This window comes from Variovorax robiniae (assembly GCF_037889955.1).
Classification (GTDB): domain Bacteria; phylum Pseudomonadota; class Gammaproteobacteria; order Burkholderiales; family Burkholderiaceae_C; genus Variovorax; species Variovorax robiniae.
In genome coordinates this window covers 171,501-226,031 of the sequence record NZ_JBBKZS010000010.1, presented here as the reverse complement: position 1 = coordinate 226,031, position 54,531 = coordinate 171,501, and the positions used below count along the sequence as shown (strand labels likewise).

At 65.9% G+C, this 54,531-nt stretch carries 45 protein-coding genes and 1 pseudogene (1 of these 46 cut by a window edge); 35 read left to right on the top strand and 11 right to left on the bottom strand.

Features of this window, described 5'->3' with window-relative positions:
• Positions 1-699 (bottom strand): LysR substrate-binding domain-containing protein (locus WKW79_RS22875; protein ID WP_340337499.1); only part of this gene is annotated, 699 nt, incomplete at its 3' end.
• 148 nt (positions 700-847) lie between these two features.
• Here WKW79_RS22875 and WKW79_RS22870 point away from each other — a divergent pair.
• The 3 genes and pseudogenes from WKW79_RS22870 to WKW79_RS22860 all read left to right on the top strand — a co-directional run bounded on the left by WKW79_RS22870 (position 848) and on the right by WKW79_RS22860 (position 5,173).
• Positions 848-1,819, top strand: a complete 972-nt coding sequence (locus WKW79_RS22870; protein ID WP_340337498.1) for a Bug family tripartite tricarboxylate transporter substrate binding protein — start codon at positions 848-850, stop codon at positions 1,817-1,819.
• A gap of 1 nt (position 1,820) precedes the next feature.
• The gene (locus WKW79_RS22865; protein WP_340337497.1) at positions 1,821-3,845 is read left to right on the top strand and encodes a 4-oxalomesaconate tautomerase; all 2,025 of its coding nucleotides are present in this window, start codon (positions 1,821-1,823) and stop codon (positions 3,843-3,845) included.
• A gap of 44 nt (positions 3,846-3,889) precedes the next feature.
• A pseudogene (locus WKW79_RS22860) lies at positions 3,890-5,173 on the top strand (porin).
• Positions 5,174-5,286: 113 nt separating this feature from the next.
• On the opposite strand, the gene WKW79_RS22855 reads toward WKW79_RS22860, so the two are convergent.
• Positions 5,287-5,619 (bottom strand): hypothetical protein, encoded by a 333-nt coding sequence (locus WKW79_RS22855; protein ID WP_340337496.1) that lies wholly within the window; start codon positions 5,617-5,619, stop codon positions 5,287-5,289.
• Positions 5,616-6,665, bottom strand: coding sequence for a LacI family DNA-binding transcriptional regulator (locus WKW79_RS22850; RefSeq protein WP_340337495.1), 1,050 nt, complete (start codon positions 6,663-6,665; stop codon positions 5,616-5,618). Before WKW79_RS22850 ends, WKW79_RS22855 begins: the two co-directional genes overlap by 4 nt.
• 115 nt (positions 6,666-6,780) lie before the next feature.
• On the opposite strand from WKW79_RS22850, the gene WKW79_RS22845 reads away from it, so the two are divergent.
• The 5 genes from WKW79_RS22845 to WKW79_RS22825 are packed head-to-tail and all read left to right on the top strand — an operon-like array spanning position 6,781 to position 12,829.
• Positions 6,781-7,800: a TRAP transporter substrate-binding protein gene (locus WKW79_RS22845; protein WP_340337494.1), complete on the top strand. Its 1,020-nt coding sequence runs from the start codon at positions 6,781-6,783 to the stop codon at positions 7,798-7,800.
• Positions 7,801-7,859: 59 nt separating this feature from the next.
• Positions 7,860-9,683, top strand: coding sequence for a TRAP transporter large permease (locus WKW79_RS22840; RefSeq protein ID WP_340337507.1), 1,824 nt, complete (start codon positions 7,860-7,862; stop codon positions 9,681-9,683).
• Positions 9,684-9,711: 28 nt separating this feature from the next.
• Complete coding sequence (locus WKW79_RS22835) at positions 9,712-10,251, top strand: VOC family protein (RefSeq protein WP_340337493.1); 540 nt, start codon at positions 9,712-9,714, stop codon at positions 10,249-10,251.
• Positions 10,251-11,525 (top strand): ribulose-bisphosphate carboxylase large subunit family protein, encoded by a 1,275-nt coding sequence (locus WKW79_RS22830; protein WP_340337492.1) that lies wholly within the window; start codon positions 10,251-10,253, stop codon positions 11,523-11,525. The genes WKW79_RS22835 and WKW79_RS22830 overlap by 1 nt, the downstream gene beginning before the upstream one ends.
• Positions 11,525-12,829, top strand: coding sequence for a four-carbon acid sugar kinase family protein (locus tag WKW79_RS22825; protein ID WP_340337491.1), 1,305 nt, complete (start codon positions 11,525-11,527; stop codon positions 12,827-12,829). The genes WKW79_RS22830 and WKW79_RS22825 overlap by 1 nt, the downstream gene beginning before the upstream one ends.
• 99 nt (positions 12,830-12,928) lie before the next feature.
• Here WKW79_RS22825 and WKW79_RS22820 read toward each other — a convergent pair whose 3' ends face one another.
• Both WKW79_RS22820 and WKW79_RS22815 read right to left on the bottom strand, forming a co-directional pair.
• Complete coding sequence (locus tag WKW79_RS22820; RefSeq protein ID WP_340337490.1) at positions 12,929-14,890, bottom strand: solute carrier family 23 protein; 1,962 nt, start codon at positions 14,888-14,890, stop codon at positions 12,929-12,931.
• A 68-nt stretch (positions 14,891-14,958) separates the two neighbouring features.
• On the bottom strand, positions 14,959-15,090 hold the full coding sequence (locus WKW79_RS22815; RefSeq protein ID WP_340337489.1) for a hypothetical protein: 132 nt from the start codon (positions 15,088-15,090) through the stop codon (positions 14,959-14,961).
• A 326-nt stretch (positions 15,091-15,416) separates the two neighbouring features.
• On the opposite strand from WKW79_RS22815, the gene xdhA reads away from it, so the two are divergent.
• The 8 genes from xdhA to WKW79_RS22775 all read left to right on the top strand — a co-directional run bounded on the left by xdhA (position 15,417) and on the right by WKW79_RS22775 (position 26,562).
• Complete coding sequence (gene xdhA, locus WKW79_RS22810) at positions 15,417-16,985, top strand: xanthine dehydrogenase small subunit (protein WP_340337488.1); 1,569 nt, start codon at positions 15,417-15,419, stop codon at positions 16,983-16,985.
• A gap of 2 nt (positions 16,986-16,987) precedes the next feature.
• Positions 16,988-19,411 carry a xanthine dehydrogenase molybdopterin binding subunit gene (gene xdhB / locus WKW79_RS22805; RefSeq protein WP_340337487.1) on the top strand — a complete coding sequence of 808 codons (2,424 nt, stop codon included), beginning with the start codon at positions 16,988-16,990 and terminating at the stop codon, positions 19,409-19,411.
• 9 nt (positions 19,412-19,420) lie between these two features.
• Positions 19,421-20,380, top strand: a complete 960-nt coding sequence (locus WKW79_RS22800) for a LysR family transcriptional regulator (RefSeq protein WP_340337486.1) — start codon at positions 19,421-19,423, stop codon at positions 20,378-20,380.
• A gap of 107 nt (positions 20,381-20,487) precedes the next feature.
• Entirely contained in the window at positions 20,488-22,023 is a 1,536-nt protein-coding gene (locus tag WKW79_RS22795; protein WP_340337485.1) for an ABC transporter ATP-binding protein, read from the top strand.
• On the top strand, positions 22,010-23,164 hold the full coding sequence (locus WKW79_RS22790) for an ABC transporter permease (protein WP_340337484.1): 1,155 nt from the start codon (positions 22,010-22,012) through the stop codon (positions 23,162-23,164). The genes WKW79_RS22795 and WKW79_RS22790 overlap by 14 nt, the downstream gene beginning before the upstream one ends.
• A 2-nt stretch (positions 23,165-23,166) precedes the next feature.
• Complete coding sequence (locus WKW79_RS22785) at positions 23,167-24,087, top strand: ABC transporter permease (protein ID WP_340337483.1); 921 nt, start codon at positions 23,167-23,169, stop codon at positions 24,085-24,087.
• A 57-nt stretch (positions 24,088-24,144) separates the two neighbouring features.
• Complete coding sequence (locus tag WKW79_RS22780) at positions 24,145-25,323, top strand: BMP family ABC transporter substrate-binding protein (protein WP_340337482.1); 1,179 nt, start codon at positions 24,145-24,147, stop codon at positions 25,321-25,323.
• A 198-nt stretch (positions 25,324-25,521) separates the two neighbouring features.
• On the top strand, positions 25,522-26,562 hold the full coding sequence (locus WKW79_RS22775) for an adenosine deaminase (RefSeq protein WP_340337481.1): 1,041 nt from the start codon (positions 25,522-25,524) through the stop codon (positions 26,560-26,562).
• 872 nt (positions 26,563-27,434) lie between these two features.
• Here the strand turns inward: WKW79_RS22775 and WKW79_RS22770 are convergent.
• Entirely contained in the window at positions 27,435-28,625 is a 1,191-nt protein-coding gene (locus WKW79_RS22770) for an MFS transporter (RefSeq protein ID WP_340337480.1), read from the bottom strand.
• A 232-nt stretch (positions 28,626-28,857) separates the two neighbouring features.
• Here WKW79_RS22770 and WKW79_RS22765 point away from each other — a divergent pair, with 232 nt between their 5' ends.
• Positions 28,858-29,958: a BMP family ABC transporter substrate-binding protein gene (locus WKW79_RS22765; RefSeq protein WP_340337479.1), complete on the top strand. Its 1,101-nt coding sequence runs from the start codon at positions 28,858-28,860 to the stop codon at positions 29,956-29,958.
• A gap of 38 nt (positions 29,959-29,996) precedes the next feature.
• Here WKW79_RS22765 and WKW79_RS22760 read toward each other — a convergent pair whose 3' ends face one another.
• Together WKW79_RS22760 and WKW79_RS22755 are read right to left on the bottom strand one after the other, a co-directional pair.
• On the bottom strand, positions 29,997-30,659 hold the full coding sequence (locus tag WKW79_RS22760) for an acyltransferase (protein WP_340337478.1): 663 nt from the start codon (positions 30,657-30,659) through the stop codon (positions 29,997-29,999).
• Entirely contained in the window at positions 30,656-31,801 is a 1,146-nt protein-coding gene (locus tag WKW79_RS22755; RefSeq protein WP_340337477.1) for a glycosyltransferase family 4 protein, read from the bottom strand. Before WKW79_RS22755 ends, WKW79_RS22760 begins: the two co-directional genes overlap by 4 nt.
• Positions 31,802-31,950: 149 nt before the next feature.
• On the opposite strand from WKW79_RS22755, the gene guaD reads away from it, so the two are divergent.
• The 4 genes from guaD (at position 31,951) to ypfJ (ending at position 35,127) form a co-directional block, all read left to right on the top strand.
• Positions 31,951-33,291 carry a guanine deaminase gene (guaD, locus tag WKW79_RS22750; protein WP_340337476.1) on the top strand — a complete coding sequence of 447 codons (1,341 nt, stop codon included), beginning with the start codon at positions 31,951-31,953 and terminating at the stop codon, positions 33,289-33,291.
• Positions 33,288-33,854 carry a dCTP deaminase gene (dcd, locus tag WKW79_RS22745; RefSeq protein WP_340337475.1) on the top strand — a complete coding sequence of 189 codons (567 nt, stop codon included), beginning with the start codon at positions 33,288-33,290 and terminating at the stop codon, positions 33,852-33,854. Before guaD ends, dcd begins: the two co-directional genes overlap by 4 nt.
• Before the next feature lie 102 nt (positions 33,855-33,956).
• A complete protein-coding gene (locus WKW79_RS22740) occupies positions 33,957-34,199 on the top strand; it encodes a hypothetical protein (protein ID WP_340337474.1) in 243 nt (80 codons plus the stop codon).
• A gap of 49 nt (positions 34,200-34,248) precedes the next feature.
• The gene (ypfJ, locus tag WKW79_RS22735; protein WP_340337473.1) at positions 34,249-35,127 is read left to right on the top strand and encodes a KPN_02809 family neutral zinc metallopeptidase; all 879 of its coding nucleotides are present in this window, start codon (positions 34,249-34,251) and stop codon (positions 35,125-35,127) included.
• A gap of 63 nt (positions 35,128-35,190) precedes the next feature.
• Here ypfJ and WKW79_RS22730 read toward each other — a convergent pair whose 3' ends face one another.
• Complete coding sequence (locus WKW79_RS22730; protein WP_340337472.1) at positions 35,191-35,793, bottom strand: TetR/AcrR family transcriptional regulator; 603 nt, start codon at positions 35,791-35,793, stop codon at positions 35,191-35,193.
• A 98-nt stretch (positions 35,794-35,891) separates the two neighbouring features.
• Between WKW79_RS22730 and WKW79_RS22725 the strand changes: the two genes are divergently transcribed.
• Both WKW79_RS22725 and WKW79_RS22720 read left to right on the top strand, forming a co-directional pair.
• A complete protein-coding gene (locus tag WKW79_RS22725; protein WP_340337471.1) occupies positions 35,892-37,124 on the top strand; it encodes an MFS transporter in 1,233 nt (410 codons plus the stop codon).
• A 75-nt stretch (positions 37,125-37,199) separates the two neighbouring features.
• Positions 37,200-38,657, top strand: a complete 1,458-nt coding sequence (locus WKW79_RS22720) for a DEAD/DEAH box helicase (RefSeq protein WP_340337470.1) — start codon at positions 37,200-37,202, stop codon at positions 38,655-38,657.
• A gap of 36 nt (positions 38,658-38,693) precedes the next feature.
• Here the strand turns inward: WKW79_RS22720 and WKW79_RS22715 are convergent, their stop codons facing one another.
• On the bottom strand, positions 38,694-39,536 hold the full coding sequence (locus WKW79_RS22715; protein ID WP_340337469.1) for a symmetrical bis(5'-nucleosyl)-tetraphosphatase: 843 nt from the start codon (positions 39,534-39,536) through the stop codon (positions 38,694-38,696).
• A 23-nt stretch (positions 39,537-39,559) separates the two neighbouring features.
• Between WKW79_RS22715 and WKW79_RS22710 the strand changes: the two genes are divergently transcribed.
• The 4 genes from WKW79_RS22710 (at position 39,560) to WKW79_RS22695 (ending at position 42,898) form a co-directional block, all read left to right on the top strand.
• Complete coding sequence (locus WKW79_RS22710) at positions 39,560-40,873, top strand: hemolysin family protein (RefSeq protein ID WP_340337468.1); 1,314 nt, start codon at positions 39,560-39,562, stop codon at positions 40,871-40,873.
• A gap of 27 nt (positions 40,874-40,900) precedes the next feature.
• On the top strand, positions 40,901-41,221 hold the full coding sequence (locus tag WKW79_RS22705; protein ID WP_213957864.1) for a hypothetical protein: 321 nt from the start codon (positions 40,901-40,903) through the stop codon (positions 41,219-41,221).
• A 77-nt stretch (positions 41,222-41,298) separates the two neighbouring features.
• Positions 41,299-42,381, top strand: coding sequence for a cupin-like domain-containing protein (locus tag WKW79_RS22700; RefSeq protein ID WP_340337467.1), 1,083 nt, complete (start codon positions 41,299-41,301; stop codon positions 42,379-42,381).
• Between the two features lie 76 nt (positions 42,382-42,457).
• The gene (locus WKW79_RS22695) at positions 42,458-42,898 is read left to right on the top strand and encodes a hypothetical protein (RefSeq protein ID WP_340337466.1); all 441 of its coding nucleotides are present in this window, start codon (positions 42,458-42,460) and stop codon (positions 42,896-42,898) included.
• Positions 42,899-42,954: 56 nt separating this feature from the next.
• Here the strand turns inward: WKW79_RS22695 and WKW79_RS22690 are convergent, their stop codons facing one another.
• On the bottom strand, positions 42,955-45,138 hold the full coding sequence (locus tag WKW79_RS22690) for a hypothetical protein (protein WP_340337465.1): 2,184 nt from the start codon (positions 45,136-45,138) through the stop codon (positions 42,955-42,957).
• Positions 45,139-45,436: 298 nt separating this feature from the next.
• Between WKW79_RS22690 and WKW79_RS22685 the strand changes: the two genes are divergently transcribed.
• The 8 genes from WKW79_RS22685 to WKW79_RS22650 form a co-directional block, all read left to right on the top strand.
• Positions 45,437-46,093 carry an SCO family protein gene (locus tag WKW79_RS22685; protein ID WP_340337464.1) on the top strand — a complete coding sequence of 219 codons (657 nt, stop codon included), beginning with the start codon at positions 45,437-45,439 and terminating at the stop codon, positions 46,091-46,093.
• A 126-nt stretch (positions 46,094-46,219) separates the two neighbouring features.
• Positions 46,220-47,839: an acyl-CoA carboxylase subunit beta gene (locus WKW79_RS22680; protein WP_340337463.1), complete on the top strand. Its 1,620-nt coding sequence runs from the start codon at positions 46,220-46,222 to the stop codon at positions 47,837-47,839.
• Positions 47,840-47,866: 27 nt separating this feature from the next.
• Positions 47,867-49,867 carry an acetyl-CoA carboxylase biotin carboxylase subunit gene (locus WKW79_RS22675; RefSeq protein WP_340337462.1) on the top strand — a complete coding sequence of 667 codons (2,001 nt, stop codon included), beginning with the start codon at positions 47,867-47,869 and terminating at the stop codon, positions 49,865-49,867.
• Positions 49,868-49,963: 96 nt separating this feature from the next.
• Positions 49,964-50,758: an enoyl-CoA hydratase/isomerase family protein gene (locus WKW79_RS22670; RefSeq protein WP_340337461.1), complete on the top strand. Its 795-nt coding sequence runs from the start codon at positions 49,964-49,966 to the stop codon at positions 50,756-50,758.
• Positions 50,743-52,326 (top strand): acyl-CoA synthetase, encoded by a 1,584-nt coding sequence (locus WKW79_RS22665; RefSeq protein WP_340337460.1) that lies wholly within the window; start codon positions 50,743-50,745, stop codon positions 52,324-52,326. The genes WKW79_RS22670 and WKW79_RS22665 overlap by 16 nt, the downstream gene beginning before the upstream one ends.
• A gap of 9 nt (positions 52,327-52,335) precedes the next feature.
• On the top strand, positions 52,336-52,953 hold the full coding sequence (locus WKW79_RS22660) for a methyltransferase domain-containing protein (RefSeq protein ID WP_340337459.1): 618 nt from the start codon (positions 52,336-52,338) through the stop codon (positions 52,951-52,953).
• Positions 52,954-53,017: 64 nt separating this feature from the next.
• Entirely contained in the window at positions 53,018-54,226 is a 1,209-nt protein-coding gene (locus WKW79_RS22655) for an acyl-CoA dehydrogenase family protein (protein WP_340337458.1), read from the top strand.
• Positions 54,227-54,232: 6 nt separating this feature from the next.
• Positions 54,233-54,531, top strand: the beginning of a protein-coding gene (locus WKW79_RS22650) for a phosphotransferase family protein (RefSeq protein WP_340337457.1). Its footprint extends 772 nt past the window's final position; the window shows 299 of its 1,071 coding nt (coding positions 1-299); the start codon lies at positions 54,233-54,235; its stop codon lies off the right edge, out of view.

The window sequence follows — 54,531 nt, the reverse complement described above, 5'->3', positions numbered from 1 at the left end:
CCCGAGCATTGTCGTCACGTGTTGCGTTTCGTAGATGCTTTGCGGCCGGCCCGGCAGGTTCGACAGCGCCTGGTCCAGCAACAGGCGATTCCCTGAAACCTTGCTGACCGAGATGTAGTCGTAGGCAGCCAACTCGGTCCATGTGACGCGACGCTTCTTCGCCAGCGGATGGTCCCGCCTGCAGGCCGCGACGAAGCGCTCCTCCAGCAGCGGCGTGAAGTCGATGTCCGTCTCCTGGCTGCCGACAAAGTTCAGCCCGAAGTCCGCCTCCCCGCGCGAGACGACCGACAGCACGTCGTTGGCGCTGGCGTCGAACACCTTCACCCGGATCTTCGGATAGCGCTCGTGATAGCGCGAGATCACCTGGGACAGGTAGTAGTAGACGGTGGACGGCACGCAGGCGATCGTCACTTCGCCCATGCGCGTACCCGCGACGCCCCGTATGCCCAGCAACGTCTGGTCGAGGTCGTCGAGCAACTGTTGCACCTTGCGGTCGAAGTCGCGGCCCACGGAAGTCAGGCTCACGCGCCGCGTCGTGCGTTCCAGCAGGCGCACGCCCAGCGCCTCTTCCAGTTTCTCGATGCGCCGGCTGAACGCCGGCTGCGACACGTGCAACGCGTCCGCTGCCTTTCGGAAGCTGCTGAGCTCGGCCACGGCACGAAAGGCCTGCAAGTCATTGAGGTTGAAGTTGATGGCCATGCGCGTCTCCTTGCGAAGTCTTATTGATCGACAGTCTGCATCAATCAATCCTGAATATGCAATTCACAGCATGGATCAATCCAAAGACCATTGGGTCACCGTCAAGGAACAGACCTTGGCACACAGATCCAAACCATCGGAGACATCCATGCAATTTCGTCGACACCTCGTCCTGGGTGCCCTCGCCTCGGCGGCCATCCTTGCCTGCGGGAGCGCGCTCGCTGCCTTCCCGGAAAGGGCGATCACCATCGTCGTGCCCACAGCCGCTGGCGGCGCCAATGACGCCATGGCGCGGGTCATCGGCCAGGCCATGTCGGTCGCCCTGAAGCAGCCGGTGATCGTCGACAACAAGGCCGGCGCCAACGGTGCCATTGCCAGCGAGTTCGTCATGCGGGCGCCGGCCGATGGCTACACGCTCATGCTCGGCTACATCGCCACGCACGCCATGAACCCTGCGCTGCAGAAGCTGCGTTACGACCCGGTCAAGGACTTCGAACCGGTGGGCATGGTCGGCTCCTCCGCGACCCTGATGGTCGTCAGTCCTTCCGTGAAGGCCCATAACGCCAAGGAACTGGTCGCGTACATCAAGGCGCACCCCAACCAGGTCAGCTACGCCTCGGCCGGGAACGGCACCGCGCCGCATTTCGCTGCGGAGATGTTCAAGCTCTCCACCGGCACCAGCATGCTCCACGTGCCCTACAAAGGTTCGGCACCCGCGGTCACGGACACCATCGGCGGCCAGACGCAGGTGATGTTCCCCAGCCTCTTCACCGCCATGCCCTACGTCAAGGGCGGCAAGCTGAAAGCCATCGGTGTCGCGGGCAGCAAGCGCTCGCCCTTGATGCCCGATGTCCCGACGCTCAAGGAACAGGGCATCGACAACGTCGACGTCTCGCAGTGGTACGCCATGTTCGCGCCGGCGAAGACGCCCAAGGCGGTGGTCGAGCAACTCAACAAGGCGCTCAACGAGGCGCTGGCGGACAAGACGGTCATCAAGAGGCTCGAGGACCACGGCGCCGAAGTCGAAACCATGTCGACAGAGCAGATGCGCACCTTCGTCCAGCAGGAGCAGGTCAAGTGGAAGAAGGTCGTGCAGGCCGCCAAGCTGACGGCGGACTGAGATGAGCAGGACACTTCCTTGCGTGCTGATGCGCGCGGGCACTTCGCGCGGGCCCTTCTTCCTGAAGGAGTGGCTTCCCGCGAACGAAGAAGAGCGTGACCAGGCCCTCATCGGCGCGATCGGCGCGTCGGATCCACTGCAACTGGACGGCGTCGGCGGCGGTAGCACTCTCAACAGCAAGGTGGCGATCGTTTCGCGCTCGCAGGAGCCGGGCTGCGACCTGGACTATCTGTTCGCGCAAGTGGGGGTGGGCCATCGCTCTGTCGATACGCGCCCCAACTGCGGCAACATGCTCTCCGGCGTCGCGCCCTTCGCGATCGAGCAGGGGCTGGTCGAACCGCAGGATGGCACGACCCGCGTACGCGTCTTCAACGTCAACACCCGGTCACGCATCGATGTGATCGTGCGGACGCCCGGCGGCCGCGTCACCTATGACGGCGATGCGCGCATCGACGGCGTCGCAGGAACGGCTGCGCCGATCCTGCTGAATTTCCTCGATGCCTGGGGTGCGGTGACGGGCAGCGTGTTTCCGACCGGCAAGCGCATCGACACGATCGATGGCATCGAGGTGACATGCATCGACGCGGCGATGCCCTTGATGATCGTCCGCGCACGCGACCTCGGCGTCACCGGAAGCGAGAAGCCGGCGGCGCTCGATGCGAACCCCGCGTTGCTGGAGCGACTGGAAAAGTTGCGCCTCCAGGCCGGATACCTGATGGGTCTCGGCGACGTGTCCGCCAGCGTCATTCCCAAGCCGGTCCTGGTCAGCCCGGGCGACTCGCCAGACAGCATCACCTCGCGCTATTTCACACCGAGTCGCTGCCATGCCTCGCATGCGGTCACCGGCGCCATTGGCGTCCTGAGCGCATTCGCGCTGCCCGGCACAGTCGCCAGCGCGATGGCGCGCGGCCCGGGCCGGCACCAGCTGGTCCTGCTGCACCCGGCAGGCCAGATCGATGTTGAGGTCGAACTGGAAGGCCATGGCGACCAGGCGGCGGTGACGGCCGCGGCCCTGGTGCGCACGGCCCGGAAGATCATGCAGGGCGAGATGCAGTTGCCCGACTACGTCTTCACGCGGCCCGAAGCCGTGGAGCAGCCGCCCGCGAGCTTCCCGCGCAAGCCCATCACGATCATCGTGCCGACCCGAGCGGGTGGCGGCAACGACACGATGGCCAGGATCATCGCGGCCAGGCTGAAGCCGCTGCTGGGCCAGGACGTGCTCGTCGACAACCGCGCCGGCGCCAACGGTGCCATCGCGAGCGAATACGTGGCGCGCGCTGAACCGGACGGCCACACACTGATGTTCGGCTACGTCGGAACGCATGCGATGAATCCCGCGTTGCAGAAGCTGGCGTACGACCCCGTCGCCGACTTCGAGCCCATCGGGCTGGTCGGCTCCTCGCCCACCTTGATGGTGGCGAACAACGACAGCGGCCTTGCAGACGTGCGAAGCCTCGTCCAGCGCTTGACCGGCTCGCCCCGCAGCATCCGCTACGCATCGGCCGGCGATGGAACGCCGCCGCATTTCGCGGCCGAACTGTTCAAGCAGAACACGGGTACGAAGATGAACGGAAGGACCTCCGATGGCGCCGCCCCCGCGATCCTCGACACCCTGGACGGGCGGACGCAGGTCATGTTCCCGAGCCTCTTCACGGCGTATCCGTTCATCCTCGATGGCCGACTGCGCGCCCTGGCTGTGGCGTCTGCATCGCGTCTCGACGCATTGCCCGAGGTGCCGACCTTGTCGGAGACGGGTATCGAGGGCGTCGATGTCTCGCAGTGGTACGGGCTGTTCGCGCCGGCACGCACACCCGCGGCCGTGGTCGCACAGATCAACCGTGCCCTCAACGAAGTGCTTGCCGATCCTCAGGTGATCGCGCGCTTCGAGAGCCAAGGCGCCAAGGTCGAGGCCGGGCCGCCGGCAGCGCTGCGCAAGCGCGTTCATGACGACCTCGGTCGATGGCAAGACGTGGTTGCCGAGGGCGCGCTCGCGCCTCAGGAGCTTGGCGTGCTTGCGCTGGATTGATCGCCCGCTTTCACACATCATTTTTCAACCGGGAGACACACGACATGAAAAGAACCTCGATCACCCTCGCGGCCCTGGCCGCTTCCGGCGCCGCCATGGCGCAATCGTCCCTCACGCTCTTTGGCGTCGCGGACGCCGCCGTCAGCTACTACAGCGCGAAGGGCGTGTACTACTACTCGCCCGTCGCCTCGCTGCCCCCGGTCGCCACGCCCATCGAGATGGGACGTTCGCTGACGGCCCTGTCCAGCGGCGGCAATGCCTCCAGCCGCGTCGGCTTTCGCGGAACGGAGGACCTGGGTGGCGGCCTGGCTGCCAGCTTCTGGCTCGAATCCGGCTTCAACCAGGACACCGGCGCGAACGCCATCGCGGCCTTCAGCAGGCGCTCCACGGTCAGCCTGTCGGGCGGCTTCGGCGAGCTTCGGCTGGGTCGCGACTATGTTCCGACCTACTGAAACGAGAGCGTGTTCGATCCGATGGGCGCGGTCGGCGTCGGCGAGAACCTGATCAAGACCGTCAGCGGCAGCATCGCCACCGTTCGCGGCCCGGGCTCGCTCATCGCGCCGAACGACAACGCGATCCGCGCGTCGAACAGCATCGGCTACTTCCTTCCGCGAAACCTCGGCGGCTTCTACGGACAGGTCATGTACTCGCTGCACGAAAACGTGGATTCGAGCAATGTGCCGGGCAGCCCGTCCAGCAAGGGACGCTACTACGGCGGTCGCTTCGGCTATGCCAACGGTCCCCTCGACGTGGCCATCGCCTACGGAGAAAGCACGGCCGCCGACACCACCACCTTGACCGCCGCAGGCATCGCGACCGGCGCGCGCTTCTCCGACAAGTTGAAGACCATCAACCTCGGCGCCTCCTGGGACTTCGGCATCCTGAAGCTGATGGGCGAACTGTCCCAGGTGCGCGACAGCACATCCACCGTGACCCCGGTCCGCGGCGTGGCCGGACCTGCGGTCAAGGAGAACGACAAGTACAACGGCGCGATGCTCGGCATGACAGTCCCGGTCGGTCCGGGAATGTTCAAGGCCTCGGTCGCCCGCGTGAACTTCGACAACGACCTCGGGCCCGTCCTGCCGGGGACGCCTGATCGCGACGCTTCGGTCAGCAAGCTGGCGCTGGGCTACGTTCACAACCTGTCGAAGCGGACCGCGTTGTACGCGACCGTGGCGCATGTCCGGGTGAAGAATGGCCAGAACAACCCGGCCATCATGGGCATCTACGCCGGCGGCCTGGCGAACGTGTCGGGCGGCACCGCCACCTCAGGCATCGCGCCGCGAAGTGCGAGAGGCTACGACTTCGGCCTTCGACATTCGTTCTGATTCCCCGGGGGGCGGCCGGCGTACTCCCTGCCGAGCGTGGACGATTGCGTGCGGCTGCACGCCTTTCCGCTGCGCGACGACGGAGCGGTTTTGCGGACCGGTCACGAATCCCGTCACCTGCCGTCCTTGCGAACACGATCCTCGACGGCCTGGGACGCGCGACGGTAGATGAGGATCATGGCAATCAACCCGGCCAGGGCCCCGAGGTTGATGACGAGCGCGAGCAGGAACACGATACCCGGCGCGTCCATGGCGAGGATGACGAGCACAAGCGACGCCGCCCAGAGTCCGCCCCATCGCAGGATGTACATGTCCATCCAAGTCTTGAGCCAGAGGTTGTTCCGCTTCGCGACGGCTTCAGCCTCTTCCGCAGACGCGGCATCCGGCACCGGCTCCAGCTGTGCGTTCGGTAGCCAGAAGCGGCGCCAGGTGGATGCCTTGGTCACGGCAGGTTCTCCCGAAAGATCACCTGGCTGCGCGTCGACTCCACGCCGATCAGCGCCTCACGCCCATCCCGCAAGTTGGTGAAGATGCGCACGCAACTCATCAACGTGGTCTGCGGGCTCTGGGTGATCACGGCATCCATGCTGCCGTCGATGAGCAGCGCGCGCGTGTCGGGCGTCAGGCCATGGCCGACGAACACCACCTTGTGGGCGCGCCCCGCTTCCTTGAGCGCACGCGCCACCCCATCCGATGCCCCGCCGATGTTGTAGATGCCGCCCAGCTCCGGATGCTGGTCGAGCAGGGCGCGGGTCTGGCGGTAGTTCTTCTCGGCATCGTCCTGGCCTTCACGCAGGCCCACCACTTCGAGGCGCTTGAACATCTCGTCGATGACGTGCAGGAAGCCGGCCTCGCGCTCCTCGTGCGCCTTGTAGCTGAGGCTGCCGGCGATCAGCGCCACCTTGGCCGATGCGCGCGGCCCGATGAAACGGCCGATGAGGTAGCCGGCCGTGCGCCCGGCCGCGCGGTTGTCGAGCCCGATGTAGGCCGCGCGCGCCGAGTTCGACAGGTCGGAGATCAGCGTGACCACCGGCACGCCCTGCGCGGCCAGCGTGGCGACGGCCTCGCGCACGGCAGGATGCTCCAGCGCCATCATCGCGATGCCGTCGCTGCGCTTGCCCAGGCGCAGCAGCGCGGCGGCCAGCGCCTGCGGATTGAAGCTCTCGATGGTCTCCGCGCGGCAACTCACGTTGAACGGCGCCCAGTGCTCCTGCGAGTAGCCGACCATGTCGCCGAGCATGCGGATGAAGCGGTTGGTGCCCGAGGGCAGCAGGAAGCACAGTCGCAGCGGCGGCCGCGTGAGCGCCGCATGGAGGCTGCTCTCCGGCAGGTAGTCGAGCGCCTTCGCGGCCTTGAGGACGCGCTGCGCCGTGGCGTCGCGCACCCCCGGACGGCGGTTGAGCACGCGGTCGACCGTGGCCGTCGACACCTGCGCCGCGCGCGCGATGTCGGCCACGCGGGCCCGGCCTGAAGCTTCAGTTTCGACCTTCATACATCAAAAACCATCAGACACATCGTTTGACGCATGACCGTGCTCCTCTTATCGTTCGCCTGAGTTTGATTCGATCATGCATCAAATCACATCAGAAACACAACGGAGACACCGCATGCAAACGATCACCCGCCGCAGCGCCTTGCGCGCGCTTTCCGCCCTCCCTGCCGCGGGCATCGTGACGGCCCTGCCACGCGTCGCGCGCGCTGCGGAGTTCTCGTACAAGTACGGCAACAACCTGCCGCTCACGCACCCGCTGAACATCCGCTCGCAGGAGGCGGCCGACCGCATCCTCAAGGAGACCAACGGCCGCGTCGAGATCAAGATCTTCCCGAACAACCAGCTCGGCGGCGACACCGACATGCTGGCCCAGGTCCGCTCCGGCGGCATCGACTTCTTCACGCCGTCGGCCCTGGTGATCGCCACGCTGGTGCCGGTCGCAGCCATCAACGCGGTCGGTTTCGCCTTCTCCGACTACAACCAGGTCTGGGGCGCGATGGACGGCAAGCTCGGCGCGCACGTGCGCGACGCCATCGCCAAGTCGCGCCTCTACGCCTTCGAAAAGATGTGGGACAACGGCTTCCGCCAGACCACCAGCAGCAAGGCGCCGGTGTCCAGTTCCAAGGACATGGACGGCCTGAAGATCCGCGTGCCGGTGAGTCCGCTGTCGATCTCGATGTTCAAGGGCCTGGGCGCCGCGCCGGCCAGCCTGCAGTTCAGCGAGGTGTACTCCGCGCTGCAGACGAAGATCGTGGACGCGCAGGAGAACCCGCTGCCGATCATCCAGGTCGCCAAGCTCTACGAAGTGCAGAAGTTCTGCTCCATGACCAACCACATCTGGGACGGCTACTGGTTCATTGCCAACGGCCGCACCTGGGAGGCGCTGCCGGCCGACCTGAAGACCATCGTGGCGCGCGCCATCAACGACGCCGGCATGCAGCAGCGCGAGGACATCAGGAAGCTCAACGAGTCGGTGGTGGGCGACCTGCAGGCCAAGGGCCTGACCATCAACCGGCCGACCGCCGACAGCTTCCGCGCCAAGCTGCGCGAGTCCGGCTTCTACGGCGAATGGAAAGGCCGCTTCGGCCCCGAGGCTTGGGCGCTGCTCGAAGGCGCCGTCGGCAAGCTCGCCTGATGTCCGCCGTGGCGCAACTCCTGCCCGCGAGCGCGGCGCCGTCGGGCGGTGCCGCTCGCATGGCCGCGCGCGTCGATGCCGCGCTGGGTACCGCGGTCGAGAGCATCGCCGCGGTGCTGGTGCTGGCCGAGATCTGCGTGCTGTTCGCAGGCGTCACGGCGCGCTATGTCTTCCATGCGCCGCTGGTGTGGTCGGACGAGCTCGCGTCGATCCTGTTCCTGTGGCTGTCGATGCTGGGTGCCGTGGTGGCGCTGCGCCGCGGCGAGCACATGCGGATGACGGCGCTGGCCGACAAGCTCTCGCCGTCGCGGCGCGCCATGCTCGACGCCTTTGCCATCGCAGCCTCGATCGCCTTCCTGGCGCTGGTGGCGTGGCCCGCTGCCGACTATGCGCACGAGGAATCCTTCATCGTCACACCGGCACTGGAGATCAGCAACGCCTGGCGCGCGGCGGCCTTGCCGATCGGCATCGTGCTGATGATCGTCGTGGCTTCGCTGCGCCTGGTGCGCGTGTGCAGCTGGCCGCAGGTCGCGGCTGCACTGGGTGGCGTCGCCGTGCTGGTGGGCGGCTTCTGGCTGGCGGGGCCCTTGCTGGCGCCGCTGGGCAAGCTCAACCTCGTGATCTTCTTCGTCGGCGTGGTCGCGGTCACGGTGTTCGCGGCGGTGCCGATCGCCTTCTCCTTCGCGCTGGCGACCTTCGGCTATCTCGCGTTGACCACGCGTACGCCGATGCTCGTGATGGTCGGTCGGCTCGATGAAGGCATGTCGCACCTGATCCTGCTGGCGGTGCCGCTGTTCATCTTCCTCGGCGCGCTGATCGAGATGACGGGCATGGCGCGCGCCATGATCCAGTTCCTGGCGAGCCTGCTGGGCCGCGTGCGCGGCGGGCTGTCCTATGTGCTGATCGGTGCGATGTACCTGGTGTCGGGCATTTCGGGCTCCAAGGTCGCGGACATGGCGGCGATTGCGCCGGTGCTGTTTCCCGAGATGAAGAAGCGCGGCGCCAAGCCCGGCGACCTGGTGGCGCTGCTGTCGGCCACCGGCGCGCAGACCGAGACCATCCCGCCATCGATCGTACTGATCACCATCGGCTCCGTCACCGGCATCTCGATCGCGGCCCTGTTCACCGGCGGTCTGATGCCGGCCGTCGTGCTCGGCGTATGCCTCTGCGCCGTGGTGTGGTGGCGCTACCGGCACGAAGACCTGAGCGGCGTGCAGCGCCATTCGATGGGCCAGATCGGCAAGCTGCTGGCCGTCGCCTTGCCGGCGGTGCTGCTGCCCTTCGTGATCCGCGCGGCGGTGGTGGAGGGCGTGGCCACGGCGACCGAGGTGTCTACCATCGGCATCGCGTACTCGACCGTCGTCGGCCTGGTCATCTACCGCCAGTTCGACTGGAAGCGGCTGCGCCCGATGCTGATCGAGACCGCATCGCTCTCGGGCGCCATCATCTTCATCGTCGGCTGCGCCACGGCCATGGCCTGGGGCCTCACGCAGTCGGGCTTCTCGCAGGACCTGGCGAAGTGGATGGCCGCGATCCCGGGCGGCAGCCTCGGCTTCCTCGCGATCTCGATCGTCGCCTTCATCGTGCTGGGCAGCGTGCTCGAAGGCATCCCGGCCATCGTGCTGTTCGGGCCGCTGCTGTTCCCCATCGCCAAGGCGGCCGGCGTGCACGAGGTGCACTACGCGATGGTGGTGATCTTCGCGATGGGCATCGGCCTGTTCGCGCCGCCCTTCGGCGTGGGCTACTACGGCGCCTGCGCGGTCAGCAAGGTCGACCCGATCGAAGGCATCCGGCATATCGGCGGCTACATCGTGGCGCTGCTGGTGGGCCTGGTGCTGGTCGCCGCCATTCCCTGGTTTTCCATCGGCTTCCTCAAGACCTGAAGCCCCACTTTCCTTCACGGAGCAAGCAATGAGTCGATTCCTCGGCGAGATTCGCCAACTGGGCTATGTCGTGCACGACATCGAGGCCGCCATGGACTACTGGAGCCGCACGCTCGGCGTCGGACCCTGGTACTACAACCCGAAGGTGCCCATCGTCAACTACACCTACAAGGGCGAGTCGCACCAGCCGCACAACTCGGTGGCGTTGGCCAATTCGGGCTTCGTGCAGGTCGAGCTGATCCAGACGCGCAACGACGTGCCCTCGATGTACCGCGACTTCCTCCAGGCCGGCCGCACCGGCCTGCAACACGTCGCCTACTGGACCGACGACTACGACGCCGACCTGGCCCGCCTCACGGCGCAGGGCTTCAAGCCGGTGATGGGCGGCGAGGTCGGCGAGCGCGGGCGCTTCATCTACTTCGACACCGAATACCACCCCGGCACCGTCATCGAGCTGTCCGAGGTCGCCGGACCCAAGGGCAAGATGTTCGACCTGATCCGCGAATCGTCGGTCGGCTGGGACGGCAGCGATCCCGTGCGCCCCTTCCCGGACCTGAGCAAGCTCTGATGGCGCTGCGCGACGATGGCCGCATCCATGCGCGCTACCTGATCGAGACGCCGCTGGCGCCCGAGGCCGTGGCCGAGGTCATGGCCGGCGAGCAGTCCTGCGGCACCTTCACGCGCGTGGAGGGCGAGACCGACGCGCTGCGCGCCCGCGCCCGCGCCACGGTGGTAGCCATCGAGGAACTGGCGCCGGCCGATGTGCCCTCGCTGCCCAACGCTTTGTTCGAACGCCGCAACGTTCGGGGTCCGTGGCGCAGGGCGCACGTCGACCTGTCCTTCCCGGTGGCGAACGTCGGCGCGAACCTGCCGACGCTGGCCGCCACGGTGGCGGGCAACCTGTACGACCTGGGCGAAGTCACCGGGCTGCGGCTGGAGTCGATGCATGTGCCGGCCAGCTACCGCCAGCGCTTCGAACTGCCGCGCCTGGGCATCGCGGGCACGCGGCGCGTGACGGGCGTCGCCGCCGGCGCATTGGTGGGGACCATCATCAAGCCCAATGTCGGCTTCTCGGCTGCCGAGACGGCCGAACTCGTGGGCCGCCTCTGCACGGCCGGCGTCGACTTCATCAAGGACGACGAGATCAGCGCCGACCCCGACCATGCCCCGCTGGCCGAACGCGTGCCGGCCGTCATGGCCGTGGTCCGTGCGCACCAGCAACGCACCGGCAAGCACGTCATGGTTGCCTTCAACATCACCGACGAGACGGATGCCATGAAGCGGCATGCGGACCTCGTCGAGCGCGAAGGCGGCTCCTGCGTCATGGCCAGCCTCAACTGGTGCGGCTTCTCGGCCATCCAGACCCTGCGCCGCCATACCGGACTGGCCGTGCACGGCCACCGCAACGGCTTCGGCGCGATCTCGCGGCACCCGATGCTCGGCATCGGTTTCCAGGCCTACCAGACGCTGTGGCGCCTCGCCGGTGTGGATCACATGCATGTGCATGGCTTGCAGGGCAAGTTCGCGCAGACGGACGAGGAGGTGATCCGTTCCGCGCACGACTGCTTCACGCCGTTGGCACAGGGCCTGGACGATGCGGTGATGCCGGCCTTCTCCTCTGGCCAGTGGGCCGGTACGGTGCCGGCGACCTGGGCCGCGATCGGACGGGACGACCTGCTGTTCATGTCCGGCGGCGGCATCCTGGCGCACCCGGGTGGCGCGGCCGCTGGGGTGCGCAGCATCCGCCAGGCATGGGAGGCGGTGCGTGGCGGCACATCGCTGGCCGAGGCCGCGCGCGGCGTGCCCGAACTCGCGCAGGCCTTGGCCTTCTTCGGCAAGTGATGGAGGGCGTCGCGTCGCCGCAGGTCGTCTTCTACGGCGACGACTTCACCGGCGCGACCGATGCGCTCGGCACTGCGGCTCGCGCCGGCATGCGCTCGCTGCTGTTTCTTGGCGTGCCGGAGGACGGGCAACTGCGCAGGGCCGGCGTGCTCGACTGCATCGGCATTGCCGGCGCCGCGCGATCGATGGCGCCCCATGAAATGCGTGCGGAGCTGGCGCCGGTGGCCGCGCTGTTCACCCGGCTCGGCGCCAAGGTGCTGCACTACAAATGCTGCTCGACCTTCGACAGTGCCCCGGAGGTGGGCAACATCGCCGTGGCTGTGGACGTGCTGCGCACGGGGGTGAAGCAATCCTGGGTGGCGGTGGTTGGCGGGCAGCCGGAGCTGCGGCGCTACTGCATCTTCGGCAACCTGTTCGCCGCGGCGGGGCAGGGCGGCGAAGTCCATCGCATCGATCGCCATCCGACCATGAGCCGCCACCCCGTCACGCCGATGCACGAGGCGGACTTGCGGCGTCACCTGGCCCTGCAAGGCCTGACGGGGCTGGGCTCGCTGCCGTACCCCACGTACGCACCTCCCGAGTCGGCGGTAAGTGAGGCGCTGGAGGCGCTGGTCGCGTCCGCGCCCGCCGGCGTGCTGTTCGACGTGGCGCAGCAGGCCGACCTGCCGCGGATCGGCCAGGCCCTGAATGCGAGCGCGCACGCCAACGGCAGCTTGCTGGCTGTCGGTCCCAGCAGCGTCCTGCAAGCGCTCGCGCCCGCTCGGCAGCCACCCGCGCCCGCGCCCGCGCCCGTCGCGCCGGCGAAGGGGCCGGCCTTCGTGCTGGCGGGCAGTCTCTCGCCCGTGACAGCGCGCCAGGTGGCCGCCGCCAGGTCCTTCGAAACCGCGTGGCTCGATCCCGCCGCGCTGGCAGACGCGCAACCGCACCACCTCGATGCGATCGCGCGCCAGATCTGCGAAAAGCTGGCAGCAGGCCGCAACGTGCTGGCCTGCACCGCTGAAGGCGCACCTTCATCGATCGTGTCGTCGAGGGCTCTGGCCGAAGCCGGCGGCGCCTTGCTAGCGCGCGTGTTGGCCGCTACGACGCTGCACCGCGTGGGCATCGCGGGCGGCGATACCTCGAGCCACGCCGTGAAGGCGCTCGACGCCTGGGGCCTGTCCTACCTCGCGGCGCTCTCGCCAGGCGCCTCGCTGTGCCGGCTGCACAGCGACGATCCAGCCCTCGATGGCTGCGAGATCATGCTCAAGGGCGGGCAGATGGGCGGCGAGGACGTCTTCGAGCGTCTGGTGCACGGCACGCCCTGAACGCTGCGCGCGTGCTGCGCAGGCAAAAAAAAAGTGCATCACTTGCGCGATGCACTTTCAAGGCCGCAGTGACGCGGCTCTGCTCAACCAAGAACTTTTCTAGTGCCCGTGTGCGTGCGCCTTTCCAAACGCTTGTGCACGGGCCGTTCCGATCGGGTTGGCGTTCGCCACCAGCTCGTTGAAACGGTAATTCGCGATCTTGGCAATTTCGATCAGACCAGCCGATCGCTCCACCCCCGTTGAATTGGCCATCCGGTGCCAGCCGTTGGCAAGCACCCGTTCGTAACGCTCAACCTCTTTCGCGCACACGATCAGCGGGAAGCCGAAGTGCTTGCGATAGGCGATGGCGAGTTCCAGCACTTCCTCGTGTTGCTTTTCTTCCAGGACGCCCATGCCGGCATCGGCGTGGTCCAGCAGGTAGGCGTTGTGCGCATCACCCTCGCTGCCCAGGTCGGCGAACGAGTTCATGAGTTGCAGTTGCTCCTCCTTGGTGCCGGTCAGCAAGGCATCCTGGAAGGCCGAGCGCAGGGCGATCGTGTCTGCGAAAGGCTTGCGCGCATAGGCCGCGTCCAGCACCCAGGGCGTGTTCTCGACCAGCCCGCCAAAGGTCCTGGTGAACTCGGCGCGGGACATCGCATTCACTTGGTCCAGCCCCACGAGATTGCCCGGCACGCCGGCCACCGCCGTGTGCGGGCTGCCGCCGGTGTGGTTGAAGATCACGTTCAGGATGATGGCCGACAGGGCGCCCAGCGTGATGCCGCTGCCGAACACGATTTCCGCCCACTTGGGGAAGGCGCCGGCCACGAAGGGCTGCGCCGTCACGAGCATGCCCAGGCCCAGGCTGGTGCCCAGGATCACGATGTTGCGGTGGTCGTTGAAGTCGCACTTCGACAGCGTCTGCACGCCCACCACCGCCACCGCCGCGAACATCGCCAGCGCCGCGCCACCCAGCACGGGATGCGGGATGCCGGCCACGATGGCGGCCGCCTTCGGCAGCGAGCCCAGGATGATCATGATGACGCCGGCTGCCACCACCACCCAGCGGCTCTTGATCTGCGTCAGCCGCACCAGGCCTACGTTTTCCGCGAAGCAGGTGTAGGGGAAGGAGTTCAGCACGCCACCAAGGAAGGTGGCCAGGCCGTCGGCGCGGATGGCGCGGGCGATGTCGTCGGGGCGGATGCGCTTCTGGACGATCTCGCCGGTGGCGTACACGTCGCCCGTGGTCTCCACCATGGTGATCATCATCACGATGATCATCGACAGGATCGCCGTGAAGCTGAAGGTCGGCATGCCGAAGTGGAAGGGCGAGGTGTAGCCGAACATCGAGGCCGAGGCGACGTCGTTGAAGTGCGCGTCGCCCAGCATCCATGCCACGAGTGTGCCGATGACCAACCCGATCAGCACCGCGATGGTGGCCATGAAGCCGCGGAATATGCGTTGGATGGCCACGATCAGCGCCAGCGTGCCGAAGGCGTAGGCCAGGTGCTTGAGCTGCACCGGGTCCTGGATCGCGAACGGACCCTTGCCCACCACGATGTCGTTGGCCGCCACCGGCAGCAGCGCGATGCCGATGATCAGGATCACGGAGCCCGTCACGATCGGCGGGAAGAAGCGCACCAGCTTGGCGAAGTAGGGCGCCGCGAAGAAGGTGAAGAGGCCCGCGAACAGCACTGACCCGTAGATGGCCAGCAAGCCGTCGGTGCCGCCACCCACGCCCATGCCGATGGCGATCATCGGACTCACCGCGGTGAACGTCACACCTTGCAGCAGCGGCAGGCGCACGCCCACCTTGCCGAAGCCCCAGGCCTGGATGATCGAGGCGATGCCGCAGGTGAACAGGTCAGCGTTGATCAGGTGGATGAGCTGTTCCTTGCTCAGGCCCAGCGCCCCGGCCAGGATGATGGGCACGAGCACCGCGCCCGCGTAGAAGGCCAGCACGTGCTGCAAGCCATAGGCCGCGAGCTTGGGAACGGGTAGTACTTCGTCGACCGGATGAACCTTCGAGGCCCGTGACGACGCGTTGGACGAAGCGCCGCCGACGGCGGAGCTGGATGGGCTCATGATGAATTCCTCTCTGTGCTGGTTTTTTGAACGTGCGAGCGGCGGGTGGGGAAGTTCGATCGGCGGACTCAGCCGAAGGCGTCGCTGCCGAGAGGAGCGGGACGTGGTGAGCTTTCGATGGGCGCAAGATCGCCAGGACTGGCGATCAGCCGGGTGCGGCGCGGCCCGGCAAGGCGGGCGGCCATGGTGACAGGCTTCATGTGATTCCTCCCTAACGACTGCAATCTTGTCGCTATATATTTTTATTTGCAATCAAGTTCGCGCAACGTTCGGGAAAACGTGAATCACGATGATCGCATCCGCGCAACATGCAACCAAAGCGTTGAATTTGCGGCCCCTGCGATGCCGGAGGCGCAGAATTGGCTGGCTGCAGTCCAGCCCCGATCGTTGTTGAAATGTTGGGCCAGCGACATATCGCACAACGAATGTTTCATATCGCCGCAAACGTATTCCACTGGGCGCCAGAACCACTAACTTAGCGCGATAGTCCGCATTTGCGGCGTCTTTCTTGCGAGCACCCACGAGCATGAGCACTCAACCCATCCGTTTTTTCCACCAGGGACGCGTTGTCGACGTCTCCGGCGTCCACCCCACCCGCACGGTTCTGGACTGGTTGCGCGAGGACGCGCGCTGCACCGGCACCAAGGAGGGCTGCAATGAAGGGGATTGCGGCGCCTGCACCGTGGTCATCGGCGAACTGGCCGCTCCCGGGGCGGCCGGCGCCGTCGGCGGGTTGCAACTCCAGACGGTCAACGCCTGCATCCAGTTCCTGCCGACGCTGCACGGCAAGGCCCTGTTCACCGTCGAGGACCTGAAGCGCCAGTGCGGCAAGGCCGTCGACACCGAGCAGCACGGCAAGCATGCGGTGCAATGCCTGCATCCGGTGCAGCAGGCGCTGGTCGAGTGCCACGGCTCGCAATGCGGCTTCTGCACGCCGGGTTTCGTGATGTCGCTCTGGTCGAGCTACGAGCATCACCAGACAGCGGGCACCCAGCCCTCGCGCCAGCAACTGGCCGATGAACTGTCCGGCAACCTCTGCCGCTGTACCGGCTACCGGCCGCTCCTCGACGCCGGCCAGCGCATGTTCGACCTCCCGGCCGTACGCCTGGACACCCAGCCCGTGGTGCAGGCGCTGAGCGCGCTGCAGCGCGAAGGCACCTTCGAATACAGCGCCACGGCGGGCGAGCGCATCGATCGTTTCCACGCGCCCAAGACCCTTGCCGAACTGGCCGCGCTGCGCGAGCGCCTGCCGGGCGCCCAGGTGCTGGCGGGCTCGACCGACGTCGGCCTGTGGGTCAACAAGCAGTTCCGTGACCTGGGCGACATCATCTACGTCGGCGACGTGGCCGAGATGAAGACGGTCGACGAGCGCAATGGCGAGCTCTACATCGGCGCTGGCGCCTCGCTCGAAGACGCCTGGCGCGCGCTGGCCCAGCGCTTCGAGGGCCTGACCGATGTCTGGCTGCGCTTTGCCTCGCCGCCCATCCGCAATGCCGGGACCATGGGCGGCAACGTCGCCAATGGCTCGCCCATCGGAGACTCACCGCCGATCCTCATGGCGCTCGATGCGCAGATCGAACTGCGCCAGGGCGCGCGGGTTCGACGCATGCCGCTGGTCGACTTCTATGTCGACTACATGAAGAACAAGATGGAGCCCGGCGAGTTCGTGCAGGCGGTCTCGGTGCCGCTGTCGGTCGCGTCGCGGCGCGTGCGCGCCTACAAGATCAGCAAGCGCTTCGACTGCGACATCTCGGCCCTGTGCGCCGGCTTCTCGATCGAGCTTGAAGGCGACGTGGTCAAGGAAGTGCGCCTGGCCTACGGCGGCATGGCTGCGATCGTCAAGCGTGCCGCAGGCGCGGAGGCCGCTCTGCTCGGCAAGCCCTTCACGCAGGCCAGCGTGAACGCCGCCAAGCTGGCGCTGGCGCAGGACTTCAAGCCACTCTCGGACATGCGTGCATCGGCCGCTTATCGGCTGCAGGTGGCGCAGAATCTCATCCAGCGTCTCTGGCTCGAAACGCGTGCCTCGGATGCCTTGCCGGTGGAGTCCACCAGCGTCTGGAGTGTGATGCCGCACGTCGTTGCTGAAGGAGCCTGAAAGTGAACAAACCCATCGACGCCCGCCTGCTGCAAACCGCGGAGGCTTTCGCGGACTACCTCAAGAACGCGGCTGCCCGCATCGACGTGGCGGCCGAAGCCAAGGCCCATGGCGACGGCGCCCGCGTCGGCATCAGCCGGCCTCACGAATCGGCGCAATTGCACGTGGCTGGCGAGGCCACCTACATCGACGACATCCCCGAACTGGCCGGCACGCTGCATTGCGCGTTGGGCCTGTCGCCCGTGGCCAACGGCCGGCTCACCGGCATGGACCTCGACAAGATCCGCGCGATCCCCGGCGTGGTGGCCGTGCTCTCCGCTTCGGACATTCCCGGTACCAACGATTGCGGCTCGATCATCCATGACGACCCCATCCTTTGTCATGGCGACATCCGCCACCTCGGCCAACCCGTGTTCGCGGTCGTTGCCGAAACGCGCGACATCGCCCGCCGCGCCGCCGCGAAGGCCAAGTCGGTGCTCACCATCGAGGCCGAGCCGCCGGTGCTGACGCCACGCCAGGCCCACGAGAAGGGCCAGTACGTGCTGCCGCCGATGCACCTGGAGCGCAGCACAAACGAAGGTGGCGCCAAGGCCGCCATCGCCAAGGCGCCGCACCGGCTCAAGGGCAGTTTCGATGTCGGCGGCCAGGAGCAGTTCTACCTGGAAGGGCAGATCAGCTACGCCATCCCCAAGGAGGCCGGCTCGATGCATGTCTATTGCTCGACCCAGCATCCCAGCGAGATGCAGCACATGGTCGCGCATGCACTGCACCTGCATGCCAATGAAGTGCATGTCGAATGCCGGCGCATGGGTGGTGGCTTCGGCGGCAAGGAATCGCAGTCGGGGTTGTTCGCCTGCGTCGCGGCCATCGCTGCCAACCATGTGAAGCGCCCGGTCAAGCTGCGTCTTGACCGTGACGACGACTTCATGATCACCGGTCGCCGTCACTGCTTCTGGTACGAATACGAAGTCGGCTACGACGACGAGGGCCACATCCTCGGCGCGGAAATCACGATGGTTTCGCGCGCCGGCCATTCGGCCGACTTGTCGGGCCCGGTGATGACCCGCGCCATGTGCCACTTCGACAATGCCTACTGGCTGCCGGACGTGTCGATGCACGGCTATTCGGGCAAGACCAACACGCAGAGCAACACGGCCTTCCGTGGCTTCGGCGGCCCGCAGGGCGCGATTGCCATCGAGAACATCATGGACACGATCGCCCGCAAGCTCGGGCGCGATCCACTCGACGTGCGCCGCACCAACTTCTACGGCAAGACCGAGCGCAACGTCACGCCTTACGACCAAGTGGTGTCGGACAACATCATCGACAAGCTGGTCACGCAACTGGAAGACAGCAGCGACTACCGCGCACGCCGCGCCGCGGTCGAGGCGTTCAATGCGACGAGCCCGGTGCTCAAGCGCGGCATCGCGCTGGCGCCACTGAAGTTCGGCATCTCCTTCAACGTCAAGCACTTCAACCAGGCCGGCGCGCTCGTCCACGTCTACACCGACGGCTCCATCCTGGTGAATCATGGCGGCACTGAAATGGGCCAGGGCCTGAACACCAAGGTGGCCCAGGTCGTGGCGCATGAACTGGGCGTGAGCTTTGAATCCGTGCGCGCCACCGCCACGGACACCACCAAGGTCGCCAACACCTCGGCCACCGCGGCGTCCACCGGCGCCGACCTCAACGGCAAGGCCGCGCAAGATGCGGCACGCCAGATCCGCGAGCGCCTGGCCGCCTGCGCCGCTGCGCGCCATGGCGGGGAGGCCTCGGCCGTCCGATTCGCCAACGACAAGGTCGAAGTCAACGGTCGCACCATCGACTTCGCCACGCTCGTCGGCGAGGCCTACATCGACCGCGTGCAGCTCTGGTCCGATGGCTTCTATGCCACCCCCGGCCTGAGCTGGGACCGCGAGAAGATGAAGGGCAACCCCTTCTACTACTTCGCCTATGGCGCGGCGGTGAGCGAGGTCATCATCGACACGCTGACCGGCGAGTGGAAGCTGCTGCGCGCCGACATCCTGCACGACGCGGGCCGCTCGCTCAATCCGGCGGTCGACATCGGCCAGGTGGAGGGCGCCTTCATCCAGGGCATGGGCTGGCTCACGACCGAGGAACTGGTCTGGCACCCGCAAAGCGGCAAGCTCACCACGCACGCACCGAGCACCTACAAGATCCCGACCGCCAACGATTGCCCGCCGGTGTTCAACGTTCGCCTGTTCGAAGGCGACAACTTCAAGGACTCGATCCACCGCAGCAAGGCCGTCGGCGAGCCGCCACTGCTGCTCCCGTTCTCGGTGTTCTATGCGATCCGGGACGCGGTGTCGGCCGTGGCCAACCACAAGAACGACCCGCCGCTGCGCGCGCCCGCGACCAGCGAAGCCATCCTCGACGCCATCACGGCGGTCCAGTCGGCCGCTTGACGAGGCGTCATGAGAGACAACGCGCTTCTCGACAAGATCGACCTGCATCTCATCCGGGTGCTGTACACGGTCTTGACGGACAGGAGCGTGTCGCGCGCGGCCATCCGGCTCGGCATGTACCAGCCGGCGGTCTCGGCCGCACTCAAGCGCCTGCGTGACCTCTCGGGTGACCCGCTGCTGGTGCGCTCCGGCACTGGCATGGTGCCCACCGATGCCGGCCTGCGCATGATCGAGCCCAGCGCCAGCATCCTGCGCGCGGCGGAGGTGCTGTTCAGCGATGCACGCGGCTTCGACCCACAGACTGCCACCGCGACCTTCCGCATCGCCGCCAGCGACTACCTGGACCCGCTCTTCCTGCCGATGCTCGTGGCGCAGATCAAGAGCCAGGCGCCGCTCTGCAAGATCGAGATCCATCCGTTGTCGCCCGACTCCGACTACCACGCCCACCTGTCGCTGGGCCATGTCGACCTGGTGATCGGCAACTGGCTCAAGCCGCCGGAAGACCTGCACATGGCGAAGCTCTTCGCCGACGAGGTGGTGTCGCTGGTCTGGAAGGATCATCCGGCCGCGCGGCGCGGCTGGGACGCACGCACCTGGCTTGCCGCCGAGCACATCGCGCCGACGCCGACACACCCCGGCGCACGTGGCGTCATCGACCAGATGCTCGATGAGCTCAACCTGCAGCGCAACATCACGGCGCGCTGCGCGCACTTCAGCCTGATGCCGGACATGGTGGCATCGAGCTTGCTGGTGCTGACCACGGGCCGTCAGTACTGCGAGCGCCTGGTGGGCCGCCTGCCCGTCACCATCATGGAATGCCCGGTCGCGCTGCCGCAGTTGATGTACTACCAGCTCTGGCACGAGCGAACCCACACATCCATCTCCGCGCAATGGTTGCGCGAGCGAAGCAAGAACGTCGCCGCATCGCTGCGGTCCAGCAGCGGAGGGGCGATCAAACAAAAGGCCTAAGGCCGGTCCACCAGTAGGGGGTGATAAAAAGGACAGCGACTGACGTCGTTCCGCGGGACGGACGGTCAGCGACTGATCCAGATGAAAAATGACAACGCGCAAAGGTCATGACACCCTACAGACTCCAGCTTTCGAACATCACGAAGCGCTATCCGTCCGTGGTCGCGAACAGCGACGTTTCCCTCACCGTCCAGCCCGGTGAAGCCCATGCCGTTCTCGGCGAGAACGGTGCCGGCAAGTCGACGTTGATGAAGATCATCTACGGCTCGGTGAAGCCGGATGAAGGCACCGTCAGTTTCAACGGCCAACCGGTCAACATCCGAAATCCGCAAGAGGCGCGGGCGCTGGGCATCAGCATGGTGTTCCAGCACTTCAGCCTGTTCGACACGCTCACCGTGGCCGAGAACGTCTGGCTCGGGCTCGACAAGAGCCTGGCGCTGGCCGAGGTGGCCCGTCGCGTCGAAGCCAAGGCCAGCGAATACGGCCTCGACATGGACCCGACGCGACCGGTCCACACGTTGTCGGTCGGCGAGATGCAGCGCGTCGAGATCATTCGCGCGCTGCTCACCAATCCCAAGCTGCTGATCCTCGACGAGCCGACCTCGGTGCTGACGCCGCAGGCGGTGCAAAAGCTGTTCGTGGTGCTCAAGCAGTTGACGGCCGAGGGTTGCAGCATCCTCTACATCAGCCACAAGCTGCATGAGATCCGCGAGCTGTGCAGCGCCTGCACGGTGCTGCGCGGCGGCAAGGTCACGGGCGTGTGCAATCCGCAGCAGGAGAGCAATGAATCGCTGTCGCGCCTGATGATCGGCGCCGAGCCGCCGCCGTTGCAGCATCGCCAGGTCAAGGTCGGCGGAGTGGCGCTGCGGGTGAAGGGGCTCACGCTGGCGCGCGAAGACCAGTTCGGCGTCGACCTGGACGGCGTGAACATGGAAGTGCGTGGCGGTGAGGTGGTCGGCATCGCTGGCGTCTCGGGCAACGGGCAGAAGGAACTGCTCTACGCGCTCTCCGGTGAGGACACGCGCGCCGAGGCCGGCATGATCGAGATGTTCGGCCAGGCGGCGGCGCGAATGCGACCTCGAGGCCGACGCAGGCTCGGCATGCACTTCGTGCCCGAGGAACGCCTGGGCCGCGGTGCGGTGCCCACGCTGAGCCTCGCTCACAACATGCTGCTGACGCGCGACAACGCGATCAGCAAGAGCGGCTGGATCCGCACCGGCGCCTTGCAGGGCCACGCGGCCGAGATCATCAAGCGCTTCAACGTCAAGGCCGGAGGCCCGGGCTCGGCGGCACGTTCGCTGTCGGGCGGCAACCTGCAGAAGTTCATCGTCGGGCGCGAGATCGATGCCAACCCCAAGTTGTTCATCGTGGCGCAGCCGACCTGGGGCGTGGACGTGGGTGCGGCGGCGCTGATCCGCGCCGAGATCCTCGCGTTGCGCGATGCGGGCTGCGCGGTGCTGGTGGTGAGCGAGGAGCTCGACGAGCTGTTCGAGATCAGCGACCGCCTGTATGTGATCGCCAAGGGGCAGTTGTCGCCCTCGGTGGATCGGGCCGCGGCCACGGTGCCGCAGATCGGTGAATGGATGAGCGGACTCTGGCAAGGCGCCGCCGCAGCAAGGGAGGCCGCACATGCTCAAGCTTGAAGCCCGTCCGCAGCTTTCCAAATTCTGGAGCTACGGTTCGCCCATCCTGGCGCTGCTGATCACGGTGCTGATCGGCATGGCGCTGTTCGCGGCGCTCGGCAAGGACCCGGTCAAGGGCCTGCTGGTGTTCTTCTACGAGCCGATCAAGAACGGCTATGCCATCGGCGAGTTGATGGTCAAGGCGACGCCGCTGCTCATCATCGCGCTGGGCCTGGCCGTCTGCTTCCGCTCCAACGTGTGGAACATCGGCGCGGAAGGGCAGTTCGTGATTGGCGCGATCTGCTCGTCCTTTGTCGCCGTGACGGCGGACAAGAGCACGGGCCCGTGGATCGTGCCGGCCATCATCCTGGCGGGCATCCTGGGCGGCATGGCCTGGGCGGCGATCGCGGCGGTGCTGCGGGACAAGTTCAATGCGAACGAAATCCTCGTCACGCTGATGATGGTCTACATCGCCATCCTGGTGCTGGGCTATGTGGTGGCCGGACCGCTGAAGGATCCGGCGGGCTTCAACTTCCCGCAGAGCCGGCCCTTCGACGTGATCACGCAGATACCGCGCCTCATGAAGGGCTCGCGCGTGAGCATCGGGCTGGTGATCGCGCTGCTGGGTGTCGCTGCGCTGTGGGTGTTCCTGTTCCGCACCCGGGCCGGCTTTGCGCAGCAGGTCGGTGGCCTCGCGCCGGCGGCTTCGCGCTATGCGGGCTTCTCGGCCCGGCGCGCAGTGTGGATCGCCTTGCTGACCTCTGGCGCTGCGGCCGGCCTGGCGGGTGCGCTCGAAGTCGCCGGCCCGATCGGCCAGCTCACGCCCTACCTGCCGGTAGGCTACGGCTTCGCGGCCATCATCGTGGCCTTTGTCGGGCGGCTGCATCCGGTGGGGATGGTGTTCTCGGCCATCCTGATGAGCATGTTCTACATCGGCGGTGAACTCGCGCAGTCGCGCCTGGGCCTGCCGAAGTCGCTGACCGGCGTGTTCCAGGGCCTGTTGCTGTTCACGCTGCTGGCCTGCGACACGCTGATTGCCTACCGCATCCGGCGCAAGGCGGCACCCCGGCCCATGGCACAGGCCGTGGGCACCGCCTCGCTGCAAGCCAGCACCCCCCTCACTGCGCAACCCGTTGCACGCGTCACCGAAGGAGCGCTCTGAACATGGACTCGTACGCACTCCTGCTGGGCTCGATGCTCAGCGCCGGCACCGTGCTGGCCATTGCCGCGCTCGGCCTGCTCATCAACGAGAAGGCCGGCATCGTCAACCTCGGCGCCGAAGGGCTCATGCTCTGCGCCGCCATCGCGGGCTTCGCGGTCACCGTGAAGACCGGCAGCAGTTGGCTTGGCTTCCTGGCAGGCATGGCCGTTGGTGGCTTCCTGTCGATGCTGTTCGGCTTCCTGGTGATCTGGCTCAACACCAACCAGTACGCAACCGGGCTGGCGCTGAGCCTGTTCGGGGTCGGATTCTCGGCCTTTGCCGGCAAGGACTACGTGCAGGCCAAGCTGCCGGAGAGTCTGAAGTTCAGCATCCCGGGGCTGGGTGACCTGCCGGTGGTTGGGCCGGCGCTGTTCCAGCATCACCCGATCGTCTACTTCGCGGTGTTCCTGACCTTCGCGCTGATCTGGTTCCTGTTCCGCACGCGCACGGGCCTGGTGTTGCGCTCGGTCGGTGAGTCACCCGAATCGGCGCATGCGCTGGGCTATCCCGTGCGTCGCATCCGCCTGCTGGCCGTGATCGCCGGCGGCGCGCTGTGCGGGCTGGCGGGCGCCTACTTGTCCGTGGTCTACACGGGCCTGTGGGTGGAAAACATGGTGGCCGGCAAGGGCTGGATCGCGCTGGCGCTGACCACCTTCGCCACCTGGCGGCCGGCCCGCGTCTTGCTTGGTGCCTACCTGTTCGGCGGGGTCACGATGCTGGGCTTCCACCTGCAAAGCGTGGGGGTCGACGTGCCGAGCCAGTTCCTGAACATGATGCCGTACGTCGCGACCATCGTGGTGCTGGCGCTGATCTCCCGCAACCCGGCGTTCATTCGCGTGAACATGCCGGCCTCGATCGGGAAACCGTTCTACCCCGGTTCATAATCCGCCCGGATTTGTGTTTTTGTGTTTGCCAACCCGTCCCCTTTGAGGATTTCGACAATGACTGATCTGATGAACAAGCGTGCCCTGCTCAAGTTGGCCGCCATGACCGCTGTGGCCTCGGCCGCGCTCGTGGGCTGCGGCAAGAAGGAAGAGGCCGCGGCGCCCGCTGCACCGCCGGCCGCTCCGGCACCTACCGCCGCCGCGCCTGCACCGGCGCCGGCCGCCGCGGGTCCGCTGAACATCGCCTTCGCCTATGTCGGCCCCGTGGGCGACGGCGGCTGGACCTTCGCGCACGACAACGCCCGCAAGGCGCTGGAGAAGGAATTCGGCGACAAGATCAAGACCAGCTTCGTCGAAAGCGTGCCGGAATCGGCCGACGCCGAGCGCGTGTTCCGCGAAATGGCCAGCTCGGGCAACAAGCTGATCTTCGGCACCACCTTCGGCTACATGGAGCCCATGCTCAAGATCGCGCCGGACTTCCCGGACGTGAAGTTCGAGCATGCCACCGGCTACAAGACCGCGCCGAACATGCGCACCTACGACAGCCGCACCTATGAAGGCGCGTACATGGCCGGCGTGATCGCGGGCGGCATGACCAAGACCAACCAGCTCGGCGTGGTCGGCTCGGTGCCGATTCCCGAAGTGCTGCGCAACATCAACAGCTTCACCATGGGCGCGCAGTCGGTCAACCCGAAGATCACGACCAAGGTGGTGTGGGTCAACGAATGGTTCAGCCCGCCGAAGGAAACCGAAGCCGCCACCACCCTCATCAACGGCGGCGCCGACGTGCTGTTCCAGAACACCGACTCGCCCGCCGTGCTGAAGACGGCGCAAGAGAAGGGCAAGCGCGCCTTCGGCTGGGATTCGGACATGACTGCCTATGGCCCCAAGGCCCACCTGGCATCGGCCGTGATCAACTGGACCCCGTACTACATCAAGGCCACGCAGGACGCGCTCGACAACAAGTGGACGACCGGCCAGGCCTGGTGGGGCGTGAAGGAAGGCGCGATCGACATCGTCTCGATCGCCGAAGACGTGCCGGCCGAGATCAAGACCAAGGTCGAAGAAGTCAAGAAGGGCCTGAAGGACGGCAGCTACCAGATCTGGAAGGGCCCGATCACCGGCAACGACGGCAAGGAACTCATTGCGGCCGGCGCCGTGGCCGATGACAAGTTCCTGTCGGGCGTGAACTTCTACGTCAAGGGCGTGGACGGCAAGGTGCCCGGCGGCAAGTAACTCGCTCGCCTTGCTGATGAAGGGCCGCTTTCAAGCGGCCCTTTGTCTTTTTGAGGCTCATGAAAGCGGACAGCCGAACGCAGAAGAAAGACAAAAGTACGCGGAAGTCGCAGAAGGATTCAAAGAAAATCTTGGCATTCCTTTTGCGACTCGCTGCCCGCTCCCGAATCGCGGCCCTTCCAACGTCCAACACCCACCATGACCACTGTCCGCCCCATTGCCCAAGACCGCCTGCCCGCGCTGCTGCGCGCCATGCCCAAGGCCGAGCTCCACATGCACATCGAGGGCTCGCTGGAGCCCGAACTGATCTTCGCGCTGGCGCAGCGCAATGCGGTGAGCATTCCCTACGCGAGCGTCGAGGATCTGCGGCGCGCCTATGCCTTCACCAACCTGCAGAGCTTCCTCGACATCTACTACGCCGGCGCCAGCGTGCTGCTGAAGGAGCAGGACTTCTACGACATGGCCTGGGCCTACCTGGAGCGTGCGGCGGCCGACAACGTCATCCACTGCGAGATGTTCTTCGACCCGCAGACGCACACGGCGCGCGGCGTCGACGTCAAGGTCGTGATCGATGGCCTGCACCGCGCCTGTGTCGATGCCAAGGCCAAGCTGGGCGTGAGCGCCGCGCTGATCCTCTGCTTCCTGCGCCACCTGAGCGAGCAGGAGGCCTTCGAGACGCTGGAGCAGGCGCTGCCGTACCGCGACAAGTTCATCGGCATCGGCCTCGATTCGAGCGAGGTCGGCCATCCACCCGAGAAGTTCGCCAAGGTGTTCGCGCGCTGCCGTGAACTGGGCTTCCACCTCGTCGCGCACGCGGGCGAGGAGGGGCCGCCTGCTTATGTCTGGAGTGCGTTGGACGTGCTCAAGGTCGAGCGCATCGACCATGGCGTGCAGAGCAGCAAGGACCCGGCGCTGATGAAGCGCCTGGCACAGGACAAGATCCCGCTGACCGTCTGCCCGCTGTCCAACCTGAAGCTCTGCGTGTTCCCGGACCTGTCGAAGCACAACCTCGGGGCCTTGCTCGACGCGGGCCTCGTCGCCACGGTCAACTCCGACGACCCGGCCTACTTCGGCGGCTACATGAACGAGAACTTCACGCAGACCTTCGCCGCGACCGGGCTGACGTCGCAGCAGGCCTGGCAGCTCGCGGCCAACAGCTTCAACGGCAGCTTCATCGACGCTTCGGCGAAGAAGGCGTACGTGGATCGGCTCAACGCGGCTTTCGAGACCTTTGCTTAAAGGCCGTGTTGAGCGTTGCGAGACCTGGTTTCAAGGCCACCCTCAGTTCCATTGAATTCCAGACCAAGATCCGATTGGGCTAAACCTTCGCGGTCGCCAGCGCCCCATGGACCGCAGAGTTTGATGAAGCTCGACGCAAGTGAATTTTGAGTGCGAGGGAAAAAGTAGCAATCGAGCCGCTGTGGCCGAGCATGGCAACCAGCCAAAATAGGGCCTAACAGAGGGAGAACAAGATGTCTTTGACGGGATTGGTTTCTGTGCTGACGGGCGCGGGCGTCGCAACGGGTGTAGTCGCGGCGTGCCTATGGTTCAAGGCAAGCAAGTCAACGACCCCATTGCCCCGCAGAGAGTCGGATGAAGTGATGACCATGGAGGTCTTTCACGATTGGCTTAAGAAGGTGGATGCTGCCGCGTGCGAGGGTGCGGAATTGAACCAGCGGGCAGCCTTGCTGACAGCAGTATCTATTGCGCTTGCCTCGGCATCAAATCTTGTAGCTTCGTTTGCGTAGCTGCTCGACGCCGATGTCCTCGGCGGCCATGCCAAGACATCGATTGAAACTCACTTGACGATGACTCTTTGCGCGCCAAACTCGAGTGATAAGCGTGCGCGCTCTTGTCGCCTTGTCGCCTCTCAAGCGGTGCTTGCTGCTGCCGGACTCAGGTCCGAGAAAGCGGCGGAAGCGAGTGCTGTCCGCGATTCATGCATATGAACTTGGTTTCACCTAGCCCGGCAAGAACTGATGTGAAAGAGGCAGGCTGTGCTGATGTTGGATCCCGCAGAGGCCGCGGCGTTGCAAGTCCGGGAGATCGTCATGAGTGAGCTTGATGCGAGGGCGCTTCCTAAATGTGGTGAACGACTACGGAGTGCGGCACTACCGCTTCACCCGCCAGTTCCACAACGCCCCACCCGCCATCAGCACGCAGGTGCCAAGGAACACCGCGCGCATCCCGTAGTGCCCGCCGACGAAGCCGCCCAGCAACGGCCCGAGCACCTGTCCGGTGTACCGCGCCGACACCGACCATCCCAGCATCTGCCCCGCCGCGCGCTCCGGCGCGTTGTGGCGGATCACGCTGGCGATGCACGGCAGCAGTCCGCCCAGCGACAGCCCCATCAGGAAGCGCAGCACCACCAGTTGCCACCCTGAAGTCACGAAGGCCTGCGGCACCAGCAGCACGGCGGAGATGGCCAGGCATCCGACGATCACGTTCCAGTGCCCGACACGGTCCGCCAGCTTGCCGAGCCGCGCGGAAGACAGGATGCTGCCCAGCGCGGCCGCCGACATCACGAGGCCGGCCATCATGGTCACATGCACCGGGTCGGCCACGAGTTGCGCGACGTAGACGGTGATGATCGGCTCGATCGACATGTTGGCCAGCATCAGCAGCGTGCCGGTGATGAACATCGCGACGATCGGCCCCTTGTCCTCGATCGATGCCCAGCCCACCTTCGCCTGCGCACCCTTGGCGACGGGCGGCCGCTTTTCCTCTCGGATCAGCGTCACGGTCGCCAGGAAGGCCACGAAGATCACCGCGCCCGCCGCAAAGAAAGTGTTGCGGATGCCGATCAACGGCGGCAGCGCTCCCCCGATCAGCGGCCCGACCAGGTTGCCCGCCATGATGGCCGACGACATCGTGCCGAGCGCCCAGCCGGTGCGATCCTTCGGCGTTTGCGTGGCCACCAGCACCATCGAGCCCGAGGCATAGCCGCCAAGCAGGCCCGCCAGCAAGCGCAGGCCGACCAGATGCCACACGTTGTCCGCCACGCCGATCAACGCCATCGCCACCGCCATGCCCAGGCTGGCCCGGATCAGCATCAGTTTGCGGCCGTAGAGATCCGCCAGCTTCCCCCACAGCGGCGCGCACAACGCCGCGCTGAAGAAGGTCGCGCCGAAGGCCACGCCCGACCATTGCACGATGGCCGCAGGGTCCGTCACGCCCAGTTGCTCCACGTACAGCGGCAGGAAGGGCAGCAGCAGTGTCATCGCCACGATGGTCGTGAACGAACCGAACATGCAGACGATGAGATTGCGCCGCCAATGCGGGTGCGAGGATGCTTCGGCCATCCCTTGATTCTGCGGCGCGCCTGCGCTTCGGGGCCCTGCTGATTGACGGCGCGGGCCATCGCGCCTCGATGCGCCCGCGTGGGGTCGCCAGCGGCCAAGTCACATGGGTCGCGGCACTGCCAACGCCGTCGCAAATCGGCGGCCCAAGGCGCAGCGCCTAAAATACAGCCCGCGCCGCTGCTCCGAGGTGCCGCATTCCGTTCAACCATCCGGGGCCATGTAGAGGACTACCATGTACAAAAACCTCGTGGCCGCGATCGCGGCTGCCTGTGCTTTTTCTTCCCCCGCCTTTTCCCAGACCGCCGCACCGGTGACCCCGCCGCTCAAGGTCGGCTTCGTCTACGTCACGCCGCTGACCGATGCCGGCTGGGTGCACCAGCACGAACTCGGCCGCAAGGCCGTCGAGGCTGCCCTGCCCGGCAAGGTCAAGACCACCTACGTCGAGAACGTCTCCGAAGGCGCTGACGCCGAGCGCGTGATCCGCGACCTGGCCCAGTCGGGCCACAAGCTGATCTTCACGCCCAGCTTCGGCTACATGGAGCCGACGCTGAAGGTGGCGCGCGACTTCCCCGACGTCAAGTTCGAGTCGGTCACCGGACTCAAGACGGCCGACAACGTCGCCACCTCCAACGCCCGCTACTACGAGGGCCGCTACCTGGCCGGCGTGGCCGCGGGCCGCATGACCAAGACCCATGTGGCCGGCTATGTCGCGGGCTTCCCGATCCCCGAGGTGCTGCAGGGCATCAATGCCTTCACCCTTGGCATGCGCTCGGTCGACCCGAAGGCGCAGGTCAAGGTCGTGTGGCTCGACGAATGGTTCAATCCGCCGAAGGAACGCGATGCCGCGATGTCCCTGTTCAACCAGGACGTCGATGTCATCGCCTTCCACACCGGCTCCACTGCCGTCATGACCGCCGCCCAGGAGCGCGGCAAGATGGCCGTCGCCTACCACTCCGACATGCGCAAGGTCGCTCCCGACGCGCAGATCGTCGCCGTTACCCATGAGTGGGGCGGCTACTACACGCAACGCGCCCGCGCCGTGCTCGGCGGCAGCTGGAAGAGCGGCTCGATCTGGGGCGGCGTGAAGGAAGGGATGATCCGTGTCGGCGACTTCGGCTCCAAGGTGCCCAAGAGCGTGCAGGACGAGGTGATGGCCCGCCAACGCGACATCGGCAGCGGCAAGCTGCAGCCCTTTGCCGCAACGGCCGACGTGCGCGACAACCAGGGCCGCGTCGTGATCCCGAAGGGCAGTTCGCTCACCGACGCCCAGATCCTGCAGATGAACTGGCTGGTCGAGGGCGTGCAAGGCAAGGTGACTCGCCACGGCGCGTGACGGCCGCAGCGGGATGGCGCGCGCGGGGCGCTCAAGCCTCAGTCAATGAAGCCGCGCGTGCGTTTGAAGTAGGCCGCGTCTTCCGGAATCGACTTGATGCGCACCGCCGGCTGTCCCGCATACAGCACGCACTCTTCGCTGTGCGCCTTGTTCAGCACCGAGCCCGCCCCCAGGATGCACCGGTCCGGCAGCACCGCCCCGCCAATGGCGGTGATGCGCGTGCCCACGAGGCAGTAGGCGCCAATCGAGATCGGCTTGCAGTCCTGGCGCGCCGTCACCGCATCGATGCCATGCGTGATGAGCTGCGAGTGGTAGCCGGCCACGGTCGTGAAGGCGCCGATCTGCACCCGATCGGTGCAATCGATGATGTGCGACTTGGTGACGGCGGCATGGGCGCCGAGCAACAGCGAGGGGTCACGCCCGGTGCGGTGCGTGAAATGCGCGCCGGCAGGCGGATGGCCGGTGATCCAGTTGCCCCGCTCGATGCGCGAATGCTCCCCGCACACCACGCGTCCCAGGTGAATCGCGACGTTGAAATGCCCGATGTAGGCATGCTCGCCCATCTCCAGTTCACCCGGAAAGATGTACGACAGCCCGATGCGCGCGCTGTCCGCGATGCGATAGCCCCACACCTTGCGCAGCAGCCAGCGCTTCAGGGGCCAGGGCAGGGCCACGACGAGGAGCGACAGCAGCTTCTTCATGCGGCGCCCTGCCGGGCGTCGATCGCCTTGCGGTAGGTGTCGATGTAGCCCTGCGCCATGCGCTCGGAGGTATAGAAGGCGGCGTTCTCGATGCCCAGCCTGCGCATTTCGTCCAGGCGCGGTACGGCTTGTTCGATCGCGGTCGCGAGGCCATCGGCGTCCTCCGGCTGGACATAGACCGCGGCCTTGCCGCCGATCTCGTTCATCGGCGCCACATCGGAGGTGAACACCGGACAGCCGCAGGCCTGCGCCTCGATGATCGGCCAGCCGAAGCCCTCCTGCAGCGAAGGGAACAGCAGCGCCGTGGCCTGTGAGTAGAGCGCACACAGGTCTTCATGCGAAACGTTCTTGGCCATGATGATCTTGTCGGCGACGCCGCTGGAGCGGGCCAACTCCTCCAGGGGCGGGGCCAGCGGCGCGCCCACGATCAGCAGCTTGTCGGCCACCGGGGGACGCCCGCTTTCGGCACTGCGACGCTGCAGTTCGATGAACGCCTTGAGGATGGTGATGCGGTTCTTGCGCGGCATGTCGGCGCCGATGTGCATCACGTAGCGGTCTTGCGGACCCAGGCCAACCCTGCGGATCACCGGCGCGGCGATTTCGGGCGCCACAGGCGCGAAGGCCGCATTGAGGCCGTTCAGTACCACGCCCACGCGCCGCTCCTCGGCCAGGCGCAGTTCCAGCAGGTGGCGCCGCGTCAGGTGGGAAACGCAGGCGACCTCGTCGGTGCGGTCCAGCCCCTTCGAGATCAGCCGCTGGAAGACGCGCCCGGTCCAGCCCACGTTCCAGCCGGGAATCATCCCGAGCCCGGCCTGGATCGCGATGACGTCGTGGCAGGTGACGATGTTCGGCTTGGCGGTTACGCGGGGCACGTACATCGCATTGGAATGGTCCGTGACATGCACCACGTCGGCCCAGCGCACATGCCGCGCCAGGGTGAGCGGGAACAGCACGAACTTGTCGATGTAGCCCACCCATTTCTGGAGCCGCTGGGGCCATGGCAGCCGCTGCACCCACGGGGTGGGCGTCACCAGGCGCACGTCATGGCCGAGCCGCGTCATTTCGCGTTCGATGACCGCCTGGAAGAGCAGCATGCTCGTCTGCCCGTCCGCAGGCAGGTTTCCTATCAGGAGCACTTTCATTGATTACAGAGATCCAGATCCGGGGAATGGGGTCGCGTCCTCAAGGAAAGTAACCCTCCCTGGAATTCACGACGATTGTGTACGGTTGCGGATACTAATTATCGGTACGCAAGCATCATTGACTCAGCGATTCTGCGTAAGCTACCCCCATGAAAGCGTACCGTGCCTCACTTTTGCGATTTGATTTCAATGGCGCAGCCCTGTTCGATGAAGATGGGCTGCTGGTCGTCGGCCCGGATTCCCGTGGCCGGCAGGTCGTGCTGGACGCCGGGCCCTGGCACCAGGTTGGCCCGCGCCATGCCGGCCTGGATGCAACAACCTTGCCCGGGCGCATCCTGGCGCCCGGATTCATCGACATGCACATCCACTTCCCGCAGACCGACATCATCGGTGCGCCTGCGGATGGGCTGCTTCCGTGGCTGGAGAACTACACCTTCCCGGCCGAAAGCCAGTTTTCCGACCCGGAACACGCGACCCAGGTGGCGGAGGTCTTCCTCGACGAGCTGATGCGCAACGGCGTGACCACTGCGCTCGCCTTCGCCACTTCGCACCCGACCTCCGTCGATGCCATCTTCTCGGCGGCGCAGCGGCGCAAGCTGCGCATGGTGGCGGGCAAGGTGCTGCAGGATCGTCATTCGCCGGACGGTGTAAGGGACGAAACTGAACAGAGCCTGATCGATACGGAAGCCTTGATCCAGCGCTGGCACAACGTGGACCGCCTCGGCTATGCCATCACCCCCCGCTTTGCGCCGACCTGCACGGACGAGCAACTGCGCGGCGCCGGCGAACTGGCCGCGCGCTACCGGGACACCTGGATCCACACCCACGTCGCCGAGAACGAGGACGAGGTCAAGTGGGTGATGAAGCTGTTTCCCAAGGCACGCTCCTATCTGGACGTCTACCTCGGCTTCGACCTGATGCGCGAGCGCTCGGTCTACGCGCATTGCATCCACTTCGACGACGACGACCGCCGTCTCATGCGTGAGACAGGTGCCGCCGCCGCCGTCAGTCCGACCAGCAACCTGTTCCTGGGCAGCGGCTTCTTCGATTTCGAGGGGGCCGACCGAATCGGCTATCACTACGGACTGGCCAGCGACGTCGGCGGCGGCACCAGCTTCAGCCCCTTCCACACCATGCTTGCCGCGTATTACGTGGGTCGCGAAGGCCGGACCAAGCCCGGCCTCAGCATCGCGCCCTCGCAACTGTGGTGGCGCCACACCGCCGGCGCGGCGCGCGCATTGGGGCTGGAGGGCGTGGTCGGCAACCTGCAACCCGGCTGCGAGGCCGATTTCCTGGTGCTGAACCCCAAGGCGACGCCGCTGCTGGCGCGCAAGACCGGGCGGGCTGCCAACCTGGAAGAGCTGCTGTTCTCGCTGATCGTGCTCGGCGACGACCGGGTGATCGAGCGGTCGGTGATCTCGCAGGCGATGCCCGAGGCGGGCGGCGTGCCAAAATCCACGCCCACTTCCCGCAGCCCCGACTTCACATGAGCATCAAGAGCGACAAATGGATCCGGCGCATGGCCGAGCAGCACGGCATGATCGAGCCCTTCGAGCCGGGCCAGATCCGCGAGCGCGAGGGTCACAAGATCATCAGCTACGGCACCTCGAGCTACGGCTACGACATCCGCTGCGCGCCTGAATTCAAGGTGTTCACCAACATCCACAGCACCGTGGTCGACCCGAAGAACTTCGACGAGAAGAGCTTCGTCGACTTCAACGAGGACTGCTGCATCATCCCGCCCAACAGCTTCGCGCTGGCGCGTACGGTCGAGTACTTCCGCATCCCGCGCAACGTGCTGACCATCTGCCTCGGCAAGAGCACCTATGCGCGCTGCGGCATCATCGTCAACGTCACGCCCTTCGAGCCGGAATGGGAGGGCTACGTGACCCTGGAATTCAGCAACACCACGCCGCTGCCAGCCAAGATCTACGCGGGCGAAGGCTGCGCGCAGGTGCTGTTCTTCGAGAGCGACGAGGTCTGCGAGACCAGCTACAAGGACCGCGGCGGCAAGTACCAGGGTCAGCGCGGCGTGACGCTCCCCAAAGCCTGAGTTCCTACATCTTGTTGCGAATAGCGCTCCCAGTGCGAGGGCGCGCGGTCATCCAGCATGGCGCTGCCGTCGCGCACCGGGCGCGGCGTTACGGAGACTCCCATGCTGTATTCACTCAACGAACTGCGCGAACTGTCGCCGATGCGCAAGTTGCTGGTGGCGCTGCTTCTGGCGATCGTGCTGGCACAGATCGTGGCCATGGCGATGATTGCCCATTCCCAAGTGCGCAAGGCCGAATGGCGCGAGGTGGCGGAGGCGCAGCAGCGCAGCCAGGTGGCCCAACGCCAGTCGCGCCCGGCCGAGCGTGAAGGGGTCATGACTGTCGGTTACACGCCGGCTCGCTGAGCCGGTACTATCTGAGCGCTATCCGGCGCATGCCGGTGAGGAGACAGCCATGAGGTGGGAAGGCAACGAACAGTCCGACAACGTCGAGGACAGAAGAAGTGTTGGCGGTGGCGGAGGAGGCGGTTTCATCGGCGGCCGCAGCATCGGCATCGGCACGATCGCAGTGGCCTTGATCGGCGGCTGGGTCCTCGGCGTCAACCCTCTCACCATCCTGGGCCTGCTCAGCGGAGGCAGTTCCCCGCAAGTGCAGCAGCAACAAGGTCCGGCACAGAAGCCGCCGGCGAACGACCGCGAGGCGGCTTTCGTCTCCACCGTGCTGAGGAACACGGAGGTGGTGTGGACTGCCATCTTCCAGCAGAACGGCAAGACCTACACGCCGCCGCGCCTGGTGCTGTTTCGCAACGCCACGCCTACCGCCTGCGGCACGGGCCAATCAGCCATGGGACCGTTCTATTGCCCGGGCGACAAGAAGGTCTACATCGACCTGGGCTTCTTCGATACGCTGAAGAACCGGCTGGGCGCGCCGGGCGAGTTCGCGCAGGCCTACGTGATTGCGCACGAGGTGGGCCATCACGTGCAGGATGAACTGGGTGTGACCGGCAAGGTCGACTCCATGCGCGGACGCCTGAGCGAGTCCCAGAACAACGCGCTGAGCGTGCGCGTCGAGTTGCAGGCCGATTGCTTTGCCGGCGTATGGGCGAACCGTTCGCAGGAATCGAAACAATGGCTGGACCCGGGTGACATCGAGGCGGCCATGAACGCGGCCCAGAAGATTGGCGACGATGCCTTGCAGCGCTCGGCCGGGCGCGCGGTGGTGCCGGACAGCTTCACGCATGGCACCAGCGAACAGCGTCAACGCTGGTTCGGGGCTGGCTTCAAGAGCGGACAGATCCAGTCTTGCGATACCTTCGCTGCGCGTTCGCTCTAGCAGGCTGTAGACACCGCGCGACCCCGAAACGCATTGCAACAGCCTGCCAAGTCGTTGAGGCGTTCACGCCGGGACCGGCTTGCCGGTCTTTGGCGCAGCAGCGTCCAGCATGTGGGCCGCGATGGCCCGTGCAGTTGCCGCCGCAGCGCTGCCCAATTCAAGCTGGCCCGAAACCGCCGCGCCGTCGTAGAGCAGCACCAACTGGCGCGCCAATGCCTCCGGGTCGCCAGCCCCGGCGTCCCTGGCCAGCCCGGTGAAGAGTTCCCGCATCCAGCCCCGCGCCTCGTCGCAGGTGGTCTGGATGCTGCCCCCTGCCTTTGATTCGCTGGCGGCGCGGTTGAAGGCGCAGCCGCGGAAATTGCCCGACGCCATCAACTCTTCCATCGCATCGAACACGCCGAGCAGGCGTTCCCGCGGCGTGTCATAGGTCGCGAGTCTGGCGGTGATGCGCAGCTTGCGCGCCTCGTGCCGGGATTGCAGGTAGGCGCGAATGAGTTCTTCTTTGCTGCCGAAGCAGTCGTAGAGCGAGGCCTTGGCCACGCCCGCGCGCTCGATCACCCGCTCGATGCCGACCGTGTTGATCCCACCTTCGTAGAACAACTCGTCGGCCGCCGCCAGCAGCCGTTCGCGAGCAGAGGTGCGCGGCACCGCCGAAGATTTTTTCATTTCCATGGGATTGACATTACCAGACCGGTCTGTACACTGCAAGTAGCAGACAGACCTGTCTGTTCGAAAAATTCCGATTCCAGGAGTGCGAAACCACCATGACGACTGCCTGCACCACCGTAACCCCATCCGCGACCGCCCGCCCCGCTGCTGCCACTCGCCACGTGCCGTGGCGCCTGTCGCCCAACGCGGCCTTCCTGCTGCAAGCCTCGATGACCCTGGGCTTCCTGGCCGGGTCGAGCGCGCCGACGCCGTTCTATGCGATCTACCAGCGCGCCTGGGGCTTTTCGTCGACGATGCTGACGGTGGCTTTCGGGGTCTACGCGATCGCCGTGCTGCTGGCGCTGCTGTTCGGTGGCCGGCTGTCCGACCACGTCGGGCGCCGGCCGGTCCTGATCGGCGCGGCGTTGGCTCAGGCGGCCAGCATGCTGATCTTTGCCAGTGCCGATGGCTTGCAAGACTTGCTGCTGGCGCGCGTGGTGCAGGGCGTTTCAGCCGGCGTGGCGATTGCCGCGGCCGGTGCGGGCTTGCTGGACATCGACAAGGGCCGCGGGGCGCTGGCCAATTCGCTCGCGCCGATGATGGGCACCGCCGTCGGCGGCTTGCTCGCGGGAACGATGATCCGTTACCTGCCGGCGCCGATGCACCTGGTCTATGCGGTGCTTGGCGTGGTGTTCGTGATGCAGGCGGTGCTCGTGTACTTCATGGCGGAAACTGCCGCTGTGAAGGGTGGCGCGCTGGCTTCGTTGAAGCCGCGCCTGGCGGTGCCGGCGGGCGTGCGCGGGCCTTTGCTGCGCGTCGCGCCGGCACTGGTTTCCGTATGGACGATGGCCGGTTTCTATGCATCGCTGGGGCCGACCTTGCTGAACGGCCTCTCGGGCGGCGCCGGCTCGGTGATCCTGGGCAGCAGCGCGCTGTTCGTGCTGGCGGGCAGCGGCGCGCTGGCGGTGCTCGTCACTCGGAACCTGGAGCCACATGCGCTGTTGCGGCTGGGTGCTGGCGCCTTGCTGGTCGGCATGGCCACGGCAATGGCCGCGGTGGCTCTGCGTGAGCCCGGCTTGTTCCTGCTGGGCACGGCAGTGGCGGGCATTGGCTTCGGCACCGGATTCCAGGGCGCGCTGCGGACCATCATCGGGCTGATCCAGGCGCACGAACGGGCGGCGGTGCTGGCGGTGCTGTTCGTCATCTCGTACCTGGCGATGGGGCTGCCGGCGATGGCTGCGGGCTATGGCGTCGCGCATCAAGGCAGTATCGCCAGCACGGCCTACGAGTTTGGCTCCGGCGTGATCCTGCTCGCGTTGCTGGCCCTGTTTGGAACCGTTCGGCGCTGAACCGGCGAGTCGGGAATAGGTGGTTTTCCCCGGGTTTTTTGCTGATTTTTGCGGCAGTGCGACAATCGGGGGTTCATGACCAGTTCTTTTTCAAATCTTTCGCTGGCTGAGCCGCTGGCGCGCGCCGTGGCCGAAATGGGCTACGAGACCATGACCCCGATCCAGGAGCAAGCCATTCCAGTGGTGCTCGCGGGTCAGGACGTGATGGGCGCGGCCCAGACCGGGACCGGCAAGACGGCAGCTTTCGCGCTGCCTTTGCTGCAGCGGATGCTCAAGCACGAAAACGCCTCCACCTCGCCGGCGCGCCACCCGGTGCGCGCCCTGGTGTTGCTGCCCACGCGCGAACTCGCCGTTCAGGTCGCCCAGCAGGTCGAGTTGTACGCCAAGTACACCAACCTGCGCAGCGCGGTCGTCTTCGGCGGCATGGACATGAAGCCGCAGACGCTGGAGCTGAAGAAGGGCGTCGAGGTGCTGGTCGCTACGCCCGGCCGCCTGCTCGACCACATCGAGGCCAAGAACGCGGTGCTCAACCAGGTCGAGTACGTGGTGCTCGACGAGGCGGACCGCATGCTCGACATCGGCTTCCTGCCAGACCTGCAGCGCATCCTCAGCTACCTGCCCAAGAGCCGCACCACGCTGCTGTTCTCCGCGACCTTCTCGCCGGAAATCAAGCGCCTGGCGAGCAGCTACCTGCAGAACCCGATCACGATCGAGGTGGCCCGGCCGAACGAAACGGCCTCTACCGTCGAACAGCATTTCTACAGCGTGAGCGACGACGACAAGCGCCGCGCGCTCAAGCAGATCGTGCGGCAGCGCGGCATCACGCAGGCGTTCGTGTTCGTCAACAGCAAGCTTGGTTGCGCCCGGCTCGCGCGTTCGCTGGAGCGCGAGGGCCTCAAGACCACCGCGTTGCATGGCGACAAGAGCCAGGACGAGCGCCTGAAGGCGCTGGACGCGTTCAAGAAGGGCGAGGTCGATCTGCTGGTGTGCACCGACGTCGCGGCGCGCGGCCTGGACATCAAGGACGTGCCGGCGGTGTTCAATTTCGACATCCCGTTCAACGCCGAGGACTACGTCCACCGCATCGGCCGTACCGGCCGCGCCGGGGCTTCTGGCCTGGCCGTGAGCTTTGCCAGCGGCGGCAACGACGGTCGCCTGGTGGCCGACATCGAAAAGCTCATCAAGAACAAGATCGAGCTGGAAGCACTGGAGTTCGACGAGGACCGTCCGCGCGGCCGCATCAACGACGGCCGCCGCCATTGGCGCGAAGAGGGCGAGGCCGGCGATGCACGCGATGTGCTGGACGCGCCGCGCGAGCGTGGCGGATTGCGTAGCGGAGGGCGTCCGCACCGCGCGCCTGCCGCACCGCGCGATCCGTTCTTCGATCAACCCTACGAGGCGGGGCAGCGCGAAGCCGCGCCGGCATGGGAAGCGGCTGCGAAGAGCGCGCCTGCGGTGCGCGGAATCTCGGCCAACATCAAGAGCAAGCGCAAGGTCGCCGCCCTGTTCAAGACGCCCGTGCCGAGCAACTGACGCGCAAGCTCGGCAAGCGAGGACAGAAAGCCAGGTTCAGCCTGGCTTTTGACTTTGGGCGCAGCGCACCTCGATGTGCTCGCGCTCGGCCAGCGTGGCGCCGATGCGCGCCGCGCTCAGGCAGCCGCCCCAGACGCAGCCGGTGTCGGTCGAGAGCAGGTCGGGCCGCGACAGCCAGCCCAGCGTGGACCAATGGCCGAACGCCACCGTGGCCGTGGCCGTGCGCCGGCCGGGCACATCGAACCAGGGCATGAATCCGGGCGGGGCCGAGGCGGCATCGTCCTTGGCCTCGAACTCCATCACGCCGTCGGCATTGCAGAAACGCAGGCGCGTCAGCGCGTTGACGATGACGCGCAGGCGCTTGTCGCCCTTCAATGTGTCGCGCCATTGCGCTGGCTCATTGCCGTACATGGCATGCAGGAACTCGCCGAAGGCCGGGCCTTGCAGCACGGATTCGACTTCCGCTGCGCAGGCCAGCACATCGCCCACGCTCCACTGTGGCAGCACGCCGGCATGGACCATCAGCAGGTCCGACCCGCCGATCTCTTCATGGAGCGCGAGGTGCTGATGGCGCAGCCAGGCGAGCAGCGCATCGCGATCGGGCGCTTCGAGCACGCCGGCCAGCGTGTCGCGCCGGCCCGCCTTGTGCGCGCCGGATGCGACCGCCAGCAAGTGCAGGTCGTGGTTGCCCAGTAGGCTGTGGGCCGATGCGCCATAGCCCTGAACGCGCCGCAGCACGGTCGCCGACCCGGGGCCGCGGTTGACCAGGTCGCCCAGCAGCACGATGCGGTCTCGGCTGGGCGAGAAATCGATCTTGTCCAGAAGTCGACCCAGCGGCTCGTCGCAGCCCTGCACGTCGCCTATCAAGTAAAGTGCCATGCTTCCCATTCTCTCCCGCGTCCATGGATGTTTTTCTCCTGGCCATGCTGACGACGCTCAACGCGTTGTTCTCCATGTCCGAAATGGCCCTCTCGACCAGTCGTCGTGCGAGGCTCGCGGCCATGGCCGAAACGGGCGATGCCGGTGCCGTGGCGGCGCTGCGCCTGATGGAGGATCCGACGCAATTCCTCTCCACCGTGCAGATCGGCATCACGTCGATCGGCATGCTGAGCGGCATCGTGGGCGAGGCGGCGTTTGCGGCGCCCCTGGCGGACTGGTTCGAGACGCTGGGCATGGGCAAGGGCGCGGCCAGCGTGGTGTCGACGGGCATCGTGGTGACGATCATCACCTTCGTCACCATCCTGGTGGGCGAACTGGTGCCCAAGCGCATCGGGCAGTTGTATCCGGAGCCGGTGGCGCGTTGGGTCTCGCGGCCGATGCGCGCGATCGCGACGGGCGCCAAGCCTTTCGTGCTGCTGCTGTCGGGCGCGACCGCGATGATCCTGCGCCTGCTGCGTATCGATGCCAATGCGGCGCGCGTGGTCACCGAAGAGGAAATCTCGGCGAGCCTGGAAGAGGGCGTGGATGCGGGCGTGATCGAGCAGCATGAGCACCAGATGGTGCGCAACGTGTTTCACCTGGACGACCGGCGCCTGTCCTCGCTGATGATTCCGCGCGCCGACATCGAATGGCTAGAGGCCAGCGATTCGGTAGCGCAAGCCTTGCGCAAGGTGGCCGAGGCCGGCGCGCTGAACATCGTGCATTCCTGGTACCCGGTCTGCCGCAATTCGCTCGACGACGTGGTTGGCGTGATCAGCGTGGCGCGCTTGTTGCATCTGGGGCCGCAACATGAGGGCGTGATCGAATCGGCGGCGCAACCGGCGTCCTTCGTGCCGGAGACATTGACGGGCATGGAATTGCTGGAGCAGTTCCGGGAGCGGGCGGGCCGGCTGGTGTTCGTGGTGGACGAGTATGGCGAGGTGCAGGGCTTGATGACGCCACGCGACCTGCTGGAGGCGATCACCGGCGAATTGCAGCCTGGGATGCAGACCGATGCGTGGGCGACGGAGCGCGAAGATGGCACCTGGGAACTCGATGGATTGATGCCCGTGTCAGAATTGAGGGCTCGACTTGCCATCAAGGAATTGCCTGACGAGGAGCGCGGCCGCTACAACACGGTGGCCGGGTTGCTGATGTCGGTGTCGGGCCAGTTGCCGGCGGTGGGCGAGCGCATCGATTGTGCGGGGTGGACCTTCGAGGTGGCGGCCCTCGATGGCCGGCGAATCGACAAAGTGCTGGCGAGCCCCGACGCGACCTACAACCCGGAAGATGGCTGAATACCGCCGACCCGAATTGATTTCTCCATGAGCCAGGAACCTCTCCGTATCACCGTCGGCCCGCGATGGCAGCTTTTCACCTACCAGCGTGAGGGCTTTCAACTGATCGGCACCGTGCAGCGCGGCATGCAGATCGGTGCGCTGGCGAAGATGCCCGACGGTGACTATGCGCAGGTCAACGGCGACATCGTCGAGACGCTGAACCGCAGCCGCGTCGAGTTCGCGCTGCGCGCCGCCACCGGCACCAAGCCGGGCGAGCCGATCGTCAACATCCCCCGCGCGCCGTCGCCAGCGGTGGTGGTGACGGTGAAGAAGAAGCGTCGCATCGTCTTGCCGCCGAGCGAGTAGCCGGCACCTTGGTGCAGGGTGGCGGCAGCGGGGTGCCCTTGGTATCCTCGCCTTCCGCCGTGACGTGAGTACGCACCATGCCCAGCACGATCCTCTCGAAGCCGCCTGCCCCGCCGCGTCCCGCGCCTGTGCTGCCGCCCGCGGCCTCGACCCCCATCACCCGCGAATGGGTGCGCTGGGTGGCCGAGCAGGTGATGCGCGGATGCACGCCGGTCTCGATGCTGGAGGTGATGGTGAACGCGGGCATCGACGATGTCGTGGCCTCGGTGATCATCGAAGGGATGGTCAGCAACCCGATCTGCGTGGCTGGCGAGCAGCAGGTGCAGTTGCTGCGCAAGCTCGAATCGAGCATGGCCAACCTGCAACAACTCTGGGAACTCAACCCCGATTACCAGACCATCGAGAAGCGCGCGGATGTTTCGGTGGCGGAGTTCGCGTCCCGCTATGTCGAGGGTTGCCGGCCGCTGGTGCTGACCGGGCACACCGCCGACTGGCCCGCGATGCGGCGCTGGTCGCCGCAGGACCTGAAGCAGCGCTTCGGCCATCTCGACATCGAGATCCAGGCGGAGCGGCATGCGAACCCGCGCTACGAGCAAGACAAGCTCTCGCATCGGCGTCATGTGCGGGTGGCCGATTTCGTCGACCAGGTGGTGAGTGGCGGCGCGAGCAACGACTACTACCTGACGGCCAACAACGAGGCCTTGCGGCAGCCCGGCTTCGCGCCCTTGCTGGACGACATCGGCACGCTGCCGCCGGGCTGCGACCGGTCGCAGTTGTCGGCGCGTTCGTCCTTCTGGTTCGGCCCGGCGGGCACGGTGACCAGCCTGCACCACGACAAGCTGATGCTGTTCCATACCCAGGTGGTCGGCCGCAAGCGCTGGCGCCTGATCTCTCCGCTGCAGACGCCGCGGCTCTACAACACCAACGCCGTGTTCAGCCCGATCGACCTGGATGCGCCGGACTATGACCGCTATCCGCTGCTGCGCGGCGTGAAGATCCTCGAAGTGGTGATCGAGCCCGGCGAGACGATCTACCTGCCGCTGGGCTGGTGGCACCAGGTGAGGGCGCTGGACGTGAGCCTGTCCTTCTCGTACTCGAACATCGGGCTGCCGAACAACAACGTGTTCGACTATTTCGATCCGGTGGTGCGGCAGGTGTAGATCGGTCCCTTCGGGGGCTTGAGCGCGGTGCCGGACGCTCCGATACTGGCCCTTCCAATGAATCAGGGAGGAGCCTATGAACAGTTTGGGTGTTCTTGCGCGCGGATGGATCGTCGCCGCGCCATGTGTGCTGGCCGGCTGCGCCGCGATGGATGGGCAAGGCGTGGGGAACGGCCAGTACTTCCAGGTGCTGGACAAGGCCGGCTCCGTGATCTCCGAGTCCGACGCGCCGAAGAAGGGCTTCCAGAATTGCCCGAATTCGGCCTATGAAGCGATGCGAAGCGAACCCACCCTGTCTGGCCGGGTGAGATGCGCGGTCGAGCCGTCGCGGGAGTCGCTTCCCTACATGTTCAGCGCCCGCAACACGAAGTCCGTGGGGGCCGATCAGGTCTTGCCGACCTCTGCGTTTGTGGTGCGCTCGCGGACCGCTGCCATTTGTGCCGCCGTGCTCAAGGCGACCAGCGCGGAGGAAAAGGTGGTCATCCTGGAAGACCGCTGCACCGTGGCTGCGAAGTAGTCGCCGCTGCAAGCCGCTTCATCCCGGTCTTCCCGGGATCGCCAAGCACGGAATTCTCAGCTTGCTTGCCGCAGGATGCCCTTGGTTTGGATGTCCGCTTTCAAGCCTTCGAACAAGGACCAGCATGGAATGGGCATCTTCTGGACCTGCAGCGCTGCGCCGGAGCACTTGGTCCAGGGGCCGGCCTGGAGGCTTCCTGGTTTCAGCGTGTAGGGCGCCGTATAACTGGCGAGAGAGTCGTTCGCAATGAACAGCCAGTGGTCGCCAGACTGGACTTTCTTCACTGTCCGCTGGAATGCGCTGGCAAAAAGCGTCCCATCCCTGCACGGAGAAAGCGAAATCAATCCTTTCAATGGAGGATAGGTTTTTGTCTCCAACATGCCTTGAAAATCGACCAGCCACTTGTTTCCGTCATGCCGACTTTGATCGCCTATGAGGTCGTTGGCGGAACATTCCATCCATCGGGGAGATTTGATCTTGCCCTGTATGCAATTGATGACAGAGGCATGCGTGGCGCACGCAAAACCCTGTGGCCTGAAAACCCACAGATAGTAGGGGTCGGCATCGATTCCGCTGTAGCTATCCCAGGGCGACGGAACGGCGCAGCGCGTATTCGATTGGTCGACGTAGATACTGCCGGTAGAGGCAAGTGCTCCGTAGACGATGGAATTGTAATGATCGGTACCACGCACGAGCAGAGAGCCGGGCGGCAATGCGCCCTTGTCGGGATCATCGGGCAGCGGCATGGGCGGGTGGGTGATGGCGCGAATGTTGACGATCCTGGAATTTGCCGACGGATTCCAGTTGATGGTCTTGAAATTGTTTTCCGTATCTAGCTCGAATAGTTTGACAGAACCGTGCTCGCCCGCATTGTGTGCGGCATAAACAAAGGATTTCCTGGGATCCTCGGGGGACGGCAGCGCCCAGATGTCATGGAACTTGTCGGGGGAGATCATTTGCTGGCCAGAAATTGCAACCGTGGCCGGTTCAATTCGCCCGTGCTCGAGATCGCCGCTGTCCGACGCCAGCCAGTGCTCTGCGAAAAAAACGTGATAGACGGGCTTGAGCGAGCCCGCATCCGACTTGGGGACGGTGACGGAGAACCTGTGACCGCGCGCACCATATCCGATTGGCAGATTTTTCCACGCGCTGGATTCAATGGATTTTTTGCCGGTGGCTGCGTAGAGATATTTGTCGGTGCCGAGGTGGAGATACAGCCCCCGGCTACGAGCGACCGGCTCGACATCCTTCACAAATTGGCGCATCAGATTGTTGCCGTCGTTCCAGGTTTCCGGAAGCGCGAGAACGATGGCTCGCAGCTTGATCAGCAGGTTGTTGACCTCGTCGAAGTCATGCTGGAACTGGGCATAGTTCGGATTGGTGCTGGAGACTTCTTTCAGCCGCTGGTCCACCAGAGTCTGATTTGCCATGGAGGCCAGCGCCAGGTTGGCAAGAAGCGAGTCGGAGTAGGTCCGGCAGAATACGCCGAGAATTTCAGGCCATTTCTCGAGATCCTGGGTCTTCTCGTCCCTGAGCCATTCCGCGGTCTCCCATTTTCGGTACAAGCTGGACACCTTCTGGAAAGCCAATTTGATGGCAAGAATGTCGGCCTCGAGAAGCGTGCGGAAATTCCACAATTCCTCGCTCGTCGTGATGGGGTTCTGGAGATGCTTGGGCAGGAGGGACCGGATCCTGTAGATGGTGGTCGTGTATTCCTGCACCGCATCGCCGTCTGCCTTGGTGTTGCGGAGTTTTTCTTCCGCATTCAAGCCTTTGATTGCATCGATGATCTGGTCTTTGAGGGAGGGCTGCTTGGGACCGAAATACGTCAGGAGCTGGCCGATGATGGTGAAGATCGCACCAAATACCGCGCCATAGGGGCCGGCGCCGGCAGACAGGCTGGCAAGCATCTGCACGCCCGAGGCGCAGATGTCCATGATCGCGGCACTGCCATTGATGTAGTCGCCGGATTTGAAAGCGGAAGCCGCTGAGAGAACACCCTTGACCAGATTGGGAAGGTTCTTGTTGATGGAATCCGTGACGTCCTTGGCGTATTTCTGATCGGCCGCGGTCGCGTTCTTGTCTTTTAAGATGGCCTGCGCTTTTTCGTATTTGTCCTGCATTTCCCATGTCGCAATGGCAAACGCTCTTGCCTGGTCCTGGTCCATGTCGGCCTGGGCGTGCAGGCCAATCAGTGCAATTTGTTCCTTGATGAATTCGAGATCGGGATCCGCGGCCATGGACAATCCTTTTCGACGGGTAATCGAATCAGCCTACCACGGGCGCGAGGGTGCGGAGAAAATATTTGATGGCGTCGTTATTGATACCCTGGCGTCAAAATAAAGGCATCCCATATATTCGCGACCACTGAATTCACAAAATTCCGTACAAGATGAATTGCGCTCTGGCGATTTGAGGGCTGGCCGTGGGCACGGGCACCGTTGTTCCGCCCCGCCGAGTGCTCAGGAATGCGTGGCCGCGCTTGCCAAATCCGGCTACCGCATGCTCCCGCCGCAGGCTTACCTTCGCGGATATTCCATGAACCAGAAGGAGCGCGGCGCGATGATTCGGTCAGGCAACTCGAGCGGTACAGGGCGGCGCTGCTTCCTGGCAGCGATGTCCGGCATGGCCGTGGCCGCGGCCTCTCCGACGCTGGCTCTGGCGCATGCCACGCATCCGACGCCGTCCAACGCGCCGTCGTCGCAGACACTGCTGCAACCCGCGCGCCCCGTTTCCCGGCTGCGGTTGCGCATGGCCGGCGGAGGCACCTCCGAGTTGCGTACCCTGGTCGACGGCCAGGTGACTGCCGTGCAACTCATGTTCACCGGCTGCGGCACGACCTGTCTCACGCAGGGCGCGCTCTTCGCGGCCTTGCAGGAGAAGCTGGCAGGTCAGCGCCGCGACCGCCGCCTGCTCTCGATCAGCATCGATGCCTTGGGCGATGACCCCAAGGTGCTGGCGGGGTGGCTGGGCCGCTTCGGCGCGCAGGGCGGATTGTGGAGCGCGGGTGTTCCGTCGGTGCAGGAGACGGATCGGCTCCTGGCCGAGTTCAGCGTCGACTCCCGCGCGATCAACGCGGCGGAGCACCTGAATCGCGTGTTCGTCGTGGACCGCGGTGGCCTCCTGCGGGTCGTCACATCGCTCGATCCGTCCATCGAGCAGGTGATGCGCGCCATGGATCTCGCTCGCGTCTAGCTGCGCCTCCAGCCCCTTCCGCCGCCCCGTGCGAAGCAGCCACTTCGCACAAGACCGCCCCCACCCGACAAGCCTAAGCTGCGCCATCCCTATCGTGCCGCTCGACGGCAAGGCATCAGCACACACATGGCAATCATCGAGTCGACCGTTTCCCCCGGCAGCGAGGCCTTCGAGGCGAATCGCAGCGGCATGCTGGCATTGATCGAGCGCGTGCGCACCTTCGAGCGGCGCAGCATCGCCACCTCGGGCAAGTCGCGCGAGCGCTTCGAGAAGCGCGGGCAGCTGTTGCCGCGCGAACGCTTGTCGCTGCTGCTCGATCCGGGCACGCCCTTCCTGGAGATCTCCTCGCTTGCGGGCTTGGGGCTGGACAACCCCGACTTGGAGAAGAGCGTGCCGGGCGGCGGCGTGATCGCGGGCATCGGCTGGGTGTCGGGCATTCGCGTGATGGTCAACGCGTCGGATTCGGGCATCGATGCCGGCGCGCTGCAGCCGATGGGCATTCCCAAGCAGATGCGCATCCATGAGCTGGCGTTGGAGAACAAGCTGCCGTTGGTGCAACTGGTCGAGAGCGCGGGCGCCAACCTCATGACCTACAAGGTCGAGGAGTTCATCATCGGCGGCGGGCTGTTCCGCAACCTGGCGCGCATCTCGGCGGCGGGTCTGCCGGTGTTGACGGTGACGCATGGATCGTCGACGGCGGGTGGCGCGTACCAGACGGGCCTGTCGGACTACATCGTGATGGTGCGCGACCGGTCGCGGGCCTTCCTGGCCGGGCCGCCCTTGCTGAAGGCGGCCACGGGCGAGATCGCGACCGAGGAGGAACTGGGCGGTGCGGTGATGCACACCTCGATCTCGGGCCTCGGCGACTACCTGGCCGAGGACGACCGCGACGCGATCCGCATCGCACGCGAGATCCTGGCCAACATCGACTGGAACCGCGACATGCCGGCCGCGCCCGTGCGCAACTTCAAGCCGCCGCGCTACGACGCGGAGGAACTGCTCGGCATCATGCCGATGGACCACAAGCGCCCGGTCGACATGAAGCAGGTGATTGCGCGCATCGCCGACGATTCCGAGTTCCTGGAGTTCGGCGAGAACTACGGCAGCGCCACGGTGGTGGGCCACATCAAGATCGAGGGCATGCCGCTCGGTGTTGTCACCAACAACGGCCCGATCGACGTGGCCGGCGCGACCAAGGCGACGCACTTCATCCAGGCCTGCTGCCAGTCGAAGACGCCGCTGCTCTACCTCAACAACACGACGGGCTTCATGGTGGGCAAGGACTACGAGGAGGCCGGCATGATCAAGCACGGCTCCAAGATGATCCAGGCCGTGACCAACGCGACAGTGCCGCAGATCACGATCTATTGCGGCGCGTCCTTCGGCGCGGGCAACTACGGCATGTGCGGGCGCGGCTTTCATCCGCGCTTCTGCTTCTCCTGGCCGAACGCGAAGACGGCGGTGATGGGCGGCGAGCAGGCGGCCAAGACCATGTCCATCGTGACCGAGGCCGCGATGAAGCGGAAGGGCGAGGTCGACCATGCCAAGCTGGAAGCGATGGAGAAGCGCATCGTCGACCACTTCGACAGCCAGATGAGCGTGTTCACCACCAGCGCGCGCCTGCTCGACGACGGTGTGATCGACCCGCGCGACACGCGCGAGGTGCTGAGCAAGGTGCTGTCGATCTGCCGCGATGCGGAACTGCGCGAGCCGCAGAAGATGCAGTTCTCCGTGGCACGGCCCTGATCGACGACGCAACCGGACGCAAGCTCCATGACCGCAACGACTTCCACCCTGACCCCGTTCCGCAAGATCTTGATCGCCAACCGTGGCGAGATCGCGCTGCGCATCATCCGCAGCGCGCGTGCGCTGGGCTACCGCACCGTGGCGGTGTATTCCACGGCCGATGCCGACGCGCGCCATGTGCGCGAGGCCGACCAGGCCGTGTGCATCGGCGAGCCGCTTCCTGCCCAGTCGTACCTGCGCATCCCGGCCATCGTCGATGCGGCGAAGCTCAGCGGCGCGGATGCGGTGCATCCGGGCTATGGCTTCCTGGCAGAGAACGAGGACTTCGCGCAGGCCTGCAAGGATGCGGGGTTGGTGTTCATCGGGCCGTCGGCCGAAGCCATCATCTCGATGGGGAACAAGGCCGGCGCCAAGACGCTGATGATGGCTGCTGGCGTGCCTTGCATCCCCGGCTATCAGGGCGAGGACCAGAATGAAGAGCGGCTCGCGCAGGAAGCGGAGCGCGTCGGCTTCCCGGTGATGATCAAGGCGACCGCCGGCGGTGGCGGGCGCGGGATGCGGCTGGTGCCATCGGCGAAGGAGTTCGTCGAGATGCTGCGCAGCGCGCGCTCGGAAGCGCAGAGCGCCTTCGGCAATCCGGAAGTGATCCTGGAGCGCGCGATCGTCGAGCCGCGCCACATCGAGATCCAGGTCTTCGCCGACCGTCACGGCAATGCGATCCACCTGGGCGAGCGCGATTGCTCGGTGCAGCGGCGGCACCAGAAGCTCATCGAGGAAGCACCATCGCCGGCCGTGAACGCCGACCTGCGCGCACGCATGGGCGCGACCGCGGTGGCGGCGGTGAAGGCGATCCGCTACGAAGGCGCGGGCACGCTGGAGTTCCTGCTCGACAGCGAAGGCAACTACTACTTCATGGAGATGAACACGCGCCTGCAGGTCGAGCATCCGGTGACCGAGGCCATCACCGGACTGGACCTGGTCGCGCTGCAATTGCGCGTGGCGGCCGGCGAGCCCCTTCCGATCACGCAGGAGGACGTGCACTTCAAGGGCCATGCGATAGAGGTACGGCTGTGCGCCGAGGATGCCGACAAGGGCTTCATGCCGCAGAGCGGGACGATGGCGCTGTGGCACATGCCGCAGCACCTGCGCGTGGAGCATGCGATGCGTTCGGGCGCGCAGATCCCGCCTTACTACGACTCGATGATCGCGAAGATGATCAGCTTCGGCGAGAACCGCGAGGCAGCGCGGCGCAAGCTGATGTCGGGGCTGGAGGATGCGGTCGCGCTGGGCGTGACGACCAACCAGGCCTTCCTGCATCGCTGCCTGGGGCACGCCGTATTTGCCGAGGGCGGCGCGACCACGGCCTTCATCGCGCAGAACCAGGATGCGCTGCTGGCGACCGATTCGGCGCTGCAGGCGCGCGCCGCCGCGATCGCCGCGGTGGTGCTCCATGAAACCGCTGGCGATCGACGAGCCCGCGCACCGGGCCGGCGCATGACGCACAGCCTGCCGATCTCGCTGCGCTTCGAGGCCCATGGCGCGCTGGTGACGGCGGGGCTGGTGCTTTCCGGCCAGCATCACTTCGACGTGACGATCGGCGAGCAGACCTTTGTGATCGAGTTGCGCGACCTCACCGAGCATGCGGCGCGTCTCGTCTGCGACGGCCTGCTGGAAAGCGTGGCCTTCCACCGCGCCGACGGCATGCTGCACCTGCACTACCGCGGCGTGCCGGTGCGCATCGAGGACAAGACCCGCGCCGCCTCGGCGAAGAAGGGCGAGGCAGGTGGCGATGGCAAGCTGCGCGCCTCGATGAACGGCCGCGTGGTGGCGGTGATGGCGGTGGTCGGCGACATGGTCGAAGCGGGCCAACCCATGGTCACGCTGGAGGCGATGAAGATGGAGCACATCCACGCGGCGCCGGTGGCCGGCAAGGTGACGGCGCTGCATGTGAAGACTGGCGACCAGGTGGCGGCCAGCCGCATCGTGGTGGAGATCGAGCCGGCGGTGAAGGAAGCCGCACCGGCTTGAAGTGAAGCCCACCCCCGAAAGCGCCGGCGGTGGCGTGTCGGGAAGCTGACGCGGCGACACGCGGCAAGAAAGACAAACCAGGAGGCAGATGAGCAAATGAGCGAGACAAGCACCAACGCAGCACCGGCGGTGCTCCACGAGAAGCGCGGCCACGCGATGTGGATCACCATCAACCGGCCCGACAAGCGCAATGCGATCAACAAGGACGTGGTCGCCGGCATCCGCGCCGGCTGGCGCGCCGCGCATGCCGACCCGGAGGTGCGCGTGATCGTGCTGACGGCGGCGGGCGACAAGGCCTTCTGCGCCGGCGGCGACCTGCAGCCGGGCGCGGGCTTCGCCTTCGACCTCTCGAAGCCCACCATCGACTATGCCGACCTGTTGCGCGAGGCGCAGAACAGCACGCTGCCGAGCATCGCGCGCATCAATGGCGTGTGCATGGCCGGCGGCATGGGACTGCTCTGCATGACGGACATGGCCATCGCCGCGGACAACGTGCTGTTCGGCCTGCCCGAAGTGAAGATCGGCCTGTTCCCGATGCAGGTGCTGAGCCTGCTGCAGGACATCGTGCCGCGCCGCGTGCTGCGCGAGTGGTGCCTGACCGGCGAGCCCTTCAATGCGAGCGAGGCGAAGGAAGCCGGCCTGCTCAACCATGTGGTGCCGGCCGAGGAACTCGACGCGAAGACGCAGTGGCTCATCGATCGCATCGCCGGCAAGTCGCCGACCGCGATCCGGCGCGGCAAGTATGCGATGCGTGCGCTGTCGTCGATGTCCTTCGACGAGGGCATCGCATTCACCGAGGGCCAGATCGCCCTGCTCGCGACCACCGAAGACGCGAAGGAAGGACTGGCCTCATTCAACGAAAAGAGGAGGCCCCAATGGACCGGACGCTGAGTCCCACCACCCGCAACAGTGCACACGCAGTCGGCCTGGCCGAATGGCTCAAGCGCCGCGGGGTGCGCGCACCCCACAAGCCTGCGTTGACCTGCGATGGCGTGACCTGGAGCTATGGCGAACTGATCGACCGCGTGGAGCGCATGTCGACGGTGCTCGCGGCCGGCGGCGTGACTCCCGGCGCCCGCGTGGGCTACCTGGGTTTCAACGACCCGATGTTCCTCGTCGTGATGTTCGCGGCATCGCGCATCGGCGCCATCTTCGTGCCGCTCAACTTCCGGCTCACGGGGCCCGAACTGGCCTTCATCATCAATGACGCGGGCATCCACTCCCTGGTGGTGGGCGAGTCGCACATCGCCATCATCGACGAGGTGCGCGGCGGCTTGAACAGCACGCGCTACATCCACCGCGCGGGCGGCGCCGAAGGCTGGGAGGCGGCCGATGCACTGATGGCCGGCGCCCCATCGCTGCCGATGCCCGCCGCCGTGCCCACGGGCGCGGACGACGTTGCGTTGATCATGTACACCTCGGGCACCACCGGCCATCCCAAGGGCGCGATGCTCACGAATGGCAACTTCTGGGCCAACAACCTCAACGAGATCTTCCTGTGGGACCTGGGTTCCACCGACGTCACGCTGAACTTCGCGCCGATGTTCCATGTCGGCGGCCTGCTGTGCGGCACCATGAGCACGCTGCTGGCCGGTGGCCACGTGGTGTTGCAGCGCGCCTTCGAGGTACAGGCGGTGCTCGACGCGATCGTGGAATACCGCGTGACCATCACCTTCGGCGTGCCGGCGATGCTGCTGTTCATCAGCCAGCATCCGTCCTTCGAGACGGCCGACCTGTCTTCGTTGCGGTCGATCGCCGTGGGCGGCGCGCCGATGCCCGAGCCGCTGTTGCGCTTGTATGAAGCGCGCAAGATCCCGGTGCAGCAGGGCTATGGCATGACCGAGACGGCGTCGATGATCACCTTCCTGCATCCGGACCGCACGGCCGACAAGCTGGGCTCCAGCGGCACGCCGCCGATGATGACGGAGATCAGGCTGCTCGACGCGAACGACCAGGAGATCGACGAAGCCGGCGTACCCGGCGAGATCTGCGTGCGCGGCAGCAACGTGATGCCAGGCTATTGGAACCGGCCCGAGGTCAACGCCTCGATCTTCACGTCCGATGGCTGGTTCCGCAGCGGCGACATCGGCTACCGCGATGCCGACGGGTTCCTCTTCTTGTGCGACCGGTTGAAGGACATGGTCATCAGCGGCGGCGAGAACGTCTACCCGGCCGAGGTCGAGAGCGTGCTCTACGACCATCCGGACATTGCCGAGGTCGCGGTGATCGGCGCACCTGACGAGCGCTGGGGCGAGCGGGTCGTTGCCGTGGTCGCGCCCAAGCCGGGCAAGACGATGACGTTGGAGGCGCTGAATGCCTTTGCCGGCGCCAAGCTGGCGCGCTACAAGCTGCCGAAGGAACTGCGCATCGTCGAGGCGCTGCCGCGCAATCCGACCGGCAAGGTGCTGAAGGCGAAGCTGCGCGAGCACAACGTGCCCGCTGCGGCGACAAACGCTTGAGGCAGGGACATGGCTGGCCCGACCCCCGCCTTCTGGCAAGAGCGCTTCGACACCGCGACGACGCCATGGGACCGCGGCGCGCCCGGGCCGCAATTGGAACGCTGGATTGCCGAGGGCGTGATCGCGCCGGGCCAGCGAGTGCTGGTGCCAGGCTGCGGCAGTGGCTGGGACGTCGCGGCGCTGGCCGAGGCCGGGATGGCTGTCACGGGCATCGACTACGTGGAAGGCGCGGTCACGCGCACGCGCCATCGCCTCGCAGACCGCTCGCTGGAGGCAGAGGTGGTCCAGGCCGACGTGCTGGCCTGGAATCCGCCGCAGCCGGTCGATGCGGTCTATGAGCAGACCTGCCTCTGCGCGCTGCATCCGGACCATTGGACGGCCTATGCCGCGCAACTCGCAACCTGGGTGCGTCCGGGCGGCACGCTGTTCGCGCTGTTCATGCAGCGGCCCGATCCTTCGTCCGCCGATGGCGCGGTGACCGGGCCGCCGTATCACTGCGACATCCATGCGATGCGGGCGTTGTTTCCCTCGCCGCTGTGGCATTGGCCCAAGCCGCCGTATGAGCGCGTTGCGCATCCCAGCATGGCCTACGAACTGGCTGTTGTGCTGACGCGCGCCGCTGCATAGCCACGCGTCTGAATTCAGCGCGTGGACGCAAGCCCATCGGCCATCGCTTGCATAGGATCTTTCGATGGATTTCACCCATTCCCAGAAGTCGCTCGAACTGCAGCAACTCGTGGCCGAGTTCATGGACACGCATGTCTACCCGGTCGAGGACCGCTACCACGAGGAAGGTCGCGAGACCGGCCATCCGTACCGCACGCCCAAGGTACTTCAGGACCTGAAGGCGCTTGCGAAGTCGCAGGGGTTGTGGAACCTGTTTCTTTCCGGTGAGCACGGCAGCGGCCTCAGCAACCTGGAATACGCGCCGGTCAAGGAGATCATGGGCCGCGTGCTGTGGGCGCCCGAGATCTTCAATTGCTCCGCACCCGACACCGGCAACATGGAGGTGCTGGCCAACTACGGCACCGAGGCGCAGAAGGCGCAGTGGCTGGCGCCGCTGATGGACGGCACCATCCGCTCGGCCTTCTCGATGACGGAACCGGCCGTGGCTTCGAGCGACGCGACCAACATCCAGTGCGAGATCCGCCGCGACGGCGACGAGTACGTCATCAATGGCCGCAAGTGGTGGACCTCCGGCGCGCTGAACGAGGACTGCAAGCTGCTCATCGTGATGGGCAAGAGCGATCCGAACCACGCCGAACTGCATCGGCAGCAGTCCATGATCCTCGTGCCCAAGGACACGCCCGGCGTGCGCATCGTGCGCGACCTCACCACCTTCGGTTATGACGATGCGCCGGTCGGGCATCCGGAGATCGTGTACGACAACGTGCGCGTGCCGGCGTCGAACATGTTGCTGGGGGAAGGGCGGGGCTTCGAGATCGCACAGGGGCGGCTCGGGCCGGGGCGCATTCATCACTGCATGCGGCTCATCGGCTGTGCGCAGCGGGCGCTGGAGTTGATGTGCAAGCGGGCCAATTCGCGCGTCGCTTTTGGCAAGCGACTGTCGGAGCAGGGGTCGCTGCGCGAGGACGTGGCGCATTCGTTCTGCGAGATCGAGCAGGCACGGTTGCTGACGCTGCGCGCGGCCGACAAGATGGACCGCGAAGGCAACAAGGCCGCGCGCGACCTGATCGCCGCTGCCAAGATCGTGGTGCCGGCGATGGCGGCGCGCGTGATCGACCGGGCGATTCAGGTGCACGGCGGCGCGGGCGTGTCGCAGGACACCTTCCTGCCGCGGGCCTATGTCTATGCCCGGTTCATTCGCATCGGGGATGGGCCGGACCAGGTGCACTTGTCGGCAGTTGGAAAGCAACTGCTCAAGCGGTTCTCATCCTGAGGCCCGATGAATTTTCCGGCTGACGTGGTCGCCCGCCCGGTGGTCAGCGCGCCACCGCTCGACCTGGCGCGTCTCGGCGCCTGGCTGGAGGCGCATGCGGAAGGCTTTCGTGGACTGCGCGGAGCGAAGCGTTTCGTGGGCGGCAACTCCAACCCGATCTGGCGAGTCGAGGCCGACAGCGGGCGCTACATCCTGCGCACGCAACCGGCCGGAGAACTGCTCAAGTCCGCGCATGCGCTGGATCGCGAGGCACGGGTGCTCACGGCGCTGCACGGCAGCCCGGTGCCGGTGCCGCGCCTGCGCGT

Bases quoted from the DNA above. Each gene is read 5' to 3' on its own strand.
- WKW79_RS22870 (WP_340337498.1), top strand. From the start codon at position 848: ATGCAATTTCGTCGACACCTCGTCCTGGGTGCCCTCGCCTCGGCGGCC.
- WKW79_RS22865 (WP_340337497.1), top strand. From the start codon at position 1,821: ATGAGCAGGACACTTCCTTGCGTGCTGATGCGCGCGGGCACTTCGCGC.
- WKW79_RS22850 (WP_340337495.1), bottom strand. From the start codon at position 6,665: ATGAAGGTCGAAACTGAAGCTTCAGGCCGGGCCCGCGTGGCCGACATC.
- WKW79_RS22845 (WP_340337494.1), top strand. From the start codon at position 6,781: ATGCAAACGATCACCCGCCGCAGCGCCTTGCGCGCGCTTTCCGCCCTC.
- WKW79_RS22840 (WP_340337507.1), top strand. From the start codon at position 7,860: ATGGCCGCGCGCGTCGATGCCGCGCTGGGTACCGCGGTCGAGAGCATC.
- WKW79_RS22835 (WP_340337493.1), top strand. From the start codon at position 9,712: ATGAGTCGATTCCTCGGCGAGATTCGCCAACTGGGCTATGTCGTGCAC.
- WKW79_RS22830 (WP_340337492.1), top strand. From the start codon at position 10,251: ATGGCGCTGCGCGACGATGGCCGCATCCATGCGCGCTACCTGATCGAG.
- WKW79_RS22825 (WP_340337491.1), top strand. From the start codon at position 11,525: ATGGAGGGCGTCGCGTCGCCGCAGGTCGTCTTCTACGGCGACGACTTC.
- WKW79_RS22820 (WP_340337490.1), bottom strand. From the start codon at position 14,890: ATGAGCCCATCCAGCTCCGCCGTCGGCGGCGCTTCGTCCAACGCGTCG.
- WKW79_RS22815 (WP_340337489.1), bottom strand. From the start codon at position 15,090: ATGAAGCCTGTCACCATGGCCGCCCGCCTTGCCGGGCCGCGCCGCACC.
- xdhA (WP_340337488.1), top strand. From the start codon at position 15,417: ATGAGCACTCAACCCATCCGTTTTTTCCACCAGGGACGCGTTGTCGAC.
- WKW79_RS22800 (WP_340337486.1), top strand. From the start codon at position 19,421: ATGAGAGACAACGCGCTTCTCGACAAGATCGACCTGCATCTCATCCGG.
- WKW79_RS22795 (WP_340337485.1), top strand. From the start codon at position 20,488: ATGACACCCTACAGACTCCAGCTTTCGAACATCACGAAGCGCTATCCG.
- WKW79_RS22790 (WP_340337484.1), top strand. From the start codon at position 22,010: ATGCTCAAGCTTGAAGCCCGTCCGCAGCTTTCCAAATTCTGGAGCTAC.
- WKW79_RS22785 (WP_340337483.1), top strand. From the start codon at position 23,167: ATGGACTCGTACGCACTCCTGCTGGGCTCGATGCTCAGCGCCGGCACC.
- WKW79_RS22780 (WP_340337482.1), top strand. From the start codon at position 24,145: ATGACTGATCTGATGAACAAGCGTGCCCTGCTCAAGTTGGCCGCCATG.
- WKW79_RS22775 (WP_340337481.1), top strand. From the start codon at position 25,522: ATGACCACTGTCCGCCCCATTGCCCAAGACCGCCTGCCCGCGCTGCTG.
- WKW79_RS22770 (WP_340337480.1), bottom strand. From the start codon at position 28,625: ATGGCCGAAGCATCCTCGCACCCGCATTGGCGGCGCAATCTCATCGTC.
- WKW79_RS22765 (WP_340337479.1), top strand. From the start codon at position 28,858: ATGTACAAAAACCTCGTGGCCGCGATCGCGGCTGCCTGTGCTTTTTCT.
- WKW79_RS22760 (WP_340337478.1), bottom strand. From the start codon at position 30,659: ATGAAGAAGCTGCTGTCGCTCCTCGTCGTGGCCCTGCCCTGGCCCCTG.
- WKW79_RS22755 (WP_340337477.1), bottom strand. From the start codon at position 31,801: ATGAAAGTGCTCCTGATAGGAAACCTGCCTGCGGACGGGCAGACGAGC.
- guaD (WP_340337476.1), top strand. From the start codon at position 31,951: ATGAAAGCGTACCGTGCCTCACTTTTGCGATTTGATTTCAATGGCGCA.
- dcd (WP_340337475.1), top strand. From the start codon at position 33,288: ATGAGCATCAAGAGCGACAAATGGATCCGGCGCATGGCCGAGCAGCAC.
- WKW79_RS22740 (WP_340337474.1), top strand. From the start codon at position 33,957: ATGCTGTATTCACTCAACGAACTGCGCGAACTGTCGCCGATGCGCAAG.
- ypfJ (WP_340337473.1), top strand. From the start codon at position 34,249: ATGAGGTGGGAAGGCAACGAACAGTCCGACAACGTCGAGGACAGAAGA.
- WKW79_RS22730 (WP_340337472.1), bottom strand. From the start codon at position 35,793: ATGAAAAAATCTTCGGCGGTGCCGCGCACCTCTGCTCGCGAACGGCTG.
- WKW79_RS22725 (WP_340337471.1), top strand. From the start codon at position 35,892: ATGACGACTGCCTGCACCACCGTAACCCCATCCGCGACCGCCCGCCCC.
- WKW79_RS22720 (WP_340337470.1), top strand. From the start codon at position 37,200: ATGACCAGTTCTTTTTCAAATCTTTCGCTGGCTGAGCCGCTGGCGCGC.
- WKW79_RS22715 (WP_340337469.1), bottom strand. From the start codon at position 39,536: ATGGCACTTTACTTGATAGGCGACGTGCAGGGCTGCGACGAGCCGCTG.
- WKW79_RS22710 (WP_340337468.1), top strand. From the start codon at position 39,560: ATGGATGTTTTTCTCCTGGCCATGCTGACGACGCTCAACGCGTTGTTC.
- WKW79_RS22705 (WP_213957864.1), top strand. From the start codon at position 40,901: ATGAGCCAGGAACCTCTCCGTATCACCGTCGGCCCGCGATGGCAGCTT.
- WKW79_RS22700 (WP_340337467.1), top strand. From the start codon at position 41,299: ATGCCCAGCACGATCCTCTCGAAGCCGCCTGCCCCGCCGCGTCCCGCG.
- WKW79_RS22695 (WP_340337466.1), top strand. From the start codon at position 42,458: ATGAACAGTTTGGGTGTTCTTGCGCGCGGATGGATCGTCGCCGCGCCA.
- WKW79_RS22690 (WP_340337465.1), bottom strand. From the start codon at position 45,138: ATGGCCGCGGATCCCGATCTCGAATTCATCAAGGAACAAATTGCACTG.
- WKW79_RS22685 (WP_340337464.1), top strand. From the start codon at position 45,437: ATGAACCAGAAGGAGCGCGGCGCGATGATTCGGTCAGGCAACTCGAGC.
- WKW79_RS22680 (WP_340337463.1), top strand. From the start codon at position 46,220: ATGGCAATCATCGAGTCGACCGTTTCCCCCGGCAGCGAGGCCTTCGAG.
- WKW79_RS22675 (WP_340337462.1), top strand. From the start codon at position 47,867: ATGACCGCAACGACTTCCACCCTGACCCCGTTCCGCAAGATCTTGATC.
- WKW79_RS22670 (WP_340337461.1), top strand. From the start codon at position 49,964: ATGAGCGAGACAAGCACCAACGCAGCACCGGCGGTGCTCCACGAGAAG.
- WKW79_RS22665 (WP_340337460.1), top strand. From the start codon at position 50,743: ATGGACCGGACGCTGAGTCCCACCACCCGCAACAGTGCACACGCAGTC.
- WKW79_RS22660 (WP_340337459.1), top strand. From the start codon at position 52,336: ATGGCTGGCCCGACCCCCGCCTTCTGGCAAGAGCGCTTCGACACCGCG.
- WKW79_RS22655 (WP_340337458.1), top strand. From the start codon at position 53,018: ATGGATTTCACCCATTCCCAGAAGTCGCTCGAACTGCAGCAACTCGTG.